This is a genomic window from Gemmatimonadaceae bacterium, from assembly GCA_036273715.1.
GTDB lineage: Bacteria > Gemmatimonadota > Gemmatimonadetes > Gemmatimonadales > Gemmatimonadaceae > JADGGM01.
Genome location: DASUHB010000067.1, coordinates 1 through 57,671, shown reverse-complemented (window position 1 = coordinate 57,671; position 57,671 = coordinate 1). Strand labels below are relative to the sequence as shown.

General features: G+C 67.0%; 47 protein-coding genes (1 of these 47 running past the window's edge). 13 read left to right on the top strand and 34 right to left on the bottom strand.

Features of this window, described 5'->3' with window-relative positions:
• The 4 genes from VFW04_15455 to VFW04_15440 all read right to left on the bottom strand — a co-directional run.
• On the bottom strand, window positions 1-241 hold the beginning of the coding sequence (locus VFW04_15455) for a phosphoadenylyl-sulfate reductase (protein HEX5180732.1). It extends 443 nt beyond the left edge of the window; 241 of the gene's 684 nt are visible here — the first part of the coding sequence; it begins with the start codon at window positions 239-241; its stop codon lies beyond the left edge, outside the window.
• Complete coding sequence (locus VFW04_15450) at window positions 238-1,941, bottom strand: NADPH-dependent assimilatory sulfite reductase hemoprotein subunit (GenBank protein ID HEX5180731.1); 1,704 nt, start codon at window positions 1,939-1,941, stop codon at window positions 238-240. The genes VFW04_15455 and VFW04_15450 overlap by 4 nt, the downstream gene beginning before the upstream one ends.
• Before the next feature lie 604 nt (window positions 1,942-2,545).
• The gene (locus tag VFW04_15445) at window positions 2,546-4,516 is read right to left on the bottom strand and encodes a BTAD domain-containing putative transcriptional regulator (protein ID HEX5180730.1); all 1,971 of its coding nucleotides are present in this window, start codon (window positions 4,514-4,516) and stop codon (window positions 2,546-2,548) included.
• Window positions 4,517-4,658: 142 nt separating this feature from the next.
• Window positions 4,659-6,911 carry a DUF5916 domain-containing protein gene (locus VFW04_15440; protein HEX5180729.1) on the bottom strand — a complete coding sequence of 751 codons (2,253 nt, stop codon included), beginning with the start codon at window positions 6,909-6,911 and terminating at the stop codon, window positions 4,659-4,661.
• A 470-nt stretch (window positions 6,912-7,381) separates the two neighbouring features.
• Between VFW04_15440 and VFW04_15435 the strand changes: the two genes are divergently transcribed.
• A complete protein-coding gene (locus VFW04_15435; GenBank protein HEX5180728.1) occupies window positions 7,382-7,840 on the top strand; it encodes a sulfocyanin-like copper-binding protein in 459 nt (152 codons plus the stop codon).
• Window positions 7,841-7,893: 53 nt separating this feature from the next.
• On the opposite strand, the gene VFW04_15430 is transcribed toward VFW04_15435, so the two are convergent.
• The 3 genes from VFW04_15430 to cwsA are packed head-to-tail and all read right to left on the bottom strand — an operon-like array spanning window position 7,894 to window position 13,972.
• On the bottom strand, window positions 7,894-9,468 hold the full coding sequence (locus tag VFW04_15430; protein HEX5180727.1) for a TolC family protein: 1,575 nt from the start codon (window positions 9,466-9,468) through the stop codon (window positions 7,894-7,896).
• The gene (locus tag VFW04_15425) at window positions 9,468-12,683 is read right to left on the bottom strand and encodes an efflux RND transporter permease subunit (protein ID HEX5180726.1); all 3,216 of its coding nucleotides are present in this window, start codon (window positions 12,681-12,683) and stop codon (window positions 9,468-9,470) included. Before VFW04_15425 ends, VFW04_15430 begins: the two co-directional genes overlap by 1 nt.
• A 44-nt stretch (window positions 12,684-12,727) precedes the next feature.
• Window positions 12,728-13,972, bottom strand: coding sequence for a cell wall synthesis protein CwsA (gene cwsA / locus VFW04_15420; protein HEX5180725.1), 1,245 nt, complete (start codon window positions 13,970-13,972; stop codon window positions 12,728-12,730).
• Between the two features lie 334 nt (window positions 13,973-14,306).
• Between cwsA and VFW04_15415 the strand changes: the two genes are divergently transcribed.
• From VFW04_15415 to VFW04_15405, 3 genes are all read left to right on the top strand, one after another.
• Window positions 14,307-16,199, top strand: coding sequence for a multicopper oxidase domain-containing protein (locus tag VFW04_15415; GenBank protein ID HEX5180724.1), 1,893 nt, complete (start codon window positions 14,307-14,309; stop codon window positions 16,197-16,199).
• A 367-nt stretch (window positions 16,200-16,566) separates the two neighbouring features.
• Window positions 16,567-17,595, top strand: a complete 1,029-nt coding sequence (locus tag VFW04_15410; GenBank protein HEX5180723.1) for a hypothetical protein — start codon at window positions 16,567-16,569, stop codon at window positions 17,593-17,595.
• 3 nt (window positions 17,596-17,598) lie between these two features.
• Complete coding sequence (locus tag VFW04_15405; GenBank protein HEX5180722.1) at window positions 17,599-19,185, top strand: MFS transporter; 1,587 nt, start codon at window positions 17,599-17,601, stop codon at window positions 19,183-19,185.
• Between the two features lie 369 nt (window positions 19,186-19,554).
• Here the strand turns inward: VFW04_15405 and VFW04_15400 are convergent, their stop codons facing one another.
• The 4 genes from VFW04_15400 to VFW04_15385 all read right to left on the bottom strand — a co-directional run bounded on the left by VFW04_15400 (window position 19,555) and on the right by VFW04_15385 (window position 22,684).
• Window positions 19,555-20,331, bottom strand: a complete 777-nt coding sequence (locus VFW04_15400) for an anti-sigma factor (GenBank protein ID HEX5180721.1) — start codon at window positions 20,329-20,331, stop codon at window positions 19,555-19,557.
• Entirely contained in the window at window positions 20,331-20,855 is a 525-nt protein-coding gene (locus VFW04_15395) for a sigma-70 family RNA polymerase sigma factor (protein HEX5180720.1), read from the bottom strand. Before VFW04_15395 ends, VFW04_15400 begins: the two co-directional genes overlap by 1 nt.
• Before the next feature lie 20 nt (window positions 20,856-20,875).
• Complete coding sequence (locus tag VFW04_15390; protein HEX5180719.1) at window positions 20,876-22,195, bottom strand: plastocyanin/azurin family copper-binding protein; 1,320 nt, start codon at window positions 22,193-22,195, stop codon at window positions 20,876-20,878.
• A gap of 174 nt (window positions 22,196-22,369) precedes the next feature.
• Window positions 22,370-22,684: a hypothetical protein gene (locus tag VFW04_15385; GenBank protein ID HEX5180718.1), complete on the bottom strand. Its 315-nt coding sequence runs from the start codon at window positions 22,682-22,684 to the stop codon at window positions 22,370-22,372.
• 354 nt (window positions 22,685-23,038) lie between these two features.
• Here VFW04_15385 and VFW04_15380 point away from each other — a divergent pair, with 354 nt between their 5' ends.
• Together VFW04_15380 and VFW04_15375 are read left to right on the top strand one after the other, a co-directional pair.
• On the top strand, window positions 23,039-23,296 hold the full coding sequence (locus VFW04_15380; protein HEX5180717.1) for a hypothetical protein: 258 nt from the start codon (window positions 23,039-23,041) through the stop codon (window positions 23,294-23,296).
• Between the two features lie 42 nt (window positions 23,297-23,338).
• Complete coding sequence (locus VFW04_15375) at window positions 23,339-23,776, top strand: type II toxin-antitoxin system VapC family toxin (GenBank protein HEX5180716.1); 438 nt, start codon at window positions 23,339-23,341, stop codon at window positions 23,774-23,776.
• On the opposite strand, the gene VFW04_15370 is transcribed toward VFW04_15375, so the two are convergent.
• Both VFW04_15370 and VFW04_15365 read right to left on the bottom strand, forming a co-directional pair.
• The gene (locus VFW04_15370) at window positions 23,757-25,031 is read right to left on the bottom strand and encodes an MFS transporter (protein HEX5180715.1); all 1,275 of its coding nucleotides are present in this window, start codon (window positions 25,029-25,031) and stop codon (window positions 23,757-23,759) included. The two genes, VFW04_15375 and VFW04_15370, sit on opposite strands and share 20 nt — an antisense overlap.
• Window positions 25,028-25,480, bottom strand: a complete 453-nt coding sequence (locus tag VFW04_15365; protein ID HEX5180714.1) for a MarR family transcriptional regulator — start codon at window positions 25,478-25,480, stop codon at window positions 25,028-25,030. The genes VFW04_15370 and VFW04_15365 overlap by 4 nt, the downstream gene beginning before the upstream one ends.
• A gap of 188 nt (window positions 25,481-25,668) precedes the next feature.
• Between VFW04_15365 and VFW04_15360 the strand changes: the two genes are divergently transcribed.
• Window positions 25,669-28,101, top strand: a complete 2,433-nt coding sequence (locus tag VFW04_15360) for an ADOP family duplicated permease (GenBank protein ID HEX5180713.1) — start codon at window positions 25,669-25,671, stop codon at window positions 28,099-28,101.
• 26 nt (window positions 28,102-28,127) lie between these two features.
• Here the strand turns inward: VFW04_15360 and VFW04_15355 are convergent, their stop codons facing one another.
• The 3 genes from VFW04_15355 to sseA all read right to left on the bottom strand — a co-directional run bounded on the left by VFW04_15355 (window position 28,128) and on the right by sseA (window position 31,431).
• Window positions 28,128-28,865, bottom strand: coding sequence for a dienelactone hydrolase family protein (locus VFW04_15355; protein HEX5180712.1), 738 nt, complete (start codon window positions 28,863-28,865; stop codon window positions 28,128-28,130).
• Window positions 28,866-28,941: 76 nt separating this feature from the next.
• Complete coding sequence (locus tag VFW04_15350; protein ID HEX5180711.1) at window positions 28,942-30,168, bottom strand: aryl-sulfate sulfotransferase; 1,227 nt, start codon at window positions 30,166-30,168, stop codon at window positions 28,942-28,944.
• A gap of 381 nt (window positions 30,169-30,549) precedes the next feature.
• Complete coding sequence (gene sseA / locus VFW04_15345) at window positions 30,550-31,431, bottom strand: 3-mercaptopyruvate sulfurtransferase (protein HEX5180710.1); 882 nt, start codon at window positions 31,429-31,431, stop codon at window positions 30,550-30,552.
• A gap of 142 nt (window positions 31,432-31,573) precedes the next feature.
• Here sseA and VFW04_15340 point away from each other — a divergent pair, with 142 nt between their 5' ends.
• The 3 genes from VFW04_15340 (at window position 31,574) to VFW04_15330 (ending at window position 34,966) form a co-directional block, all read left to right on the top strand.
• Window positions 31,574-33,331, top strand: a complete 1,758-nt coding sequence (locus tag VFW04_15340) for a hypothetical protein (GenBank protein HEX5180709.1) — start codon at window positions 31,574-31,576, stop codon at window positions 33,329-33,331.
• Window positions 33,332-33,517: 186 nt separating this feature from the next.
• On the top strand, window positions 33,518-34,153 hold the full coding sequence (locus VFW04_15335) for a cysteine hydrolase (GenBank protein ID HEX5180708.1): 636 nt from the start codon (window positions 33,518-33,520) through the stop codon (window positions 34,151-34,153).
• 189 nt (window positions 34,154-34,342) lie between these two features.
• Complete coding sequence (locus VFW04_15330; GenBank protein HEX5180707.1) at window positions 34,343-34,966, top strand: SGNH/GDSL hydrolase family protein; 624 nt, start codon at window positions 34,343-34,345, stop codon at window positions 34,964-34,966.
• Between the two features lie 25 nt (window positions 34,967-34,991).
• On the opposite strand, the gene VFW04_15325 is transcribed toward VFW04_15330, so the two are convergent.
• Together VFW04_15325 and VFW04_15320 are read right to left on the bottom strand one after the other, a co-directional pair.
• Window positions 34,992-36,386 (bottom strand): hypothetical protein, encoded by a 1,395-nt coding sequence (locus VFW04_15325; protein HEX5180706.1) that lies wholly within the window; start codon window positions 36,384-36,386, stop codon window positions 34,992-34,994.
• A gap of 71 nt (window positions 36,387-36,457) precedes the next feature.
• Complete coding sequence (locus VFW04_15320) at window positions 36,458-37,063, bottom strand: TMEM175 family protein (GenBank protein ID HEX5180705.1); 606 nt, start codon at window positions 37,061-37,063, stop codon at window positions 36,458-36,460.
• Between the two features lie 174 nt (window positions 37,064-37,237).
• On the opposite strand from VFW04_15320, the gene VFW04_15315 reads away from it, so the two are divergent.
• On the top strand, window positions 37,238-38,056 hold the full coding sequence (locus VFW04_15315; GenBank protein HEX5180704.1) for an alpha/beta hydrolase: 819 nt from the start codon (window positions 37,238-37,240) through the stop codon (window positions 38,054-38,056).
• 53 nt (window positions 38,057-38,109) lie between these two features.
• On the opposite strand, the gene VFW04_15310 is transcribed toward VFW04_15315, so the two are convergent.
• From VFW04_15310 to VFW04_15240, 15 genes are all read right to left on the bottom strand, one after another.
• Window positions 38,110-40,539 (bottom strand): ABC transporter permease, encoded by a 2,430-nt coding sequence (locus VFW04_15310; GenBank protein HEX5180703.1) that lies wholly within the window; start codon window positions 40,537-40,539, stop codon window positions 38,110-38,112.
• A 241-nt stretch (window positions 40,540-40,780) separates the two neighbouring features.
• Window positions 40,781-41,326, bottom strand: coding sequence for a DUF4142 domain-containing protein (locus VFW04_15305; protein ID HEX5180702.1), 546 nt, complete (start codon window positions 41,324-41,326; stop codon window positions 40,781-40,783).
• A 168-nt stretch (window positions 41,327-41,494) separates the two neighbouring features.
• A complete protein-coding gene (locus VFW04_15300; protein HEX5180701.1) occupies window positions 41,495-42,274 on the bottom strand; it encodes a cyclase family protein in 780 nt (259 codons plus the stop codon).
• 37 nt (window positions 42,275-42,311) lie between these two features.
• Window positions 42,312-43,649, bottom strand: a complete 1,338-nt coding sequence (locus tag VFW04_15295) for a sodium-dependent transporter (GenBank protein HEX5180700.1) — start codon at window positions 43,647-43,649, stop codon at window positions 42,312-42,314.
• Entirely contained in the window at window positions 43,646-44,806 is a 1,161-nt protein-coding gene (locus VFW04_15290) for an aminotransferase class V-fold PLP-dependent enzyme (protein ID HEX5180699.1), read from the bottom strand. Before VFW04_15290 ends, VFW04_15295 begins: the two co-directional genes overlap by 4 nt.
• Window positions 44,803-45,390 carry a thiamine pyrophosphate-dependent enzyme gene (locus tag VFW04_15285; protein ID HEX5180698.1) on the bottom strand — a complete coding sequence of 196 codons (588 nt, stop codon included), beginning with the start codon at window positions 45,388-45,390 and terminating at the stop codon, window positions 44,803-44,805. The genes VFW04_15290 and VFW04_15285 overlap by 4 nt, the downstream gene beginning before the upstream one ends.
• On the bottom strand, window positions 45,390-45,899 hold the full coding sequence (locus VFW04_15280) for a thiamine pyrophosphate-binding protein (GenBank protein HEX5180697.1): 510 nt from the start codon (window positions 45,897-45,899) through the stop codon (window positions 45,390-45,392). Before VFW04_15280 ends, VFW04_15285 begins: the two co-directional genes overlap by 1 nt.
• 324 nt (window positions 45,900-46,223) lie before the next feature.
• Complete coding sequence (locus tag VFW04_15275) at window positions 46,224-46,718, bottom strand: DUF3592 domain-containing protein (protein ID HEX5180696.1); 495 nt, start codon at window positions 46,716-46,718, stop codon at window positions 46,224-46,226.
• Between the two features lie 9 nt (window positions 46,719-46,727).
• The gene (rmuC, locus tag VFW04_15270; GenBank protein HEX5180695.1) at window positions 46,728-47,993 is read right to left on the bottom strand and encodes a DNA recombination protein RmuC; all 1,266 of its coding nucleotides are present in this window, start codon (window positions 47,991-47,993) and stop codon (window positions 46,728-46,730) included.
• A 22-nt stretch (window positions 47,994-48,015) separates the two neighbouring features.
• On the bottom strand, window positions 48,016-48,423 hold the full coding sequence (locus VFW04_15265; GenBank protein ID HEX5180694.1) for a hypothetical protein: 408 nt from the start codon (window positions 48,421-48,423) through the stop codon (window positions 48,016-48,018).
• Between the two features lie 133 nt (window positions 48,424-48,556).
• On the bottom strand, window positions 48,557-49,519 hold the full coding sequence (locus VFW04_15260) for a hypothetical protein (GenBank protein ID HEX5180693.1): 963 nt from the start codon (window positions 49,517-49,519) through the stop codon (window positions 48,557-48,559).
• A 29-nt stretch (window positions 49,520-49,548) separates the two neighbouring features.
• A complete protein-coding gene (locus VFW04_15255; protein ID HEX5180692.1) occupies window positions 49,549-50,403 on the bottom strand; it encodes a hypothetical protein in 855 nt (284 codons plus the stop codon).
• Between the two features lie 4 nt (window positions 50,404-50,407).
• Window positions 50,408-53,125, bottom strand: coding sequence for an ABC transporter permease (locus VFW04_15250; GenBank protein ID HEX5180691.1), 2,718 nt, complete (start codon window positions 53,123-53,125; stop codon window positions 50,408-50,410).
• Between the two features lie 6 nt (window positions 53,126-53,131).
• Window positions 53,132-53,461: a PadR family transcriptional regulator gene (locus VFW04_15245; GenBank protein ID HEX5180690.1), complete on the bottom strand. Its 330-nt coding sequence runs from the start codon at window positions 53,459-53,461 to the stop codon at window positions 53,132-53,134.
• Window positions 53,462-53,537: 76 nt separating this feature from the next.
• Window positions 53,538-54,239: a hypothetical protein gene (locus tag VFW04_15240; protein ID HEX5180689.1), complete on the bottom strand. Its 702-nt coding sequence runs from the start codon at window positions 54,237-54,239 to the stop codon at window positions 53,538-53,540.
• A gap of 163 nt (window positions 54,240-54,402) precedes the next feature.
• Between VFW04_15240 and VFW04_15235 the strand changes: the two genes are divergently transcribed.
• The gene (locus tag VFW04_15235; GenBank protein HEX5180688.1) at window positions 54,403-55,524 is read left to right on the top strand and encodes a hypothetical protein; all 1,122 of its coding nucleotides are present in this window, start codon (window positions 54,403-54,405) and stop codon (window positions 55,522-55,524) included.
• A 161-nt stretch (window positions 55,525-55,685) separates the two neighbouring features.
• Window positions 55,686-56,936, top strand: a complete 1,251-nt coding sequence (locus VFW04_15230; GenBank protein HEX5180687.1) for an MFS transporter — start codon at window positions 55,686-55,688, stop codon at window positions 56,934-56,936.
• A 3-nt stretch (window positions 56,937-56,939) separates the two neighbouring features.
• Here VFW04_15230 and VFW04_15225 read toward each other — a convergent pair.
• A partial coding sequence (locus tag VFW04_15225; protein HEX5180686.1) for an ADP-polyphosphate phosphotransferase occupies window positions 56,940-57,671 on the bottom strand: 732 nt, incomplete at its 5' end.

The window sequence follows — 57,671 nt, the reverse complement described above, 5'->3', positions numbered from 1 at the left end:
CGACCACCCGCAGATCATACCGTTGGGCGAAGCGCCGCTTGAACTCGAGCGTCTCGGGAAAATGGAAGCCCGTGTCGAGGAACAGCACCGGCACATCCGGGTCGATCTCGCGGAGCATGTGCGCGAGCACCACGCCGCCGCCGCCAAAGCTTGCGCTGAGCGCGACGCGTCCGCGGTACGCGCGCGCGACGAACGCAAGCAGCGCCGCGGCGTCGCCGTGGAGATGCGCCGGGCGGCTCATCGCTCCGCCCGCGCGCGCGCGCCGACCGGCTCGACGCCGACGCGATGCACGTAGTCGCCGAAGTTCTCGTTAGGCAGCCGTTCGGCGCGATAGCGCTCGAGCAGCGGCAGGAGGACGGCGACGAGGTCCGCGCGCCGCACCAGATCGGCGTACTGGACGCCGAGCCGAGTCCCGAGCATGGTGCCGCCCACGTAGACGGTGTATCGGTCTGCCGACCGGCCCACGAACGCCAGGTCGGCCGTGTACGGGCGTGCGCAACCGTTGGGGCAGCCGGTCATCCGCACGGTCAGGTGCGCGTCGGGAATGCCCAACCGTTCGAGCTCGCGCTCGAGTGACGTGAGGACGTCCGGGAGCGCGCGCTCCGATTCGGCCAGCGCGAGCCCGCACGTCGGCAGCGCCGGACACGCCATTGCCCAACGCCTAACCGGCGTCAGCCGCGCCGCCTCGGGCACGCCGTGGTCGGCGAGAATGCGTTCGACCAGCGGCCGGCGCCGCTCGTCGATCCCGGTGATGAGCACGTTCTGCTGCGGCGTCAGCCGAACGCCGACCTCCGGTCGCACGCGCGTGACGATGTCTCGCAACGCGGTCCGCCAGCGCGTCGCTTCGGTGTCCCGGATTCGGCCGTTCTCCACGTACATGCCGTAGAACCACCAGCCATCCTCCTGGCGGTGCCAGCCGAGATGATCGTGGATGTCGGTGACGTCGACGTTGCGCGGAGGCTCGAGCTCGTGACCGACTGCCTCCTCGACCCGCGCGCGGAACCACGGCAGACCGTGATCGTCGATCACGTACTTGAGCCGCGCGTGACGGCGATTCGAGCGATCGCCGTAGTCCCGGTGCACGGCGACCACGGCTTCGCTCACCCGGCAGAGCTCTTCGCGCCTAACGAACGCCAGCGGCGATGCAAGCCGCGGGTAGGTCTCGGGCTTGCCGTGCGTCGCACCGAGGCCGCCGCCCACGAGCACATCGAAACCCTCCAATGCGTTGCCGGTGCGCAGCGTCAGAAAGCCAAGGTCGTTGCTGTGCACATCGGAGCAGTTGTCGTCGGGAAAGCCGAATCCGATCTTGAACTTCCGCGGCAAGTACCGCGTGCCGTACAACGGATCGATCGGACGCTCGTCGCCGGCATCGGGGATGCGCTCGCCGTCCAGCCAGATCTCGTGATACGCCCGTGTCGACGGCAGCAGGTGTGCCGACAACCGTCCGGCAATGGCCAACACCTCCGCGCGCAGCGGATCCTCGATTGGCGCCGGGCACGCGATCACGTTGCGCACCACATCGCCGCAGGCGCCGAGGGTGGTGACTAACGCAGCGTTGATGGCGGCGATGGCCGGCTTGAGCTCGCCTTTGATGACGCCGTGCAACTGAAAGTCCTGGCGCGTCGTGATGCGCAGCGTGCCGTTGCCGTAGCGGCCGGCGAGCGCGTCGAACACCTGATACTGGCGCCCGGTCAAGACGCCGCCGGGCAGCTTCGCGCGCACCATGAACGAGTACGCGGGCTCGCCGCCCACGTCCTTGCGCGCGCGGCGCTCGTCGCGATCATCCTGCTCGTACGCGCCGTGGAATTTGAGCAGCTGCCGGCCGGTCTCGGAAAAGTGCGTGCCGCCATCCCCGAGCTCATCGCCGATCGATCCGCGCAGACCGTCGCTCGCCGCCTTGATGTCCTCGACCCCGCTCGGCTCACCATGTCGTGTCGCCACTGGCTCTCCTGGTTAGGCGCAACAAAAAAGGCCCGCTCTCCGGATACGGAGAACGGGCCCCAAAGGAAGCGTTGGTACGACTTAGATCGATGTCATCCCGTGTTCACGGGCAACGCTCCGCCATGGCGACCGCCCTCCAGGGAGCGGGCACACATGCATGCACAACAGCACATGACGAAGGCGGAGTGAATCATCGAGAAGGATGCAACGTTGAGGTGGGTGGTCGCCGACGCGAACCTTCGTATCGTAATCGGCCCCGGTCGGCAAGTCAAACGCACGCTCATGTTGGTGGTGGGTCTTGGCTGGGATGCCGTTCCCGCATGGCTTGCATCTACGCTCATGAAGACGCGGACACGACAGGACACAACGGACACGACATGAGCAACACCAAGCCTTTGATTTTTTGTCCAGTGCTTTGTCCGTTGTGTCCTGCTGTGTCCGCGTCTTCATGAGCGAAGCACTCTGCCCGGTCCGCCTGCCTCACGTGTCATCAGGAAGCCCACCACGCGCGCGCCCGAAGCGGATGCGTCACGCCACACGGGTCGCGCCCAACGAATCTCACCGCGGTACCAGACCAAACTGCACCTCTACCCTCGTATTCGTGCTACGACTGCCGCGCCGAGGGCGCGAGGGGCGGCAGCCCGCATCCGGCTGCCCACGCATGGTACCGCGGCAGCGGCCTCACGAAGTCGAAGACCGGGTCGACGCGCACTTGATGCACGTAGCTGTCGTGCCGCGCCACCATGGTGTCGAGCCACTGCATGGTCGACGCCGTGTCGCCTAACCGTGCGTAGGCGATCGCGTACAGATACGATGGTACGCGCTCTCCCGCCTGCGCCCGGCGTTCGAGGCCGGCGATCGTGCGCCGCGCGTCGGCGGTGAGCAACTGGCGCGCCTCGGCATCAGTCCCGACATCCGGCAGCGCTGCCGCGCCGGCGCTATCGCCTTCGGCCGCGCGCGTCTTCCGCAGCCACTCCACCGCGTCCCGCGGCCGGCCCATGGCAGTGTAGAGTTGCGCGAGGTCGCTGTATCCGCGGGTCCAGCTCGCGTCATCGTGCACCATCTGCATGAATGCTTGACGCGACTCCTCATAGCGTCGAGCGAAAAACAACTGCTTGGCGACCAGCCGTCCAAACAACGGGCTCAATGGATCCATCTGATGCGCGAGTCGCGCTTCGGCAATGGAGCTGTCCATCTGTCCGTAGAACCTAAACCAGACCGATCGCATGCCGGCGATGTCGGGGTCGAACGGATCGATCCGGCGTGCGCGCAGGATGCGCTCGTTCGCACGCTGGAGGTCGATGTGCCAGAACATGTCCTCCGACGCAAGCGCGAGCCACGCACTTGCCGCGGTGGTGTCGAGCGCAAGCGCCCCCCGCGCCGCGACGTCGATCTTGGGCCACGTCTCGTCCGGATCCGTGACCTCGTTGAGCGCGGTAAAGATGTACGCGTGCGCCAATCCGTACAGGCCGGGCACGTAGAGCGGTTTCCGATCCACGAGCGAGACGAACGTGTCGCGCGACTCCGCGAAGTGAAACGCGAATCGGAGCGTCAGTCCGCGCAGGTACGAGCTGTACGCTGCCGTGTCGGCACGGTAGCGCGCCGGGAGACGAAGCACGGCGCGCTCGGCCTCCGATTGGGGTGTGGACGCGTGCGCCGACTGCCGGCTCAGATACAGCGCGAGCGCCAGCACCGCCAGCACGCCGCCGCCTAACGCAGCAGCGAGGCGCCGCGGTCGGCGGCGGGGCGGCGCAATGGGCTCGGTAGTGGGGGCCGGCGCAGGAGTCGCACTCGGCGGCGCGGGCGGCGATGCAGCCGGCGCGGTCGGCGCGGCCGGCGGAACCGGAGCCGCGACGTCGCGTGCGTTCGATCGCAATTCCATCGCGAGCTGCCGCGTCTCGGCCGACGGCTCGGTGTCCAGCTCGCGCGAGAGATGCGCCGCGAGCGCGCCGTACACTTCCAGGGCGCCGGCGCGATCGCCCGACGATGCGAGCAGCCGCATCAACCGGCGCGCCCCGGGTTCGTCTCCCGAATCCAGGTGATGTGCGACCTGCATCGCCTCCAACTCTGCCGCGCCCGTTCCAGCCACGGCTGCCGCGCGCTTCCAGGCCGCCGTGCGCGCCGCACGCAGCAGGTTTTCACGCTGAGCGTCGAGCCATCGCTCGAATTCGGGCACGTCGGACACGTGGAACCCCGGCAGCAGCTCACCGGACCACAGCGCCACGGCCTCATCGAAGCGGCCCGCGGCCACGTGGGCGCGCAGCTCGAGCGCATCGCACTGCACCTGGGCGAAGTCGAGGCCGACGAACGCTTCGCCGCGCGTGACGATCGCGTCCTCGCCTAACGCTTGCCGGAGCGCGTGCAGCGCGTTGCGGAGCGAGTGCCGCGACGATCGGTCATCGGCTTCGGGCCAGAGGAGCGCCAGCAGCCGATCGCGCGCGTGCAGGCCCGTGGGCTCGGCCAGGGCGAGATAGACCAGCAGCGCCAGCCGCTTGGGCTGCGTCACGAGATGACGCGCCCCGCGCGAATGCGCCGTGCCGACTTCCAGAGCGCCGAGTACCTGCAAATGGATCATGAGGCACGCCCGGGACGCTGCGGTGACGTTTGGAGACCGCTCAAACATACGATCTCCCGCCCCGATCCGACATTCCCCCGCACCGCTGGCGGTCGTTAGCGGCCCGCCGCCGCGGCGCCTCCGGCGCGCCGGCGCGGCGCGGTCAGCCGCCTAACCTGAACACGTAGCTCAGCTTGGCGAAGAAGCCGTCGTTCAACCGGTGGATGTGGCGGAACGCAAAGGGGTCGTCCTCCGTCATGCTGCTGCCGTAGCCGAGGAAGAACACCGTGCCCGGGGTGGGCTGGTAGGCGAACAGGCCATCGATGCGCACCGCGTTAGTCACGGTCCGCGACGCCCGCGTGAACGTCCCGGTCGCGGGGTCGCGGAAGAAGATCGGATCGTTGGACCGCGAATCATCCCGCAGCGAATCGGTGGTCTGCGAGTCGTACGTGCCCACCAGGCGCACGAACACCGGCCGCGACACCTGGTATTCCACCTTGAGCCGCGGAATGCGCCGCACGTCGGCCGTGCTGCCGTCGTCCCGGCGGATGTACTGTTGGTGCGAGTACAGCGCGTTCACCCGCAGCCGGTCGTTGGGCCGCCAGTCGACGTTCGCGTTGATGAAGATGATGTCGGCCTGCGCCCACTCGAAGAAATTCTCGTCGTGACCGGTGATGGTCTGGATGCTGGCGTCGAAGTTTTTCCAGCGCGGCGTCGTGATGCCGGCCACGATGTCCAGATTCGGAATGTGCGGCGTCCCTAGAAACTTCGTCGTGTCCGCACCGCCGATGGTGGGATGCACGATGTAGTAGTTCGTGTAGATCGACGGATCGTATCCGTAGCGCTCGAGGAAGACGTTGCCCACGAGCACCCATCCGCCGCGCAGCGCCAACTGGTTGCTGATGTGCCAGCGCAAGTCATCGGGACTCTTGCCGCGCTCGAACCGCGTATAGATCCAGCTGTGGTTTGCGGTGAAATCGCCGGTCCAACTCTCGATGAGGCTGCCGCGCGCACCGTACAGCGTGATGGCCTGCTCCCCGGTCACCACCGCGACGTTGGAGCGCGACACGAATCCGCTCTGCGTGCGAAAATCCGGGTCGATGCCCGACATCGAATAGTGCAGCTGGATAGTGTGGCCCTGGCGCTCGAACGTCGCGCCCCACAGCGGTCCGCCGATCGTCCCCGAATCGCCGCGCGTGGTGCTCGCCGCGCCCTGCAGACGCACGCTGTAGATCTTGTCGAACAGAATCGTCGCGTCGAGTCCGCCGACGCGATTGTAGCGGCCGGCCTCTTCGCGGTCGGTGAGCACGGTTCCTAACGACACGTTGGGCCCGAGCCCGCGCCGCACGCGCAGGATGTTGAACACCGGGTTCACGGTGCCGGTCTCCGACGCATCCGAATTGTCGATAGCCGACAGGAAACCGATGTCCGTGCCGGATATCGTGCCCGTCAGCTTGGCCGCCGCCACCGGCTGGAGGATGCTGCGCGTGTAGATGAGCGAGCTCGGCGTGTCGAACTGCTCGAGGCCATCCAGGAAGAACGGACGCTTCTCGGGATACGACAGCGCGTTGCGCGGATCGTACGACAGCTCGGGCACGTCGCTCTCGATCTGCGAGAAGTCCGGTTTGACCGTGCCGTCCGCCGTGAGATTGTCGGTGAGGGCGTAGCGCAGATTGCCGCCCAGCTGTTGGATGGGCGAGCCGTAATGCCAGTCGGCGCCCCGCGGCGCGCCATCGACGTGCGACGTGAGCTCGGGGTTGATCTCCAGCGGATGCCCGCGCTCGATGCCCGTTAGGCCGACGAGCGAGCCCGACTGCGCGAGGAACGACGCATTCGCCTGCCGCGCCGGCGCCCACGTGCTCACGTGTCCCGAGTGCTGCACGTGGCGCAGAATGTTGAGCCCCCACCGCTGCTCGCGTCCCGACTGGATCCGGATCGCCTTGAACGGCACGCGGATCTCGACCTCGTAGCCGCCCGGCACTACGCGTCCGCGCGACTCGTACGTGTAATCGGTGCTCAGGTCCACGGTATCGCGCGTGGTGCCGGCGCTGCTGATGCCGGCGGCGTGCGACTGAATTCCTTCGCTCAGGATGCCGTCGGCCTGCACGCCCAACGGGTTGGCGCCGAAGACGTACGCTCGACGATGATCGTCGAACGTGTCGAGAAATACCTGGACATAGTCGTCGGACGAAATGTTGTCCCGGTCGGCGAGCGTCGCGTGCACGGGCCCATGGGGCTCATACGCCCGGATACCGAAGTAAATCGCGTCGGCCGAGTACCAGACGAGCACTTCAGTGGAATCCGCGGCAGGCAGACCGTCGACCGGTAGATACTCGGAAAAATCGGTGAGCCGCGCGGCCTTCGACCACACGGGCTCGCTGAGATTCCCGTCGATGGTGACGGTGTCCGCCAGCATGGGGGCACGCACCTCGACATTGCCACTGCGTCCGCTGAATACGAGCCCAGCTGAAGCCGCGGCCACTTGGAACAGCGCGATAATGGGGAGCAGGACGCGTCAGCTCGATTGCGGGAACGGAGAGAACGATGTGGGGGGTACAGCCGTCGCGCCATAGCGGCGGATCGTGCGGTTCGTCAGAGTCTGGATGCGGCCCGGCGCGTCAATTCAGATCGGCCCGCAGCGGCTCGAAGCACGGATCGTGCGTTACAACACGCCCGTCAAGCCATCAACGTGGACCGCGAAGGGAGCTCACTATGAAAATTGGAATTGCCGCCTTGATCGGAACGGCGGTCGCACTGGGTGCGTGCGGCGGGGGAAACAAAGCAAGCAACGCAGCGGACACGACCGCCGCGGCAGCACCGCCGGCCTCGGCGCCCGCCGCAGCCCCCGCTGGGTCGACCGCAGCTGCGCCTGCTCCGCAGGGACCGATGAGCATGCCAGCATGGATGAAAGTCGACAAGGCGAAGAAAACCGTGTCGCTCGACATTCACGCCGGCAAGACGCCGGACAACAACCATTGGAACTTCAATGGTTATTACAAGGGGAACGCGACGATCACCGTGCCGCAAGGCTACAAGGTGACCATCAAATTCACCAACGACGATCCGTCGTTGGCGCATAGCATCGGCGTCGACAGCGCGTACACGACGTTCCCGGCAACGTTCACGAATCCGCAGCCGATCTTTTCGGGCGCGATCAGCTCCGATCCTACGGATCCAACCAAGGCGACGCAGCCGAACAAGTCGGAGACGGTGACGTTCACGGCCGACAAGGCTGGCAGCTACACGCTGAACTGCTTCATCCCGGGCCATGCGATGTCCGGAATGTGGATCCATTTCGACGTGTCGGCCGACGGTAAGGCAGGCGTTCAGACGAGCGCGAGCTGACGCAGCGAAGGGCGGCCGGCTGAGAACGCCGGCCGCCCTGTTTCATCGCCGGGTCATCTGCCGGCGGGCCAGGCCCCGCCGACCGCTTTGTACAGCGCGACGAGCGCGGTGACGGCGGACGTGCGCCCAACGGCCAGCTCGCTCTCCGCGCTCAGCAACGTGCGTTGGGCATCGAGCACCTGCAGGAAATCCGTTTCCCCTGCTTCGTAGCGGAGCTGCGCCAGCTGGAGCGCGTGTGTGCTGGCGCGCACCGCCTCGCTCAGGCTGGACAGGCGCGCGCGCGAGCGATCGTAGCTCACGATGGCGCTTTCCGTCTCACCAATTGCGCCCAGCACCGCTGAGGTGTATAGGGCCTTGGCTTGATCGGCCTGCGCCTGGGCGATGTCGACGCGCGTTTTCACGCGGCCCATGTCGAGGAAGGGCCAGCTGAGCACGGGGCCGACGAAAAATCGCGGCGTGCCGGTGTTGCCTAACGCATTGAACGTCGGCGCCGTGTAGCCGGCGCTCGCGGCCAGCGAAATCCGCGGCAGGTAGTCGGCCTGCGCCGCGCCGATCAACATCGTCTGCGCCGCCAGCTGCCGCTCGGCGCTCCGAACATCGGGACGCCGCTTCACCAGGTCGGCCGGCGATCCCACCTTGACGACGTTAGGCAGCGAGGGCAGCGGGCCCGGGCTCAGCAGGCTGGCAGGCAGCGATTCCGGCGTCCGGCCCAACAACACCGCCAGCTGGTTGCGGCTCGCGGCGATCCGCGCCTCGATCGTCGGCGTCTGCGCCAGCGTCAGGCTCAGCTCGGCGCGGGCGCGCTCGACGTCGAACGCCGTCCCGCTCCCCGCCGACAACCGCTGTTCCGTCAATTTCATGGTACGGCGCTGATTGTCGGCATTCCGCTCCGCGACCGCGAGCTCGCTCTGCGCCCCGAGCAGCTCGAAGTACGTCCGCGCGACTTCGGCGGCCAAACTGAGTTGGGCATCGCGGACCTGCTCGTCCGCCGACTCCTCGAACGCCCGGCCCGCCCGCACGTTGTGGCTCACGCGCCCGAACACGTCCAGCTCCCAGGATGCATCCACGCCGCCATCCCACAGATCCTGCCGCGGCAGCGCGCCCACGGTGCCGGGAAACTGCGCCGCCGAGAGCTGTTGCCGGGCGACGCTCGCCGTGGCCGTGATCGTCGGCACGAGATCGAGGGACGCCATCCGCCGTTGCGATCGCGCCTCGAAGAAGCGCGACCGCGCCGCGCGCACGTCGGGACTCGCGCGCAGCGCTTCGCGCACCAATCCGGTGAGCGTGCTGTCGCCTAACCCGGACCAGAACGCGCTGTCGGGCGCCTCGCCGCTCACGCTCGTGCCCGGCGCCAGCGCCGCCACGCGCATCGTGTCGAGCGTCGAATCGACCGCGAGCGCCTCATCCGACGTTGCAGACGAGAACGAATCGGGCAGCGCCACCGGCGACGGCGCGACCGAGTCGGCCGCGCTCGCGCCGGTGGTCGTTGCCACGCGGCGCGCGCTCGTATCGGAGAGCGCCTGGAACGCCGGCGCCACCACCACCGTCGGCGGCTGATAGTTAGGCGAGCTCACGCACGCCGCGACCAGCGCCGCCAGGCCCAGCGGCATCCATGCCATGCTACGCATCAGTCGCCCCCTTCGCCGCGCGCGGCGAGCGAGCCGTGTCCAACGAGCGGCTGATATTCCGACGGGCGCGCGGCCGATGCCTGCGCGCGCTTGTGAACCAATCCACGGACGACCACATAAAACACCGGAGTCAGCAAGAGTCCGAAGAACGTGACGCCGAGCATCCCGGAGAACACGGCGACGCCCATGGCGTGACGCATCTCCGCGCCGGCGCCGAAGGCCACCACGAGCGGTACGACGCCCATGATGAACGCGAACGACGTCATGAGAATGGGCCGCAGCCGGATCCGGCACGCCTCGAGCGCCGCGTGTACCGGATCGTGGCCTTGCAGCTCGAGATCACGCGCAAATTCCACGATCAGAATCGCGTTCTTGCAGGCGAGGCCCACGAGCACCAACAGGCCGATCTGCGTGAACACGTTGTTGTCCCCGTGGCTCAGCCACACGCCCATGATGGCCGAGAAGAGGCACATCGGCACGATGAGAATGACCACGAAGGGCAGCGACCAACTCTCGTACTGCGCGGCGAGCACCAGGAACGCGAGCAGCACGCACAACGGGAACACGAGCAGCGCGGTGTTGCCGGCCAGGATCTGCTGGTACGTGAGCTCGGTCCATTCGTAGCCGATCCCGTTAGGCAGCGTCTCCTGCGCCAGCTGCTCCATCGTCGCCACGGCCTGCCCCGAGCTGACGCCGGGCGCCGGGCCGCCGTTGATGTCGGCCGACGGATACGCGTTGTAGTGCATCACCTGGTCCGGTCCGAACGACGGCTTCACGTCGATCAGTGAGCCTAACGGCACCATGTCGCCCTTGTTGTTCTTCACCTTGAGCTGCGCGATGTCCTCGGCGGTCGCGCGATACGGCGCATCGGCCTGGGCCATCACCTGGTACGTCCGGCCGAACCGGTTGAAGTCGTTGACGTACACCGAGCCCAGATAGATTTGCAACGTCTGGAACAGATCGCTCAGCTCCACGCCCTGCTGCTTCACCCGGTCGCGATCGACGTCCGCGAACAACTGCGGCACGTTGATCTGGTAACTCGTGTACACACCCGAGAACTTGCCCGTCTGGTTTGCCTTGGCCGACAACTCCTGCGCGGCTTTGTACAACGCTTCCTGCCCCAGCCCTGCGCGGTCCTCGAGCTCCAACTTGAATCCGCCCACCGAGCCCAGGCCGTTGACGGCCGGCGGCGGGAAGACCGCAATGAAGGCGTCCTGAATCGAGAAAAACTTCTGGTTGAGCGCCGCGACGATCGCCGGGCCGCTCTCGTCCTTGCTCTTGCGCTCCTCGAACGGCTTGAGGCCGATGAACACCGTGCCTGCGTTAGGCTTGTTCACGAACCCGTTGATCGAGAGGCCCGGAAAGGCCACCGTGGCATCCACGCCGGGCTGCTTCGCCGCAATGGCCGACAGCCGCTTGATCACGTCCTCGGTACGGTCCAGTGACGCCGCGTCCGGCAGCTGCGCGTACGCCACCAGGTACTGCTTGTCCTGCGTGGGGACGAAGCCCGGCGGCACCCGCTTGAACCCGATCAACGTGATCACGATGAGCCCCGCGTAGACCGCGAGCGCCACCGCGCTCTTGCCGATCAACTTGCCCACCGCGCGTCCGTACTTGTTCGACCCGCTCTTGAACGCGCGGTTGAACGGATGGAACACCCAGCCCAACAACTTCTCGAGCACGCGCGTCAGCCGGTCGGGCTCCGCGCCGTGCGGCTTGAGCAGAATCGCCGACAGGGCCGGCGACAACGTCAGCGAGTTGAACGCCGAGATGAGCGTCGAGAACGCGATGGTGAGCGCGAACTGCTTGTAGAACTGACCGGTTAGGCCGCTGATGAACGCCACCGGCACGAACACGGCGCACAGCACCAGGGCAATCGCGACGATCGGCCGGCTCACCTCGTCCATGGCCTTGTGGCTCGCTTCGCGCGGCGACAGGCCCAGCTCGATGTGCCGCTCCACGTTTTCGACGACGACGATCGCGTCGTCGACCACGATGCCGATCGCGAGGACCAGCCCGAACAGCGACAGCGTGTTGATCGAGAAGCCCGACGCGAGCATGATCGCGAACGTGCCGACGATCGAGATCGGCACCGACGCCAGCGGAATGATCGACGCGCGCCACGTCTGCAGGAACACCACGACCACGATCACGACGAGCAGCGTCGCCTCGAGCAGCGTCTTGACCACTTCGTTGATCGAGTCGTGCACGAACACCGTCGGGTCATAGACGATCGAATAGTCCACGCCCTGCGGGAAGTTGTTCTTGAGCTCCGCCATCGTCGCGCGCACGTCGTGCGACAGCGCGAGCGCATTCGAGCCCGGCTGCTGGAAGATCGCGATGGCCACCGCGTTCTTGTTGTTGAGCAGCGACTGCAAGCCGTAGTCGCCGGCCGCCAGCTGAATACGAGCGACGTCGCGCAGGCGCGTGATCTCGCCATCGGCGCCGGTCTTCACGATGATGTCGCCGAATTCTTTCTCGTTCACCAACCGGCCGCGGGCATTCACCGTCAGCTGATAGGCCACCGGCGTCGGCATCGGCGGCGCGCCAACGACGCCGGCCGCCACCTGCAGATTCTGCTCGCGGATGGCGTTCACCACGTCGCCGGCCGACAGATCGTGTGCCGCCACCTTCTGCGGGTCGAGCCACACGCGCATAGCGTAGTCGCCCGAGCCGAACACGATCACCTGGCCGGCGCCCGGAATGCGCTGCAGCTGATCCTTCACCTGGAGCGTCGCGTAATTGCGCAGATAGACCGGATCGTATCGCCCGTTAGGCGATATGAGGTGCACCACCATCGTCAGATCCGGCGACTGCTTCTGCGTCGTCACGCCCAACTGGCGGACCTCGTCCGGCAGCCGCGGCAGCGCCTGATTGACGCGGTTCTGCACCTGCACCTGCGCCATGTCGACGTTCGTCCCGATCTTGAACGTGACCGTGAGATTGAGCACGCCGTCCGCAGTGGCCTGCGACGACATGTACAGCATGTTGTCGACGCCGTTGATGCTCTCCTCGAGCGGCGTGCCGACCGTCTGCGCGAGCACGGTGGGGTTGGCCCCGGGGTACACGGCGCGCACCGCAATCGTCGGCGGCACCACCTCCGGATACTCGCTCACCGGCAGCGTGAATATCGCGATCAATCCCGCCACCAGAATGACAATCGACAACACGGCGGCGAAAATCGGGCGATCTATGAAAAAGCGCGAAAAGCGCATACTGGACTCCGTGATACTCGAACGGTTGCGAAGTTGCGGCGAGCCTAATGCGCCGATGCGACGGACGGCTGCGAGTCGGACGGCGGCGTCATGGGCACGACTGTCGGCGTGACCTTGGCGCCCGGCCGCACACGCTGCAGTCCGTTGACGACCACCCGCTCACCGGGCTTGAGACCCTGCTTCACCACACGCAGCCCATCATCCATGGGGCCGAGCGTGATGGCGCGGTAATCCACCGTGTTGTCGGGCTTGAGCACGAACACGAATTTCCGATCCTGATCCGTGCCCACCGCGTCGTCGCGGATGAGCGTCGCGTCGTAGCTCCTGCTGCCGATGAGCTTGATGCGGGCGAACAAACCCGGCGTTAGGCGGTGGTCGTGGTTGGCGAACACCGCGCGCGCGCGGATGGTGCCGGCCACCGGGTCCAGTGCGTTGTCGACGAAGTCGATGTGCCCTTCGTGCGGATACCCGGTCTCGTCGGCCAGGCCCATGTACACCACACGCTGCGTCTTCTGTTGGGCCGCGTGCGCGCCCGACGACGGCGAGAGGCCGAGGTCCTTCAGATACGTCTGCTCATCGCCGTCGAAGTAGACGTAGATCGGGTCGAGCGACACCACCGTCGTCAGCGGCGTTGCGTTAGCCGCACCCGCCTGGACCAGATTCCCCGGCGTCACCTGCGCGCGGCCGACGCGGCCGGTGATCGGCGCCCGGACCGTCGTCCACTCGAGGTTGAGCTGCGCCGTGGTCAGTGCAGCCTGCGCGGCCTGCACCGCGGCGTCGCCCTCGGCGCTCGCGCTCGTGCGCGTGTCGTAGTCCTGACGCGAGATCGCTTGCGCCGCGAGCAAGTGCTTGGCGCGCGCCACCTCCGATTGCGCGAGCGTGCGCCGCGTCTCGGCTTGCGCGAGATCCGCTTTCGCCTTTTCCACCTCGGCTTCGTAGGGCCGAGGATCGATGACGAACAGCACGTCGCCCTTGTTCACCATGGCGCCCTCCGTGAACGCGACGCGCTCGACGTACCCGGAGACGCGCGGGCGCACGTCCACCATGTCGACCGATTCGAGATGGCCTGTGAACTCATCCCAATCGGTGACCGATCGCCCAATGGCTGCGGCAACGGTGACCGGTGGCGCAGGCGGCGGTCCCTGCGGTTGAGCGTCGTGGCCGCTGATCGCACGTCCCGCGGCGAGCGTCGCGAGAATCGCGACTGCCGTACCGGCGATGATCCACGTGCGGCGCGAGCGCGGGGTCTGCGATTCGTTTGGCAATTGAGAGTCGGTTCGATTCTGCATACTCGGTAGTCCTGAAGGCGATATACGTTGATGTCCCAAACGGCGCTCAGGCTCGCGCGGTTCCATCGCCGCGAAATTTCTCGTTCGATCGATGTGGTTCTTACAAGAATCGGACGTTGCCGCAGGCGATCGGCGATCGCTTGGCGACGGACGAAGTAGTGACGCGCCGTCTGAATAGCGACGTTCGAGCGATGCCGAAATGGACATCTTGCGCGAGACGCGTTGCCCTTCGCCGAAGACCAAACGTTAGAACGATTTGACAATCGGGAACTTTCGTCTCACTATAGAGCGGCGTGCAGCACCCCTCCTTCCTCACCCCCCCGTGACATCTGCAATGCGACAGTCTGCCGGCGTGATCCTGGTCTTCCTGGGCCTGGGCGCCGCGGCCACGAAACTTTCCCGTCCCGATCCGCCGCCCATCGAATTCAACGACGGCCGGACGCCTGCCGGCAGCCTAACCGACGGCACCGAGTCCGTTTCCCTGGTCGCCGAGTCCGGCGAGTGGCGCCCGTACGGGCCAGCGGGCCGCGGCATTCAGATCCTTGCGTTCGGCGAAACCGGAAAGGCGCTCGAGGATCCGGGGCCCATGCTCCGGGTGCCGCTCGGCACGCACGTCGTGGCGCGGATCGAGAATCGCACCGGGGCCGAGCTCGTGGTGCGCGGGCTGTCCGCCCGCCGCCGGACGCCGCTCGACTCGCTGGTCATCGCGCCTAACGCAATCGGCACCGCCCGTTTCGTGGCCGACGCCCCAGGCACGTACTACTACTGGGGCGCCACCCATGGCGAGTCGTTCGGGACCCGGTGGCGGGATGATGAGCATCTCAACGGCGCATTCATCGTCGACCCGCCCGGCGCCGCTGCCGGCCGCGATCGCGTGTTCGTCATTGAGCGGGAATCGCAAACCAGCGACTCGAACCCCAGGGATGTCGATGGGATCTACACGATCAACGGCCGGCCGTGGCCGTTCACCGAACGCCTAACGTACAACATGGGCGACTCCATCCGCTGGCGCGTGATCAACGCCAGCGACGAGCCGCATCCGTTCCACTTGCACGGCTTCTTCTTTCGCATCAACGCTCACGGCGACCTCGCTCGCGACACCGTGTACTGGTCCGACCAACAACGCGAAGAGGTCACCGAAAATCTTCACGCCGGCAGGACCATGGACGTGGCGTGGCTGGCCGATCGACCGGGCGGATGGATCTTTCACTGCCACATCAATTTTCACGTCGTGGACAACCCCTCGCTGCCGCCTGCCGTGGAGCCGCCGAACCAGCGCCTGCAACACGAGTTGAACGGCTATCCGCCGGGTCGAACCGACGGCGGCTCGCGCGAAGGCATGGACATGGGCGGCCTCGTGCTCGGGATCAGGATCCGCGCGCCCGCCGGCTGGCATCCGTACCAGGGGGAGCGGCGCACGGTACGGTTGGTCGTCGAGTCCGGTGCTCCGTTAGGCGACACGACGGGCAAATTCGAGTACGTCGTCGATGCGGGTCACGGCGACATCGATTCGAGCGCGGTGCTCGGTCCTGCCATCATTCTGCGTCGCGGCGAGCCGACGCGGATCTGGATCGTCAATCACAGCGCGCAGGCGACGCAAATCCATTGGCACGGGCTGGAAGTCGAGTCCGGCGCCGATGGCGTGGTGGGCATGAGCGGCATGCCGGGGGCGATGGAGCCGCCGGTCGAGCCCGGCGATTCCTTTCCTGTGCTCGTGACGCCACGGCGCCCCGGCAGCTACATGTACCACACGCATCTCAACGCGATGTACCAGCAAATGCGTGGCTTGTATGGCCCGCTCATCGTGCTCGATTCCGGCGCAGCTTGGAATCCCGATCGCGACCGCGTGTTCATCATCGGGAATCGTCCGGACGGAACGGTCATGCTCAATGCGGGCGAGACGTCGACACCAATCCAACTGCGGGCGCATGTGGCGTACCGCTTCCGGTTGATGAACATCACGGTTGGAAATCCCCTCATACGGTACGAGCTCGTGAGAACGAGCGGACCGAGCACCGGCAGTGATCTGCAATGGATTCCGATCGCGAAGGACGCGTATCCGGTCAATGCCGCTCGTCGCGTTCGCGTGGACGCGCGACAGCCGGTGTCGATCGGCGAGACCTACGATTTTCTCGTCGCCGAGGCGGATACGGGTCGAGCGGCACTCGAGGTCCGAGCGGCGAACGGACGCCTGCTCTCGCGGCAGGACGTCGTGTTCGCTCGATGAGCCACGTCGACAGCAAGCCAGCGATCCCGGGCCGAACAACGCACTTCTAGCCCGGATAGATGGCGCGCCCAGCGTTGGGCGAAAGCGCGCGCGCCCATCCGAAGAGCTCCGGACGCGACGCAACGACCACGACGTCGCCCTCGGCACAGCGGTACAACGCGGTCCAGCGGGATGCGCGTCCCCGTCGCATCGATCGCGTCGCCTAACACGAGCACGGCGCCCGCGGTCTCGCCGCACGCGGCCTCCGCCGTGCGGATCCAGGAAGATGCGGACGTAAGCGATGGCCGGGCAGACGCCATTGCGAATGCACGGCGTCACCGAAGCCTGCCAGTCCACGAGGACTGCTTCTTGCCACGGGAGCCTGGACATGACGGGTGAGTGGATCAAGCGGCGCGGCGGGACGTCGACGGGCTTTCGGTACGAGGATGCGCAGGGACGCGTGGTCCGCGACCGCAAGCAGCTCGCGCGGATCGACGCGTTGCGGGTGCCGCCCGCCTGGCGCGACGTCCACATCGCTGCGAGTCCGCGCGCCGCGATCCAGGCGTGGGGGTTCGATGTCAAGGGACGCAAGCAATACCGGTACCACGAGCGCGCGGTCGCGAAGCGGGAGCAGCGGAAGTACCATCGGCTCCGGCGACTGGCGCACGACCTGCCGATGATCCGCGACGCGCTGTACACTCAGTTAGGCAGCGGCCGCGAGCTGACGCGCGACCGGGTGGCGGCCGGCGTCGTGCGGCTCATCAGCAAGGGATTCTTCCGGCCGGGCAACGAGCGCTACACGCGCGAGAATCATACGTTCGGCATCACGACGCTCAACAAGCGCCATGTCCAGGTCGACGGGAACGCGATCGCGTTCGCCTTCCGCGGCAAGTCCAACAAGGAGCAGCGTCGGGTGGTGGTCGATCGGGCATTAGCCGCGCTGGTGCGCGCGCTGCTCGAGACGCCGGGCACGCGTCTCTTTCGATACATCGCCGACGGCGTCTGGCACAACCTCACGCAGCGCGAAGTCAACGACTACGTGCGCCGCCTCACGCCGGCCCGGTACACAGCCAAGGACTTTCGCACCTGGGGCGGCACGCTGCGGACGGCAATGGTGCTGTCGGACCTCGGCCCGGCGGGCAGCGCGCGCGAAGCGAAGAAGAACGTCGTGCTGGCCATCCGGCTCGTGGCGGCCGAACTGGGCAACACGCCGGCCATCTGCCGCTCGAGCTACATCCACCCGATCGTCCTCGCGCGCTACATGGACCACGGCGACACGATTCTGCCCCGAGCGCGCGGCAAGACGGCGGGCGGCCATTATCCGGAAGAGCGCGCCATGCTTCGGTTTCTCGATCGGCATTTCCCGGAGCGGCGCCGGCGTCCGCGGGTCAAGGCCGCCGGCGCGGCGTCCCGTTAGGCAATGACGGCGCACGACACCGCGGCCGCGCGGCGCGCCCGCGCGGCCGGCGGACGGAGGGCGCCCGCATCCGGCGCGCACGGCGGCTGGATCGTCGCCACGACCATCCTCGGCTCCAGCATCGCGTTCATCGACACGACCGTGGTCAACGTCGCGCTCCCGGTGATGCAACGCCAGCTGCACGCGACCGGCGACGAAGCGCAGTGGATGGTCGAGTCGTTCGCGCTGGTGCTCGCGGGCTGCCTCCTCATCGGCGGTGCGTTAGGCGACAAACTCGGCCGCCGGAAAATTTATGTCGTAGGGACGGCGATCTTCGGCGCCGCGTCGCTGGCGTGTGGATTCGCCACCGGCGTCGCCTGGCTCGTCATCGCCCGCGCGATTCAAGGGGTCGGCGCGGCGCTCCTCATTCCCGGGAGCCTCGCCATCCTCGGCGCGTGCTTCGAGGGACACGCCCGCGCGCGAGCGATCGGGAACTGGTCCGCCTTCACCGCCATCGCACCCGCCGCCGGCCCCGTGTTAGGCGGCTGGCTCGTGCAGCACGTCTCGTGGCGCTGGGTGTTCTTCATCAATCCGCCGCTGGCCGTGCTCGTGATCATCCTGTCCGCCATGCACGTCCCCGAAACGCGCGACGCCTCGCGCGGCGCGCTCGACTGGCCGGGTTCCGCGACTGCCACCATCGGCCTCGCCGGCATCGTCACCGGCGCCCTCGAGATGCCGCGGCTCGGCGCGCACCACCCGCTGGTGTGGGGGTCGCTGTTAGGCGGGGCCATCGTGCTCGCCGCATTCCTGGCGATCGAATGGCGCAGCCGCGCGCCCATGGTTCCCCTCTCGCTTTTCACCGACCGCGTGTTCGCGGGAACGAATGCGCTGACGCTCCTGCTGTACGGCGCCTTGAGCGGCGCACTGTACTTCGTTCCGTTCGACCTGATTCAGGTGCAGGGCTATTCGCCGACAGCCGCCGGCGCGGCGCTGGTGCCGACGACCGTGCTGGTGTTCCTCCTGTCGCAGCAGGCCGGCGCACTCCTCGAGCGCTGCGGCGCCGCGCTGCTCCTGGGAATCGGTCCCGCCGTGGTCGCGGCCGGCTTCGCGCTGTTCGCGCGGCCATCCATCGGCGGATCCTACTGGGGCACGTTCTTTCCGGCGGCCGCCGTGTTAGGCATCGGACTCGGCCTAACTGTCGCGCCGTTGACCACGAGCGTCATGAATGCCGTACCCGCCGGGAACGTCGGCGTCGCCTCGGGCGTCAACAACGCCGTCGCACGCTCCGCCGGTGTCCTGGGACTCGCCCTCATGGCGGTGATCGCCGGCCGCGTATTCGGACCCGCCCTGGACCAGCGCGTTGCGACCCTGCACCTCCCTCCCTCCGCCGTACACGACCTCGCGCGCCAACACATCGACCTCGCCGCCGCGACGGTCCCGCACGGCCTCGATCCCCACCAATCACGACTCGTCCAACACGCCATCGGCACCTCGTTCGTCGACAGCTTCAAGATCGTCATGCTCGCCGGCGCAGCGCTCGCCCTCGCAAGCGGCATCGTCGGTTGGCTTTCTGTCTCCCACGCCAACGCAGCCCGTCGGCGCAAACGATGACTGGTGAACCGCAGCTACGCTCATGAAGAGCGGACAAAGCACGGACACGGCGGACAGAGTAACAAGAAAAAGACTTTTGTTATTGTCTTGCCGTGTCCGTTGTGTCCGCGCTTTGTCCGTGTCTCTATGAGCGTAGATGCTTCCGTTGAGCCGTCCACCGGCAACCGATTTGACCGACTGATTCAAGTGCCGTAAAGCGCGCGGTCTGCCGAGGCAAAGCGGGCATCTACGCTCATGAAGAGCGGGCAAAGCACGGACACGACGGATAGAGCACCAAGAAAAGTTTTTTGGTTCTTGTCCCGCCCTGTCCGTCTGTGGTCCGCCTTCTGTCCGCCTGTCGCTGTTCTTTCTCCGGCTCTGTCCGCCTGTTCAGCCTTCTGTCCGCCTGTACAGCGCCACGAACTTCGCCAGCTCGCCCGACTCGAGATCCGACACGACCCAGTAGTCGACGTTGTTCGACCGCCAGTGCAGCATGTGATAGCCGCGCGCACTCGCGGTCGCCTCGTCCTCGTTAGGCCCCTGCTCCGGCCACGAGTACACGTTGATCAGGTGCTGTCGCCGCCCGTACACCACCGCGGCGACGACGCGGCCATCGACGTAGTCGAGCCGGCCGCCGACTAACGGAAAGCCGGCCGAATCGAGGGTCGGCACGGCCGGCGACAGGTCGAGCCGGCCGTTGAACCACGGTTTCACATTGTGTTCGCTGGTCGATTGCACATCGGTCAGATGGCCGGGCATGAGCGACCGGATGTGGCTCGCCAGCACCTCATCGGCCACCATCTGCGCCGTGCCGCCGGCGCCGCGCAGCACCGCGTACGTTAGGCCGCTGCTCGACAGCGCGATCAGCACGCCCGCCGCCACCAGCGGCCACCAGCGGCGCGACCGGGCGGCCGGTGAGGACAGCCCCGCCGCCGGCTCGGCGCGCTCGCCGGCGATCGCGCTCGCGATGCGCGCCTTCAACACGTCGGGCGCTCGATAGTGCACCAGATGCTCCTGCGCGAGAGAGGACGCGCGCTCGAGCGCCGCAAGCTCGCGCGAGCACTCGGCGCAGCCGGCCAGGTGCTCGCGCACCGCCGCCCGCTCGCCCTCGGGCAGCGCGGCGTCCAGATACGCATCGAGGAGGGCCCGGCACTCAGCGCATTGCATCAGCTTGCCTCCTTGCCCGTCAGGCCTAACTTCTCCGCCAGCCGGCGCCGGCCGCGCGACAGCCGCGACATCACCGTCCCCGCCGGCACGCCGACGACGTCGCCGATCTCGGCGTACGACAGACCCTGCACTTCCCGCAGCACCAGCACCTCGCGAAACTCCACCGGCATCTCGGCGAGCGCCTGCGTGACTAACGCACGATCGGACTGGGCGATCGCTGCCGCGTCCGTGCGATCCGTGTCGCGCACGATCGCGAGGTGCTGTTCGCCGAACGGAACGGTGGCCCGGTCCACCGCCCGCCCCGCGCGCAGCGTGTGACAGCAGTTGCGCACGATCGACAGAAACCAGGCGCGCGCGTTGTCGCCGCGAAAGCCGGCAAAGTGCCGGAACGCTCGCAAGGCCGCATCCTGGACGGCGTCCTGCGCGTCGTGGTCGTCGCCTAACAAGTGGCGGGCGAGCGTGTACGCGTCGTCCAGATGCGGCAGGATGCGCGCTTCGAAACCGTCGGCGGTCCGTTGGGCCATTGCTCCGGTGCGACCCTCCGCTAGTGGACCACGATCGTGCCCTGCATCATGGGATGCAGCGAGCAGAAGTACTTGTAGGTGCCCGGCCGGTCGAGCGTCGCGCTGAAGCGCTGCCCCGTATCCAGCACCGGCGACTGCTTGAACCGCCGCTCGACGTTCACGATGAGATGCGGGACGTCATCGTTGTTGATCCAGGTGACCGTCGTGCCGCGCGCCACCGTGAGGATGGCCGGCGAGAACTGGAAGTTGTCGATGCCGATCTGGTCGGGCCCGAGCACGAGCGCGCGCCGCGCCGCGGGCCGCTGCGCCGCATCCTGCGCCGCCGCGTCGAACGCCGGCGGCTTCCCCGACAGCGTCGCGTCCACGATCGCTAGATGCGACCGGCCCGGAACGAACGTCACATCCGCGATGCCCAACACGCTCGTTAGGCGACCGGCGTCGACCGTCATCGGGCCGGGCGCCGGCGCGGTGCCGGGCGCCGGCTGCGGGAACGCCGTCGACATCGCCGTGTGGAACGCCATGTTGCCTTCGACCTTTTGCACGATCTGGTGAATGTGGCCGTTGAGCACCGTCACCGAGCCGAATCGCTTGACGAGCCCGAGCGCCTGCTCCGAATCGTCGGTGCCCCATCCCCACTGCGGATACACCGTCCACAACGGAATATGCGCAAACACGACGATCGGTGTGCTGCTCGACAGCCCGGACACGTCCTTCTTGAGCCACGCCAACTGCTCCGCGCCGAGCGTTCCTAAACCGCCCGCTTTGAGATTCAGGACGTTGACCAGCCCGATGAAGTGGACGCCCGTATGATCGAAGCTGTACCATCCACCGCCCTTCGTCCCCTTGCCATAGCGCGCGAGATACGACGCGCCGTTGTCGGTGGCGACATCGTGTTCGCCAGGCACGTAAAATACGCGGTCGCTTTTGAGGCCGCTCAGGACCTGGTGCGCCGTGTCGAATTCGTCGGGTTTGGCGAGTTGCGTGATGTCGCCCGTGTGCAGGACCAGCGCCGGCGTTTGCGGCAGCGCGTTGACCCGCGCGACGGCCTGCTGCAGCGTTGCCGTGACATCCTTGTTCGCTTGCTTGCTGAACCCGATGTGACTGTCGCTGATCTGCGCGAAGAAAATGCTCGCGCGCTCGGCGTCCGTTAGGAAGGGGATGCGGCTGGCGAGGAAGGACTTGGGAACGCCCCCGGCCATGGCCCAGACGGTCGCCGTGCCCGCCCAGGCCATGCAGCGCAGGAAGCCGCGTCGATCGATGCCATCGTCTGTCTCCGATGTGGTGATGTAGTTGCCGCCCGTCAGGCGATCCTGCACGTCGCGATCGTGTTCATGACTCATCGGCCCGTCTCCGGTAGAAAGCATGGAGGTCGTTGTCCTCCATCCAGACCGGAGCACTGAGCCGTTTATTCCCGACTTGCCGAGCTCGGTTATACGACAAGAAGTCAGGGGAACGTCTGTTCCTACTATAGTATTACGGCGATGATGGCCCGCGCCACCGCCCAATGCGATCGCCTAACCCGCCTTACCGTTGTCGGCGCCGATGTCCATGAAGGCCACCTCGCCCGTGCCGATGAGACGCGACGGTGCGCTCATGATCGGCTCGATGAGTTGCTCGACCACGGGTCCGATCGCCTCTCGGGCCGCATGCATGTCTTCCGCCTTCTCCCACAACGTCACCGTGACGTAGCGACCGTTGCCGATGTGGGTGACGACGGTGCCGCGATAGCCGGGCTGCGCACTGTGTGCGTCCTGGAACGCCTTGAACTCCGGCCGATCGCCGAGCGCCGTGTGTGAAGGATAGGTCGTTTCGCGAACGACAGCGTACATGCAACGCCTCCTAACGCATCGCGCCCACCGCGGTCCATCCACGGCGGGCCGGGTGACATCGGCGAGCAATACGCATGCCTCACGTCTCACGATCGGCACGCGACTGGTCAAGGTGGGCTCGGCCATAGACGAATGGCGCCTCAACGCCCCGAAGGCGTGCCGGGTCGCGGTCCCTCCCTCTTCCTACGATACGCATCGTGTATATATTCTCTACACATCCTATGTATCAATCCTGAGGTATCCATGGCCGCTCGCAAGAAGCGTGGAACGACACCGGGAGCTGGACGCGCTCGCACGAAGCGATACCCCGCCACGCCCGCGGCCGAAACGGCACGCGTCCCGGAGACCGCAGTCATGGTGCGCCGTAAGAATTTCGACCTCGATCAGCACCGTCTCGATCAGTTGCGCATCGCGCTCGGCGCGAAAACCGAACGCGACGCAATCGCAAGTGCGATGGACATCGCCTTGGACGTGTTGGCCCTCGAGCGCGAGGTGCGAGCCGGCGCTGACGCAATGTTCGGCCGCGGCGGCTTTCAGTACGTGTTCGACGAGCCCAACGCGCTCGACTTCTCCGGCTTCCATATCGGCCGCGAGCGCGCCCGGCGACGCTGAGCATCGGGGCTCCATTCCGCTGACCAAGCCTACGCGCCACAGGTGTACCTTCTCGACACCAACCTGTACATCCGGGCGTTGAACGAGCCCGCGTTCGGACTGGCGCTCGCTGACTTTCAGCAGCGACAACTCAAGTCGCTGTGGCTGAGCGCCATCGTCGTGTACGAGGTGACAGTCGGTGCACGCGGCGCCGAGCACGCCGCTGCCTGGGAACGTTGGCTCGTGCGACCGTTTCGAACGCGAGAACGCGTGCTCGTGCCCGGCGAGTCGACGTGGCGCATCACCGCGGACGCGCGCCGGCGATTGCGGAGCGGAAAGCGATACGAGGCGAGCCTCGCCACCGCCTCGTTTCAGAACGATCTTTTGATCGCGGCAACCTGTCGCGAACGTGGCGCGACGCTCATCACGGCAAATGCGCGCGACTTCGAGATCATCAGGCGCGTCATGCCATTGCGCTTCGTCACCGCGCTTCCCGCGTAAGGCGAGCCCGGCGAGGGCTCGCGGCATAGCCGATGCCCGCCGCGATGATCGCCGCGATACCGCCGAGGATGAGCGGCGCGCGTCCGCCTAACAGGTCGGCCAACCACCCGAGCAGCGGACCGCCCACGGCCGTCGGCCCGATGATCAGCACGGCCTGCAACGCCAACACCCGTCCGTGCATGTCCTGGCGCGATTCGACCTGTACGATGGTCGTCGTCGCCGTCATGTAGGCGATGCTCGCCATGCCTACGGCGAAGATCAACACCAACGCCAGCGCGACGGACGACGTCGCCGCCAACGCCAGGATCGTCACGCCTAACGCAGCGGCGCCCACCACGAGGTCCCTCAGGCGTACGAATCCGCGATGCGCGATGAACAGCGAGCAGACCACGGCACCGACGCTGAACACCGAGTAGAGTAGCGTGTAGGTCTCATCCGACCCGTGCAGCACGCGCGTCACGAAGATCGGCAGCGTGACGCTGAAGTTGTACGAGAGCGTGCCGATCACGGCGAGCATCGCGAAGCTGATCCACAAAATCGGCGTGTCGAACACGTAGCGCAGACCCTCGCGGACGGCGCCCTTCCCGACCCGCCCGCGCGGCGTGCGGTACAACTCGTCTTCTCGCATCTTCACTAGACACACGAGCACCGCAATGTACGACGCCGCATCCACGGTGAAGCACCAGCCGTAGCCCATCGTCACGATCAGCAGGCCGGCCAGCGCCGGCCCGAAGATCCGCGACCCGTTGACGACGGTGCTGTAGAGCACGACCGCGTTAGGCAGGTCCTCCGGCCGGACCATCTCGCTCACGAACGACCGGCGCAGCGGATTGTCGAGCGAGAGAAACGTGCCGCCCGCCAGCGCCAACGCATACAGGCCGAGCACCGGCGGATGCGGCATGAATGCCAGGATCGCGAGGCTCGTCGATTGCGCCATCTCGAGGCTCTGCGTCACCAATAGCATTCGCCGCTTGTCCACGCGATCGGCAATCGCGCCGCCCCACGCCGAGAGGAACAGCATCGGCCCGTACTGGCAGGCGGCGAGCAACCCGACGTCGAGTCCGCTGCGCGTGAGGTGCAGGATGAGCAGCGTGAGGGCGATGTTGGTCAGCCAGTTCCCCGTGTTGGAGATCATCTGGCCGATGAAGTACAGGCGGAAGTTCCGATTGCGCAGCGAGAGGAAGGTCGTGCGCGCCAGCTCGCCGGCGCGCCCAACGATGGTCGGCGTTTCGAGATCCGGGATCGGGTCGCTCATCCGCGGCGCGCGCCTCGCGCGGCGATCGTCGAATCGTCAGCCGCCGCGAGTCGCTCCAGCAGCGTGATCGCCCGTTCGAGCGCCGGCCGGTGCGAGGCGCCGAGCTCGGCGTCGATGATCTCGGTGAGCCATGCATGCCGGGAGTCGGCGGCCGACGCGAACAGGCGATGCCCGGCGCGCGTGACAGAAATGACGCGCTTGCGCGCATCGGAAGGATCCTCTCGCGTTTGCACGAGCCCGGCGCGCACGAGCGCCGCGACGTGTTGGGCAATGGCTTGCTGGCTCACGTGCTCGGCAGTCGCGAGCGCGGAGGCGGTGGCGGGGCCGCCATCACGCAGCCGCTTGAGGATGGCGAGATGGGAGATCGGCAGCTGCTTGGCGCGGTCCGGACGGGTCTCGCGGAGACGGTCCCGCAGGCGCTTGATGACGACGGCGAGGCGAACGGCCATCGGATCGGAAGGGCGGGACGCCGGCATGCCGCAATATATCTGACTGCACAAGTCTCTTGTACAAGTTCCTTGTCTATTTGGCGCGCGCGGCGCAGCCTCCGCCGCGCTGCACACCGCCCCTCTTGCCGCGCTGCGCGGGCCGCGACAGCTTGCAACGACGCCGTTCCGATCCCTCGCCGCGAGTGACCATGGGACTCTTCGACCGACTGCGCCGCGACGCCCGCTTTGCCCTGCGAGGGTTCCACCGCACGCCGGGGTTCTTCGCCACCACCGTCGCAATCCTCGGACTCGGCATCGGCATGTCCGTCGCCATGTTCACGGTGTTCCGGACGGTGCTCATTCAGCGCCTGCCGGTGGAGCGACAGGACCGCGCGGTGGTCTTGTGGACGTACGGCAGCGACCCCAACACCGATCTGACGACGGGCACCAAGGACCTGTCCGTGGTCCGCGCCGGCTCGCGCACCATGCGCGACATCGCGGGCGTCGCCCACTGGCCGGCGTCGCCGACGCCGCTCCGCGACGGCGGCACGCTGATCGACCTCAATCGCGGCATGGTCACCGGCAACTTCTTTGCCGTGTTAGGCGTTAGGCCGGCGCTCGGCCGCCTGCTCGATATGGGTGATGACGAGCCGCCCGCCGGGCCGGATTCGACGCGCACGGAGCCGCTCGTGTTGAGCTGGCGCGCGTGGCACCAGGCGTTCGGCGGCGACGCGGCAGTGTTAGGCAAGCGGCTCGTCGACCCGTATGCCAACATCACCTACCGCATCATCGGCATCGCGCCGGCCGGCTTCGACTACCCGGCGAACGTCGACTACTGGATACCGATGTGGAGCGGCTGGCAATCCACCGTCTCCGCGTTCGCCGTCGGCCGCCTGCGACCCGGCGCATCCGTCGCCGACGCGGCCACCGAATATCTGGGCATCGAGCGGCGCCTCGAGCCGCAGCTCGCGTTCGCCGGCGCGCACGCCGCCACCTTCGCCGATACCGTGTTGGGCGACGTCAGGCCGGCGCTGCTGCTCCTCACCAGCGGCGTCGCGCTGCTGCTCGTCATCGCCTGCCTCAACGTCGGCAATCTCATGCTGCTCCGGGCATCGTCGCGCAGCCACGAGCTCGACGTCCGCCGCGCGCTCGGCGCCGCCCCGGCCGACGTCATTCGCCAACTGGTGGTCGAGGCCGTGCTCATCGCCGCTGCCGGCGGCGCGGCCGGGCTTGCCGTGGCGGCGTTTCTGCTCGCAGCGTTAGGACGGTTCGCCCCGCCCGACTTGCCCCGCCTCGATGAGATCCAGCTCGCGCCCACACCGATCCTCGTCGCCGCCATCGTGTCTGCGCTGGCGGTGCTGCTGTTCGGCGTCGCGCCCGCGCTCCTGGCGGCGCGCGGCACCGCGGCGTCCCTGCGCGCCGATGCGCGCTCCGGCCGCGAAACGCGCCGCCGCCGCGTGGCCCGCCAGACGCTGGTCGCATTCCAGCTCGCGCTCGCCACGGTCATGTTAGGCGGCGCCGCATTGCTCGCGCGCAGTCTCGAGCGGCTCGAGCGCCAGGACACCGGCTTCGTGAGCGCGCACCTGTCGATACTGGACTACGCCTTCAACGCCGCCAGGTTCGGCGACATGACGCAGTTCACGGCCGAGGGCGACGCCGTCGTGCGCCGGATTCGCGAGATTCCGGGTGTCACTGCCGCGACACCGATCATCGCGCCGCCGATGCTCGGCAACGGCATCTGGCAAGTCCGGTTTCAGACCGACGATCCGTCGATGACCGACACCGCGCGGTTCCCCGCCGTTCCGACCGAAATGGGCGGCGCCGAATTCTTCAAGACGTTCGGGGTGCACATCGACCATGGCCGCGCATTCACGGAGGATGATCGCGCCACGTCGGCGCTCGTCGCCATCGTCAACGAGTCCGCCGCCCGCAAGTTGTGGCCCGGGCAGAATCCGATCGGCAGACGCCTCCGCGTTCCCGGCAAGGGCGGCATCGTCGGCGAAGACGGGTGGCGCACGGTAGTGGGCGTGGCGCGCGATACGCATCTGCGTACGCTGCGCGAGGCGTCGCCGATGGTATACCTGCCGTCGTTGCAATCGTACTGGCAAGGCTACGTCGCGATCCGCAGCAGCGTTCCGTTAGGCTCGCTGCTCCCGGCGCTGCGCAGCACCGTACGCGACGTGGATCCTTCGCTCGCGCTCAATGCCCCGCGCACGATGGATGAGATTCTCGACCGGCCGCTCGCCCAGCCGCGCGTCGACACGCTCCTCATGTCCGGCTTCAGCCTGGTCGCCCTGCTGCTGGCGGCCATCGGCCTCTTCGGCGTGATGACCTCGATGGTCCGCGACCAGACACGCGAGTTGGGCATCCGCATCGCGCTCGGCGCCACGCCGGAACGCGTGCGACGCGACGTGATCACCCGTGCGTCGATCATTGCCGCGCTCGGCCTCGGCGCGGGCCTAACGGTAACGCTCCTCAGCGCCAAGCTCATCACCGCGCTGCTCTTCCAGATCTCGGCGAGCGACCCGCTGTCGTTAGGCGCCGCCTGCGCGGTCCTGTGCATCGTGGCCATGGCCGCGGCGTATCTGCCGGCGCACCGCGCCACATCGATCGACCCGGCGCAGGCGCTTCGCTCGGACTGACCGCTCGCCGGCCCGCCGGTGTCGTGTCAGAAGAGGGTGCGCGCAAAGAGATCCAGCAGCGTGCGCCAGTGGTGTTCCGTCTCCACCGGATCGTGCACCGGGGTGTCGGACGGCACCCAACCGTGGCGCGCGTTGTACGTCTCGACGGTGTGCCGGACGCCGGCCCGAGTGAGCGCGTCATCGAGCCGCTGCTTCTGCGCATCATCGAAGTTCCGATCCTCGATCGCGCCGGCCACGTAGATCCACGCCCGCATTCGCGGCGCGAGCAGATGCGGACTGTCGGGCGCATCCGTCGCCAGGCTCGAGCCGTGATACGACGCGGCAGCGGCGAATCGCTCCGGATACGTACCGGCCGCCGACAACGCCAGCCGCCCACCCATGCAGTAGCCCGTGACCCCGAACGCCGAGCCGCGCACATGCGGCTCGCCCTCCAGGTGCGTCAGGAATGCGTTCGTGTCGCGCATCACGTTCGCGATGCTCGCCGATGGCAGTGCGCGAGTCATCAGATCGTTGCGTTGGGCCGGGTCGGTGAACGCTTTCTTCGCATCGTAACTGGTCGGGCCGATGCGGTAGAAGAGGTCCGGCATCGCGACGTAGTAGCCGGCGGACGCAAGACGCTCCGCCATCTCGAAGAGCGCAGGCCGGATCCCGATGCCATCCATGAACAGGATTGCGCCCGGCCACGGGCCGTCGCCGGCGGGCGTGAACACGTGCGTTGGGCAGGAGCCGTCCTGCGTGATGATCTGTACGGTCGAGTGCGGCATGGTCCCCGGAGTCGTGACGGTGCCACCGTCGCGCGCGGCGGCGACGGAGTGTGCCGGAGATGATACGCCCGTGGCGTCAGGGCTGTCGATAGTGGTACAGCGACCCGATCGGAACCGCGCGATAGAACTGCTGGGATTGACCGTCTAACTTGAGCACGCCCTCCCAGACCAGTGTGCTGTTCTTGTCGATCTCCGTAATCGTCGCCGCCGTGCTCCACCCGATGAGCACGCCGCCGTTCTTCAACGGGCTCACCGAACCCATGAAGGTCGTGTAGAGGCCCCCGTCGGGGTGCAGGTACTGCCGCGTGAGGCGGGCAAGGCCGTGCGCCGTGTCGATGGCGTATTCCACCATGCGACTCTGCGGCGGCGAATGGCTGGTCCCGTTGTCGTAGACCAGCACGGTGCCGGGAGACGAGACGCGCACCGAGTGCTGGCCGCCGGTGCCGCCCAACGCGTCGCCGGAGAGCGCGAGCGTCGACTGGGCGCCGCCCAACTGCCAGAGCACGTGCCCCGTCGTTGCGTCGATCGCCGTGAGCGCGCCGAAATTGCGCCAGCTCACGATCATGGTGTTGTCCCCGTCGAAGTCGAAGGCATTGGGATGGTCGAAGTCGCCCAACCCGCATAACGGCGGCGAGATCCAGTCGGCGATCGTGAAACGGCTGGTCGCGTCGAAGATCGTGCGGACGCCGCCGGCACCGGCCCGCACGATCCGGTGCACCGCCGTCGGTTGGGCGGACGTTCCGCAATGCGCGGTCATGTCCATCGGGACGATGTCGTACACGGAGAAGTACGCGACCGTATCGCCGCCCTCCACGCGCAAGCGGAATTCATGTTGATCGGTATAGGAACTGGCCGGCGCCGCCCAGGTGTGTTGGGCGACGCCGTCGAGGCCGAATGAGACCCAGGCGCCCGGAACGGGCTGCCATCCGAACGTCGTGCCCTGGAAGGCCGTGAATACGCCGGTGGACTGCATCTCGAAATCGCCGTCGCTCGACGGCCGAGCCATCACGCGATACCACACCAGCGTGCCCGTGCTGTCGAAAATCACTTCGTACTTCGTGCTGTCGACGGCGAGCTCCGTGGCGATGTACGGCACAGTCGGCGCCTTACCGGCGGTCGTCACGATCTGCGCGCTGCGGATCGTTGCCGGCAGCGAGTCGGCCACGAGCGTTAGGCTCTGCCCGGAGCGCGCTCCGCCCGCGCCCACCGCCTGCACGTGCCACTTGTACGAAACGCCAGGGTGAAGTCCACCGAGCACCAGGTGCGCGGTGTCATTCACCACGCGAACGTAGTCCGTTGTCACGCGCAAACCGCCGGACGCACTCGCTGCCACGACGCGCGCGGAATCGGCGCCCTGCGTGCCGACGGCGATGATAATCGCAGGGCCCGCACTATCGGGCTCACTGACAGCGGGAGTTCCGATCTCGGGCGCCACACCGGCGCCAGTCGGCGAATTATTGTCTGAGCATCCCGCTGCGAACGCCGCTATCACGGCAAGAACAAGGATGCTGTTGGCACGGATGGGCGTTGCCATACGCCGCATCCGGCACGACACGCTTGATGACACAGTGCACCATCGCGACTGGAGAAGCCGCGGCACGCGTATGCAAGATGTGCGGCACAAGCGCGCTGAACCGTCGGGGATTTTTGCGGCGCCCGTGGAAACGGCGAAAGGTGTGTGGCGTCAGCTCGACTGTGTGCGTGCTGGACCCGTCTCGATGGGCGTGTCCGCGCGGCCGCCCCACTCGCTCCAACTTCCATCGTACACCGATACATTTGATGCGCCGAGCAGGTCGAGGGCGAGCACGAGACAGCAGGCGGTGACGCCGGATCCGCAGCTGGCGACGATCGGGCGCTCGAGGTCCACGCCGGCGGCGTCGAACATCGCCCGCAACTCGTCGCGCGGCCGTACCGTTCCGTTAGGCATCACGAGATGGGTGTACGGCAGGCTGCGGCTTCCCGGAATGTGTCCGCCGCGCAACCCCGGCCGCGGCTCCTGCTGCTCGGCGGCAAAGCGGCCGCTCGATCTGGCGTCGATCATCTGCTCGCGCCGCGTGTCAACGTTGGCGAGCATGGCCGAGAGATCGCGCACGCGCGATGCATCGAGATGCGCCGTGAACGTACCGGGCGCCGGCGTGACCACGCCCGACTCCACCGGAAGTCCGGCGGCACGCCATGCGCCGAACCCGCCGTCGAGCACCGCGGTTGCACGGTGGCCGAACGCGCGAAACATCCACCACACCCGCGGCGCGCTCAGATTCACACCCGATCCATCGTACACCACGATTTCGTCGCTGTCCGATACGCCGAGGGCGCTCATGCGCGCCGCAAACTCGTCGGATGTCGGCAGCATGTGCGGGAGCGATGTCGACTGGTCGCTCGAGGCGTCGAGGTCGAAGAACACCGCGCCGGGGATGTGCGCGGTTTCATATTCTGTTCGAGCATCGCGCTCCGCGCTCGGCAAATACCACGACGCATCCACGACGCGCACCCCCGGCCTCGCAATGCGCTGCGCGAGCCACGCGACGGTGACGAGCGACGGAAACCTGTGTAGTTCGCTGGGCATGCCGTATTGTATCGTCTGCGACGCGCCTGCGACATTGCGCCTGCGGGTCGGGAGTCCTACTGTTTGCGAAGGGTCCGGGCGCATCGGCCTCGACGTGACCGTCAGCGGCCTCGATGTTCGCCTCACCTCCGCACGTTAGGCAATGTCTCGCGCGTTCGGCATCGATGTCCTGCACATGTTGGAAGAGATGTGCAACTCCGGGATGACCGTTTCCCGCCGCCGTCGCGGCGCGAGGCAGCGCGGCGTGCGAGTGATCGGCGGAGCAGCCGCTGCACTGCTCTCGTGTTCCGTAGTCGCCGCGCAAGGCGGCGCGCACCGCCGCGCACATCCACTCGGTTCCGTCGACTTCCCGATCAGCTGCTCGACACCTGCCCAACGGGAGTTCAACATCGCCGTTGCACTGCTGCACAACATGACGTATGTGGAGGCCCGGCAGGCCTTTCGTCGCGTGGCCCTGATCGACAACCGTTGCGCCATGGCGCATTGGGGAATCGCGATGACGCTGTTCCAACCGCTCTGGCCAACGCGTCCGCAAGCGGCCGAGCTGCAGCGAGGCTGGGACGAAGTCCAGCGGGCCGACTCGCTCCAGCCCGCCACGGAGCGCGAGCGCTCGTTCGTCCGATCGGCGGCCGCGTTTTTCGCCGACCCGTCATCGCCTAACTACTGGGATCGGATCGCGCACTGGGAAGCCGCGGCGCACGAGACGTTCGTCGCGTATCCGGAAGACCCGGACGCAGCAGCGTTCTATGCACTGGCGCTGCTGGCAGCTGCGCCGGCGAATCCATCGTCGCGCACGAACGCCGACAGCGCCGCTGCCATTCTCCTGCGCGTGTACGCCCGCAATCCCGATCATCCTGGCGCGATGCACTACCTGATTCATGCTAACGACACGCCGGGCCGGGAACACGAGTCGCTCGACATCACCGCGAAATACGCCGCGATCGCTCCCGACAATGCCCATGCACTTCATATGCCGACGCACATCTATACGCGACTCGGCGATTGGGACCGTGTCATTGCGGGAAACCTGCGCGCCAAAGCGGCTGCGCGGCGACAGTCCGCCGGTGAGCACGGCGAGTTCATCTCGGACGAGTATCCGCACGCCGTCGAATATCTCGTCTATGCCTATCTGCAAGAGGGCGCCGACGAGTCGGCCGCGCGCGAGGTTCGACACCTTCGTGCGACTGTGCACACGGAGCCGACATTCAAGACGGCGTTTCACCTCGCATCGACACAAGCTCGCTATGCGCTCGAGCGGCGCGATTGGCAGGCCGCCGCGTCCATTGCTCCCAGGCACCCGGCGATTGTGGCGTGGGATCGCTTCGCCTGGCCGGAGGCCGTCTCGCGCTTCGCACGCGGGTTAGGCGAAGCGCACATCGGCCGGCTCGACTCGGCGCGCGCCGCCGTCGCACGGCTCGCGCAGCTCGAGGACGCGACGTCCCGCAGCGGCGAGGATTTGTTCGCCCGAAATATCCGGCTCCTGCGCCTGGAGTTGAGCGCTTGGATTTCGCACGCCGAGGGACAGGAAGACAGCAGCGTGACCTTGATGCAAGCAGCGGCAGCGCTCGAGGCGTCGACTCCGAAGCACGCCGTGACGCCGGGCCCGACACTGCCCGCGTCCGAATTGCTCGGAGATCTGTTCATGGAGGAGCAGCGGCCGGCAGACGCCCTTGGAGCGTATCGCCTGTCGCTCGAGTCGTACCCACGGCGATTCAACAGCCTGTTAGGCGAAGCGCGGGCAGCGCGGGCCGGTGGCGACGGCGCAGCCGCGGCCGCCGCGTATCGCACGCTCCTGGAGGTTGCGCGTCGAGGAACCCGCCGCGATGCGCTTCGTGAGGCCACCCAATTCTTGACCACACGATCGAGCCGCTCCTCCCATCCCCGGGCTCGCGCTCGTTAGTGCCCGGTGGTACACTGCGCTGCAGTGGTCGTATGGTACTGCGCGCGAGGTGCGCGGGCGACATTGCGCCGGCGTATCGGGCGCTCTAGTCTTGGCGAAGCATGGTCGCCGCCTCGAGCGGCGTGGCCGATTCGAACGCGCAGGTCGCCCGAACGACCGTCCGGACTCACCCCAACACGTTAGGCGATGAAGCGCGCATTCGGCATCGATATTCCTCAAACGCTGGAAGAGTTGTCCAGCGCCCAGCGCATGGCGCTGTTGATCTACGACATGCAGGTCGGCATCACGCGCCAGGTGCAGGACGCCGACGTGATCGTCGGGAAGGTGCGGCAGGTGCTCGACGCGGCGCGTGCGGCATCGATCCGCACGTTCTTCACGAGGCACATGTCGCTGCCCAAGGCGCTCATGGGGGCGTTCCAATATCGCATGGCGATGGCATGGCAACGCGTCGATGATCCCGACAGAGTGACGCCATGGTTTCTACGCGGCGCGTCCGGTTTCGGCATCGTGCCGGAACTCGAGCCGACGGCCGATGAGGCGATCTTCGACAAGATCACCATGTCGGCGTTCGAGGGCACGCCGCTCACGATCGCGCTGCGCGATTGCGGGAGCACCGCGCTTGCGATCGCGGGCATCGCCATGGAGGTCGGTATCGAACCCACGGCGCGTCACGCCGCCGATCTCGGCTTCGTGCCCGTGATCATCACCGACGCCTGCGGCGCCGGAAACAAGGCGGCAGCGCAGCGTTCACTGGACAGCCTGACCTTCGCCGGAGACGCAATCATGACGACCACGGCAGAGTTCTGCCGGGTCCTCGGCTGACCATTTGGTCTCACGCGTGGCGGCCCTTGCAAGAGGAGCCACAACACCATCCTCGAAACTCTTCACGGTTCTTCGCCGGTGCGCTCACCGTTAGTCCTCGTCGCGATGTTGCTCTCGAGCTCTGTCGCTGCGCAATCCTCCCCGCACATGCCGGCTGAGGAGGAGCGCCTGCGTACGGACTGGGCCGACATGCAGCGATACCGAGACGACGACGCTCGGCTCGGCCCTCCGGCGCCTGGCGAGCAGCGCATCGTCTTCATGGGCAACTCGATCACCGAACAGTGGGACGTGCTGGACAGCGCGTTCTTCGCCGGGCGGCAATACATCAATCGCGGCATCAGCGGGCAAACGACGCCGCAGATGCTCGTGCGATTTCGGCAGGACGTGATCGACCTGCGCCCTGCGGTCGTCGTCATCCTCGGCGGCGTCAACGACATCGCCGAAAACACCGGGCCGGCGACGTTAGGCGCGATCTTCGGGAACATCGTATCGATGGCCGAGCTGGCGAGGGCGAACGGCATCACGGTCGTATTGAGCTCCGTGCTGCCGGCATCGTCGTTTCGCTGGCGGCCCGCCCTCGAGCCCGCGCCGAAGATCGTCGCGCTCAACAGGATGATCCGGCAGTACGCCGTCGATCACCACATCGTGTTCGTCGACTACTATACCGCGATGGTGGACGGGCATGGCGGCCTGCAGCCCGAGCTCACGAAGGATGGCGTCCATCCGACGCTGGCCGGTTATCGGGTGATGGAGCCGCTCGTGCAGAGCGCGATCGAGCAGGCGCTTGCGTCGCCGACGCATGTCGGCCGGTAACGCCGGCGTGCGCGCCTAACGCACCTCAGCGGCCGAACACCGCCAGCGCGGCTTGCATGCGCGCGAACCGTTTCGCGTCCGAGGGGACGCGCCGCGAACCGCTTGGCCACGCGTTGTCGGCGAAAAGGCAGTCGCCGTCGGTCGTGAAGACGAGGGTCTCCTGGCTGTCGCTATCCGACAAGTCGAGCGCGACGTCCACGAATCCGCCGCGTGCCCGCGCTGCAGCGGAGCCGGTGTCCCAGCGAGCGAGGTACGGCCGGAAGATCGCGATCGGATGCGGCTTGCCGTCGCGTGGCAGCGCGAGGAGGACCGGCGCCAGGAGCTCATCCATGGCATAGTCGGCCACGGCCCATGCCGTGTCGGCCGGGATCGCCACGGACGTATCGCGCTGGCCCTGCCTAACGAGCAGCAGCGAGTCGCGGCGCACGTTGACGGCTTGCCGCGCCAGGCCATTCCTGTCCGACCAGGTTGCGCCATAGCCGGTGACGCGCGAGGTGTCCAGGTCCACGGATGCAATGCCGACCATCCCATCGTTGCGCGTCAACGATGCCGTAATCTCGTTTCGATGGCGCGCCGTGGTATGGAGCAGGATGATCGTCTTGTTCTGCATGGCAAAGGTGATCGACGTGTCGGTGCCGGGCAGCGGGTCGAGGAGGAAGCGTGTGAGCGCCGAGTTGGACACCGAGGACACTTCACTGGATTCGAGTCCCGCGGGCACCGTGTCGGCCGCATCCGGCGCAACACCGTGGCCTGTGAGGTGCATGTCCCATCGCCGCGCGAGCAAGCGGCCGGATTGCGCGTCGAACAGGTATCGCTCGCTGTCGGGGCCGGTGAGATCCACCCAGGCCACCTTACCCGTCGCGGTGTTCGCAACGAAGCCGTAGCGATACCGAATGGTGCCGTGCGCCTCGACATCGGCGACGTCGTGACTGCCTAACGTGTCGAGCATGCGCCGCACCCGGTAGCGTCGCACCGCCTCGTACAGGTCGGGCCCCGCCACATCGCGTCCGCTGGCGCGCACGGTATCGCTCCACGATGCGCCGGCGCGAAGCGCGGTCGGCGGCAGCTGTAACAGGAAATCGACCGCCTGTGACGCGCCGGGGGGCTGGCGATCGATCATGCGCACGTCTCCGTTAGGCGCGACGATGAACGTGTGGCGCTGCAGGCGCCGGCTGACATCGAGCAGCTGGTTGCGGACGGTCACCTCGGGCTGCGCCGCGGTGCCGCCCCAGACTTGCGATTCGACGCTCTCCTCGTGGCGCCCGGGCCCCACCGTATCGGAGCCGTGCAGCCAGTACATGCGATACGGATTGTCGATGTCGTAGCGGAGCGTGTCTGGACGGGGCGAGTATGCAGCAGCCTGCGTGCACGCGCGCGCAGGGCCGGCGAGGAGCATGGCGATCAGGCCAGGGATGAGCATCCAGCCGACTCGAGGTGCGTACGCGCGAACGGGCGTTCGGCAGATCGTCAGCAGCATTGTTATCGAACGCCTCAGGAGCGGAGCATGGCACTCTGGATGTTGCCCGGTAAGGCATAGTACACCGCGAGCAGCCCGATCACCACCAGCCCCGCGATCGGCGACACCAAGCCGACGACCGTCGCCAACGGATAGAGCGTTAGACCGACGAGGTTCCAGGCCGACAGCCGCCGGCGCGTCGACGGATGCGCCGTCATCGCAGCGCGCTGCAACAGCAAATAGGCGACGGCGATGGCCGAGAGCGTCGCGCCGTAGTACACGATGGTCGGCCGTGTCACGCCCAACTGTGCGAACACATACGTCGGAAAGGACAGGAAGCAGATGAGTGCAAGCAGCAACAGGTTCGCGATCAGCACTCCATGCGTCACCCGGTCGGCATAGTGCAGCAGCGCTCCGTGGTTCACCCACATGACGCCAACCGTCGCGAACGTCGCGGCATACACGAGGTATTGCGGCCAGATCTCGAGCAGCGCGCGTGCCTGCTCGCCCGCTGTCGACTGTGCGGACACTCGTGCGGGCAAATGCAGTTGGAGCACGAGCAGCGTGATGGCGATCGCGAATACACCGTCGCTGAACGACTCGAACCGTGCCTTACCGATCGTCGAAGAGGGATCGTTCATGACATGTCCTTGGGTCGGAGTTCTGCACGCGACGGCTGCGAACAATCACGTCGGCGACTTCGTGTGTTTCCGGCGACGGCCACCGAAATTTGACGACGCCCCCCGTTGCATTCATAGTGGTGAGAGAGCGCACTGAGCAGCGACGGCCCGCCACGCGATCCAGAGGAGGTTCGCATGAAGACGCATCGCATCACCGGCGGCGGGGGTGTGGAACTGCAGGTCCTGGAGACGGGCAATCCGAAAGGCCGCCCCATCGTATTTCTGCACGGCGCCTCGCAGTCGCTGCTCCAGTGGAACCGCCAGTTGGACTCGAGCCTAACGGAGCATCACCGGTTGGTCGCCATCGACCTGCGCGGTCACGGCCTGTCCGGCAAACCGCGCGACGGCTACGGCGACGCCAGCCTGTGGGCCGACGACGTCGCCGCCGTGATTCGCACACTGGCGCTCGACCATCCGGTGCTCTCGGGCTGGTCGTACGGGCCCCTCGTGTGCCTCGACTACGTCCGGCACTACGGCGAAGAGGGGATCGGCGGATTGCATTTCGTCGGCGCGCTGACCGAGTTAGGCACGGAGGCAGCCATGGCTCTCTTGACGCCCGGCTTTCTCGCCATTTTCCCGCAGCTGCTCGCCACGGACACGGAGGCAAGCATCGACGGACTTCGCGGGCTGCTCCAACTCTGCTTCGTCGAGCCGCCCACCGACGCGGAGCTCTTTCTCATGCTCGGGTACAACTTGAGCGTGCCGCCATACGTCAGACGCGGATTGTTCTCTCGCTCATTCAGCAACGGCGACGTGCTGGCCAAGCTCCGCAAGCCGGTCCTGATCACGCACGGCGGGAAGGATGCAATCGTGAAACCGGTCGCCGCGGAGCGCCACAAGCATGCGATCCCTCATGCGGAGGTGCAGCTCGTGCCCAACGCGGGCCACGCCGTCTTCTGGGACGACGCGCCGGCATTCAACGAGCGGCTGCACGCGTTCTGCGAGTCCACGTAAGGCGGGCACCAGCGGGCCAGACGGACACGACCCGACGGATCGACCCGCGGGCGTCACTCCACGCGCATTGCCGCCGTCGGATCCGCGCGCGACGCGCGAAGCGCGGGCACGACGGTCGCGAGCACCGTCGGGATCACGAGGCAGGTACCGGCGAGCAGCCACGCGGACGTGTCCACTGGGCTCACGCCGTAGAGAATGGACACCATGACGCGCGTGAGCGCGAGGCTCGCGCCGACGCCGATGACGACGCCGGCCGCGACGAGCACCATGCCCTCGCGCGTCACCAACCTCACCAACCCCCCCGGCGAGCTGCCGAGCGCAACGCGGATGCCTAACTCTCTGGTGCGTTGGGCGACGGCGTAGCTCAGCACGCCGTACAACCCGGCGATGGTCAGCGCGAGCGCGATCGCCGCGAACGCGCCGAGCATCAGCATGAAGAATCGTGGACCGCCGAGACTTTTCTCGATGACTTGCGGCATGGTCTCGATGTTCGAAACCGCGGCACCGGCATCCACGCCGCGAATCGCCCGCTCCACCGCCGACTCGACGTCAGTCGGATTGCCGCGGGTCCGGATCATCAGCGGAAACCGCGAGTCTCCGTTGCCGCCCTGCAAGTACGTCCAGTACATCTCCGGCGCCGCAGGGGCGAACGGGCCCACATTGCGGATGTCGCTCACCACGCCGACGATCGTCGCCAGACCGCTGTCGCTGTAGTAGAACCGGCGGCCCACCGGATCCTGACCGTGGAAGTCGCGCTTGGCCAGCGCTTCGTTGACGACCACCACCAGCGGCGTCGTCTTGCCGTCGTCATCGTTAGGCAACAGCAGCCGGCCGCTGCGCAGGCGCTGCTTCGTCACCGCGAAGAAGCCCGGCGTCACCGTGCGCTGCTCGACGAGCGGCCACCGGGTCTGGTCGTCGGCCGACATGCCCTCGTAACGGATGTTGCCGTTCCAGCCCCAGTTCACGTATGGGACCAGATTGATCGCTCCTACGGACTGCACGCCGGGTACCTGGCGCACGGCGTCGAGCACCGGATCGAGGAATCGCCGCGTGGCCGTTCCGTTAGGATAGCGGGCGCCCGCCACCGTCGCCGTGAGCGTGAGGACGTGGGACGTCTCGAACCCGGGGTCCTCGTCGAGCAGCCCGGCGAACGAGCTCAGCATGAGACCGGCGCCAATGAGCAGGACGAGCGAGAGGGCGATCTCGAAGACCGCGAGCACGCGCAGGGCGCGATGTTGTTCGCGGCCCTTCCCTGCTCCCCGGCCGCCGCGCAGCGCCTCCTGTGGGTCGACCGTCGTGTTGCGCCACGCCGGCGCCGCGCCGCAGCCGAGGCTCACGACGAGCGCCATCGCGATCCCGAAGCCGATCACGCGCCAATCGACGCCGAGCCCCGCGAGCTGCGGCATCTGTTGGGCGGCCAGCGCGCCGATGGTCCGGACGCCGATCGCCGCCAGCCCAAAGCCGACCACCGCGCCTAACGCTCCGATGATCAGGCTCTCCAGGATCACAGGCCGCATGACGTGCCAGCGCGCGGCTCCGAGCGCCGTACGGACGGCCATCTCGCGCCGGCGATGCACGCCGCGCGCCAGCAGCAGCGCGGCCACGTTCGTCGCCGCGATGAGCAGCACCATGCACACCGCGCCGAACAGCAGCAGCAACGGCGTTCGCACCGTGCCGGCGCTCTCCGCCACCAGCGGCGCCACGCGCACGTTCTCGTCCTTGAGCTGCGGATACTGCGCCACCAACCGCGCGAACAGCGAGCGCAGCTCCGTCTGCGCCGACGCGGGCGTCGCGCCGTCCGTTAGGCGGCCCACCATCAGGAGGAAGTTGTTGCCGCGGTTGGCGAGCTGCGGCGGCGTGAGGCGGATCGGCATCCACACGTCCGCCTCCAGCATGTTGCCGCCCTGCGGGATGCGGAAACGCGGCGGCATCACGCCGATGATCGTCGTCGGCGTCCCGTCGATGTCCACCGTGCGCCCAACGACAGACGGCTGCGCGTGGAATTTCTGTCGCCAGAATTCGTTGGAAAGCACCGCCACCAGCGGCGCGCTCAGTTGGTCATCCGCGGGACCGATCAACCGGCCGAGCTCGGCTCGGGCGCCGAGCATCGGGAAGAGCCCGCCCGTGACGAAGTGCTCGGACGCTTCGACCGTTTCGGTGCCGAGGCCGACGAGCGCCGACCCCGAGCTGATAGCCGACAGTGCCTGGATGCTGCGGGACTCGCGCGCCAGATCTTCATAGTTGGCCGGCGACTCCGGCCAGGTGCCCATGGGTCCGGTCTGCGGCGTGATGCGGTGCACGGCGACGAGCCGGCCGGGGTCGCGCATCGGCAGCGGCTCGAGCAGCGCTCGGCTGACCGCGCTGGCGACGGCCGTCGTCCCGCCAATCCCCAGGCCGAGGCACAGGAGCGCGGAAATGGTCATCACCGGGCTGCGGGCAAGACTGCGCCCGGCCGCGCGGAGCTCGACTCCCAACGACACCATGGTTCCTTCCGGCAAGGACTGAGGCTTGGACAACCGCATTGCGCGGAACGTTGCCCGCCCTACCGGACGCGGCCGAGGTCGGCAAGTTGGCCGGTGTGATGATCATAGGCACCAGGCGTCGGCACCGGGCGTCGCGGGAACGACCGACCGGGCGGCGCCGGCGTCGATCGCTCTGGCGCGTGCGGGATCGATCGACGCGGCCCGTCTACCGCCTATGGCATGACGCGTCTCCCCCGGAACGTCAGGACGACGTGCCTAACCGACGCTGGATCGCTCGCGCATCGGCGAGGTGCTGGCGCACCACCGGCAGCGTGCGCTCGACGAGCTGCTTCGTCGGGCCGGTCGCGTCGCCGCGCACAGCATCGAGGCTGTGCAGGAGCTGCGTGTGAAAATCGACCTCGGACGACATCAGCAGTCGGTCGCGCGGCGCACCGGGTTTCGTGGCGTCCAACCGGTCGATCATCCGCCTGGCCATGTCCGCGGTTGCCGTATCGTGCGGCGCCAGTTCCGGCGTCACTTTCGCCTGAGACGCCGTGGACTTCACTTCGTCCATGTGCTTCGTGTGCGCCGTCACCATTCGTTCGGCGAAATGCTTCACCTGCATATTCTTCGCGCTGTCGGCGCCTGTTTTGGACATCGCGACCTCGAGCGAATCGCCCTGCATGATCGCGGCGAGGATGTTTGCGTTAGACATTGCCGGCGCGGGCGCACGCGCGGCGCCCAGCATGGCCGCGGCACCGGCGGCGACACTCGCCACGGCCAGATATTTCGCAATGCGAAGCTGCATAACCCACCTCTCCCCTGCGCGGGGTGCTCTGCGTGATTCGAACGACCTTCGACAGAGCGACGCGGGCAATATGCGGACCCTGGATGGCCGCGCATGCGAGCACTCGAACACAAAAAAACCAGACTCGGCACGGGCCGGCGCGCATCCAGGCCGGCGATGCTGTGGCCGCTACGCCGCCGGTGCGATCGCGAGCACCCGGAGCGGACTCCCGCTGCCATTGACGAGCTTGAGCGGCGCGGCGATCACCACGGCGCCCGTCGCCGGCAGCTGGTCGAGATTGCAGAGACTCGCCAAGCCGAACTTGCCGTTGCCGTGCATCGTCGAATGGTTCGGGAACGGCGGCTGGAAGGTGCCCGCCTGCCCGGCGTCGGTGCCGACGGTCTCGACGCCCACGCCTAACACATCGCGGTCCGTGGCCAGGAGCTCGGATGTGCTCTGGTGAAAGCCCGGGCTGTGCGGGCCGTCCGATTTCACGTTGAGGAATTTTTCCGATTCCGTGCGCGTGCTCCAGCCGGTGCGCAGCAGCACCCATGCGCCGCGCGGAATGCGGCCGTGCTCCTTCTCCCAGGCCACGACCTGGTCCGGCATGAGGAGGAAGTCCTCGTTCCGCTCCACCTCGGCGGTCACATCGATCACGCACGCCGGGCCGATGAATCGGCGCGCGGGAATGGTGTCACAGCGGTTGTCGGGCAGGTCCTTGCCCGTGACCCAGTGCACCGGCGCATCGAAGTGCGTGCCCGTGTGCTCGCCTAACCGAATGGCGTTCCAGTACCACGCCGGCCCGCGGTCGTCGTAGCGCGAGATCACTTCCATCGCCACGCCGGGCGACGACGCGAAGATCGGCGGCAGCCCGATCACCGGTGTCTCGGGACCGAGCGGCTGCGTGAGATCCACCACCTTGAGTTGGCCCGCGTCCAGCGCGGCGACGAGATCGGTGAGCACGGACATCGATCGATACCGGTAAGGCGTTGAAGTCTGCGGCGCGTCACACGCCGGCGAAGATGCGGAACACTTCCGTCAAGAGCCAATAGATGCCGACACCCAAAATGATCACGGGAATCCCGTAACGAATCCAGTAGAAGGCCCACATCGGCACCGGCCGCTCGCCCGCGCCGAACAGCTCCGCGAGGGCGGCGCTCCGCGTCATGCACCACGCCACAGTCACCACGGCAAGCAGCGAGCCCAGCGTCTGCATGCCCGACCCGAACGTGAGGTCCCAGGGGACGAAGATCGCGTTGTTGACCATGGGCGGAACGGCCAGCACCAGACACGCGAGCGACATGACCCACACGGCGCGCGCGCGCGTGAGGCGCGTGTTGTCCGTTAGGCCCGCGACCAGCACTTCCACCGCGCCGATGTCGGACAGATAGCCGGCGCCGAAAAGACTGATGAAGAAGAGGCAGCCGAACAGCCAGCCCGCGGGCATCGCGCCGAAGACCCTCGGCAGCGTCGTGAAGATGAGGCCAGGGCCGGACGCCGGCTCGAGATGAAACGCGAACACGGCCGGGATCACGGCGAGCCCGGCGATGAGCGACGAGCCCGTGTCGCCGAGCACGGTCCACCACGCCGGACTCGCCAGGTGCTGGTCGGCGTGGAGGTACGAGCCGTACACCACCATGAACGTCCCGCCCAACGACAGCGCGAAGATCGCATGGCCGATGGCGGCCGCCATCACGTTGGCGGTGAGATCGGAAAACCGGAACTCCAGCAGGTACCACCGGACACCTTCCATCGCGCCGGGCAGCGTGAGCGCGCGGACCATGACGACGATCGTCACGATCGTCATCGCGGGCAGCACGATGATGCTCACGAGCTCGATGCCTCGCCTCACGCCCCGGATCAGCACGACCGCGCACGCGAGGAGCACGACGGCCGTACAGATGAGCTGCAGCACGAACGATCGCAGCACGAATCCGTGCTGCGGCGGCAGGATTGCCGCGGCGTCGAACGGGAGGTGCGCCGCGACCGCCACCTGGCCGATGGCATAGTAGAGCACCCAACCGATGACGGCCGAGTAGTAGCCGGTGGCGGCAGTGACGACGAAGAAGAGAAACCAGCCGACGTACTTGCCTAACGGCAGGCCGCCGCGCTCGAAGGCGCCCACCGGTCCGCGCCGGGTGCGGCGGCCGAGCGCGAATTCCGTCATCAGGGCCGGCACGCCGATGATGATCGAGACGAGCGTGTAGAAGAGCACGAACGCGGCGCCGCCGAACTTCCCCACCATGTACGGAAACCGCCAGACGTGTCCGAGGCCGATGGACACGCCGACGATCGTCATGAGTCCGCCTAACCGTGAGGCGAAGGTCTCGCGGGCGTCGGTCACCGGCCCGGCGCGAGCTCGGCGAGGAGGTCGAGGGCGCGGTCCACGTCCTCGATCGTGGTGAAGAAGTGCGGCGCCAGACGCAGGACCTCGCCGCGCGCGGTCGGCAGCACGCCCCGCGCGCGCATCGCACTTTCGACGGCGCCGGGATCCGGCACGAGGAAGGCCGTCGTCGCCGTCTTGCGCGTCATGTCATCGGCGCCGTACAACCTCAGTCCGCGCGACCGGCCGCCCTCGATCAGGCGCTGGCCGAGCACCTCGTGCCACGCGCGGATGTTCGCCGGCCCGATCGTGTTGATCATCTCCATCCCCGCGCGCGCGACGTATGCGCTCATCACCGGCGGCGTGCCGGTGTCGAACCGGCTGGCCGTGGGCGACCAGTCGAGCGCGCGCGCCGTCGACGCGAACGGATCGGCGCGCCCGAACCAGCCGGTGACGGTCGGATGCAGCGACCCGACCACCTCGGGCCGCACATACAGAAAGGCGATGCCGGGCATGCCCATGAGAAACTTGAGATTGCCCGATGTCAGGAAGTCGACGCCTAACGCGCGCACATCCACCGGCACGACGCCGAGCGTCTGGTACGCATCCACGAACGAGAGGGCGCCTGCATGGCGCGCCTGCGCGGCGATGCGACGCACGTCCTGGATGAACCCGTTGGCGTAATATCCGTGGCAGGCCGAGACGAGCGCGGTCTGATCGTCGATGAGCGTGTCGTATGCCGTCGGGTCGATGGTTCCGTCGCACACCCGGGCGAACGAGACGCGTGCGCCGCGCGGCGCCTGCGCGAGCCACACGTGCGCCACCGTCGGAAATTCGGCGTCGCTGACGGCGATGCCGTGGCGGCGGCCCGAGAGATCGAGCGCACTTGCGACGGCGCTCGCCGCCTCCGAAACGGAGCTGAACACCGCGATGTCCGTCGGCGCCGCCCCGATGAGCGTGCTGAACTCCGCTTTCGCGAGCGCGACTTCGGCGAGCCAGGTGTCCCAGTCCATTCCCCGCTCGTTCCACGAGTCGAGGTAGCGCTCGGCCGCCGCGCGGGTCGCGACGGTCTGCGGCGCCTGAGAGCAATTGTTCATCGGGATGCACGACGCGAGCAGCGGAATGCGCGCCCGCCAGGCGTCGAGGTCGTACGCAGGACCTTCTCCCGCGGCGCTCACGCGGAGCCGCCGGAGCGCGCGCGCGATTGAATCCAGCGGCGGAAACGGAACGCGTTTTCGCCTAACTGCAGATCCATGCCGTAGTGGTCGGGTCCGACCGCCGCGACCTTGGCGACGATGACGCTTAGCTCGTGCCCCTCGATCGCCGTCAGAAACGCCTCGCCGAATTCCAGCGTCGTCACGGTCTGCGCGACGTGCGTGATCCCCGCGCCGCGCGCGATCGCGTCGAGGTCGGTGACGCCCGAGGATGTCTGGGATTCGAAGCCGCCCGTCGACAGCAGACTGCCGTTGTCGAAAATCACGTGGATCAGATTTCTGGGCCGATATCTCGCCAGCGTGGCGAGGGTGCCGAGGTTCATGAGCACCGAACCATCGCCATCGAGCACGACGACGCGCTCGTTAGGCAGACTCATCGCCAGGCCCAACCCGATCGACGATGCCAGCCCCATCGCGTGCTGCAGATAGAAAAAGTTCTCGCGGTGGCCGAGGTTGTAGAGCTCCTGCGCGCACGCGCCCATGATCGTCACCACGAGCTTGTCCTCGAGCTCGGGATAGATCATCTGCAGACACTCCGCGCGCTCCATCAGTCCTCCATCAGGTCGCGCGTCAGCAGGAGCGCCACCGGCGACAGGGAGCTCTGCGAGAAGGTCCACGCCTCGCGAATCTGTTTGGCCACCCTCTGCGGATCGCGCGCGAATTCAAATGGAATCTCGAGTGCGCGCAATACCGCCTCGGTGACGATCCCTCCCCGCGTGTGCCACGGATACGGCTCGCCCCAATGGCCGCGCATCGCGATGAGCATGCACAGCGGAATGCGATACAACTGGGCGAGCGACACGATGCCGTTGATGGCGGCGAGAAAGCCGTGGTTCTGCATGAGCAGAATGTGCGGGGTCCCGGCGAAGTAGGCGCCGGCGGCGATGCCAATCGCCTCTTCCTCCTTGGCCACCTGCAGCAGCTGGACGTCGGGGTCATCCTCGGCCCGCTGGAGGAGCGGCCCGAGCCAGGTTTCCGGCAGGGCGGAGATGGACGTGATCCCGGCGGCCTTGATGCCGTCGAAGATGACCTTGCTGTTGTCGTAGGAGACGGTCATCGCGCGAGCGCTTCCTGGAGACCGGGAAGTATCGCGCGGGGGACACATCGTGTCGAGGCGGCCGGCCCGCCGCCGCAGACCTCTGTCCGAGCAGCATCGGAGAGTTTTTGCCTACTTTGTAGGCAAAAACTCCATGATGATGCCGTAGGGGGTCCCGGGCGGCGCCGCCGTGGGCGCCGTCACGCCAAAACCGGAGGCCGGCCGCCTACCGCCGCTACTGCCTAACGTCTGCCGGCGTACAGCCGAAGCGTCACGCCGTGCTGGCTCGCGCTGGCGCGGGTTGGCGTAATGATCAAGCGTTCACCCCGCGCCGATCGACCCTCGTCACAGGGCGCGAACGAGTGCGATTAGCCCGGCGACCAAAATGGCGATCCCGGCGCCTAGGATGAGGTAGGCAAATGGCGACGCGCCCGGATACAGGACCGAGATCGAGTGTTCGCGCGGATCGTACGAGACCGGGATCGTCTGACCCGGCCGCAGCTCGTCCTCGTGAATCAGGCGAAGCAGCGACGCCGGGCCAGGCTCGTACAGCGTGCAGCCGCGGAAGGTCTTTCCGTTTACCATGTAGTCGTAGTCGACTACAGGCATTTGCTCTTCTTCGACCATCGCGCCAGGTACCGCCGGAATGAGCTCGCCGACCGTCGCGAGCTCATCCTGGTTGGAGCGAACGCGTCCAATCGTGCGCGGCCAACGGAGACTGGCATGCGCGCGCATGGTACTTGGCAGAAAACCAATCAGCGCGACGATCCCGACACCGACCAGGTAGAGCGGGAAGGCAAAGTTGGACGGATGGATGTCGACGGGAAGGGAGTGTGGCATACGTCGACGTCAGTCCGCCGCCAGTTCCGGCGCCGAGGGACGCCGCGGCAACACGTCGACCTGTTCCAGCGGTTCGATGTCCGGTTGCCCGTCCGCTGCGCCTAACCCGTGCATCCGGCGCGCCGAGCTCAGCACCCGCGACTCGAGTGAGCCGACGGCGTCGTTGTACGCCTCCACCGCGCCCGTGAGCCCGCGCTGGAGGCGCGCGAAATGCTCGGCCAGCGTCGCGATGCGGCGATACAGTTCGCTCCCCACGTCGCGAATCGCCGCCGCGTTCCGTGCGATGCGCTCCTGCTGCCACCCGTACTGCGCCGACTTGAGCAGCATGACGAGCGTAGTCGGCGTGGCAGGCACCACGCCGCGGGCAACGGCGAACTCGAGCAACCCTGGATCGCGCTGGCACGCCTCGCTCAAGATCGACTCGCCGGGCAGGAACATCACCACGAAAGGCAGAGCGTCGGTCATCCGCTCCCCGTACTTTTTCTGGGAAAGGATCTCGACCTGCGCGCGCAGCTGCCTCGCGTGCTTGTCCAGGAGCGCCGAGCGACGGTCGTCATCCGTTGCTTCCGCGGCGCCGACGAACGCATCGAGCGGCGTCTTCGCGTCGACGACCACCCTCTTGTCGCCCGGCAGCCTCACGACGAGGTCCGGCCGGACCGTGCCGTCGTCGTCGCGAATCGTCTGCTGCAGGTCGAAATCGCAGTGCTCGAGCATGCCTGCCAGCTCGACCACCCGCCGGAGCTGCAGCTCGCCCCACTGTCCGCGCACATGCGGGGTGCGGAGCGCGTGCACGAGCCGCTGCGTTTCTTCGGTGAGCTGCAGCTGGCCCTCCACCATCGCCCGCAACCGCTCCTGCAGTTCCGCGTTCCCGGCCGCCCGGTCTCTGCCTAACGACTGAAGCTGTTCGTCCACGCGCGACAAGCCGTCCTGCAGCGGCTCGAGCAGCGCACGGCTGTTCGCCACCAGCGCGTCGGCCGAGAGGGCGGCGAAGGCGTCGCGCGCGCGCGCATCCGTCTGCGCCGTGTGCTCTCCGAGCGCTCTCGTCAGCCGGCGCTCCGCGTCCCGCTCGGCCAGATACGTCGATGCCGCCTGCTGCGCGTGCGCGAGCTCGTTCCGCACGCGCTCGGCTTCCGTTAGGAGCGCGCTGCGTTCGCGCTCGCGCTCACCGAGCAGCGCACGCGCTTCGGCCGACCGCGACCGCGCCGCCATCCACGCGATCACGCCGCCGACGACCGCACCGGCGAGACCCGCCCACAACAGCGACCATTCGCTCACGACGCTGCTCCTGGAGACCGGGCTACGGGCCCGAACGCGCGAAGCGATACGTCTGCGGCGCCGGGTTCCAGCGTGATGTCGTGAGAGTCAGCGTGTCGCGATGCACCGACATGGGTTCGGTGATGTCATTCAAGTTCACCCATTCGAGTTCCGTTCCGTTGTCGAGCACCGTGACCGTATCCACGTTTGGAAGTTCCGTCGTATCAACCGATATCCGGAAATCCGTCGTGAACGTTCCGGTCGTACCGTTCTCCGGTATGAACAATGTGGCGTGGTCAATGAGGAACACCGCGTCGATACCGGCAATTGGGCCAAAGGTGTCGGGCAACGCCGCTCCGTTCACCGACACGAGCGACCAGGTGCCATCGAACGACGGCGTCTGCGGGCCGGTTGAGCTCGAACAGGCGACTGCCGTCGCGGCCAGGGCCAACACGATCAATTTCACGTTCCCTCCACGCCGGGGGCCAGTATGGTGCCGCCTAACAAACTATAACGACCCGGCTCGAGCTGCCAGATGCAGGGCTGTTCCATGAATGATCGGGCGTTCAGCCGGGCCAAACGCGTCACGGTTTCAACCAGCTGTCCAACGATACCTGCCAGATGTTCGCCAGCCCGTTGTTCCACGCATCCATCATCGCGAGCCCCTTCTCCGGTGTAATCCCGCTCTGCGCTCCGGTCGGCACCTCGCGCCGCGACGAAAAGTAGAGCGTCCGGTGATCCGGGCCTAACCGCGACTCGATGTCGTTCGACTGCGGCGGGCTGATTGCCGCACCCATGAACTCCGGCCGTCCCCACGCCGTGCCCTGCTTCTTCGCAATGAACAGCGACGTGCCGTTCGCTTTCATTCGTCCCGACGAGAACACGAGGAACGACTCGTCCGGCGCCACGGCGGGATCGTAGTCACCGACGCTGTCGCCGGCGTCGATGGGCACGGCCACCGGCGTCTCGTACGCACCATTCGAGAACTGGGCGCGAAAGATGTGAAACCTCGCTTGGGCACCCACCGGCTTCATGAAGTACAGGCTCCCATCCGCCGCAACACTCGGCGAGAAGATGGACCCGTTGCTGTTGATGACGTCGGGGAGGCGATGCGGCGCGCCCCATCCGTTAGGCGTGCGGTCCACCCGCCACAGGTTCCCGCCGACGCCCGGCTGGGCCGCGCCATTATAATACGCGTCGATCGCCGTGCCGTCCGGCGTCGCAGGGCGATTCGATGCAAAAATCAGGTACGACCCGTCCGGCGCCATCGTTGCTTCGAGATCGCGCCACGTGCCCGAAAAGGGAGCGATCGACGGGTCCGTCCACGCACCCCGCGACCAGTGCGACACGAGAATCACCGATTGCGACGAATTCGCGCGCGTAAAGACCACGGTCTTGCCGTCGGGTGTGAACGCCGGAGAGAGATCGTTCGCCGGCCCCGAGATCACGCCGGGCGCGAACACCGTCGGTTGGGCATCCTGGCTCGGCCCCGGCGCCGCCCAGAGCGCGAGCGCCGCCATCGCGGCGCACACAGGTGCGACAGACATCGACCTCACGTTAGGCGTCTCCCTCGTCATCAACCGGCGTCGACCGTCGCTCGCCGGCCGATATCCGATGCCGGCACGCCCGGCGCCGCGATCTTTTTCGCCGGGATACCCTCGGCAACCACCAGACAGGCGGCGGCCAACGCCACGGTGAACAAGAATTCCCCCCAGTTCGACGGCAGCCTTGGTTTCGTGATCACCGCGGGCACCCAGACCAGCAGCGCGAACACGCTGAGCATCGCGCCCTCGGCTGCCGCCGACAGACGCGGATAGATCGAGAACAGCACGCCCAACCCGGCGAGGAATTGCGCGGCGCCCATCGCGTCCGCCCAGAACTTCGGGTACGGCAGCCAGGACGGCACCAGCGTCACGGTGCGCGCAGCAAACTCGAAGAAATGCGAGAGCCCAAACGTCGGCACGGAGAGGCCGATGAGAATTCGGGCGCACGGAATCGCGTATTGACGAGTGAGCGCGTCCAGGGTCGAGCCCGGCCTCAAATCCGCATACCACGCAAACAGCACCAGCGCGCCGGCCGCCGGCACCGCAATCTCGCCGACGAGAAACCAGGCAATTTCCCGCCCCGGCTCCATGATCGGAACCGGCACCCGCGTCAGCGTCCACAGCAGCATGAACGGCAGGAGAATGCGAATCGAAACGCGCGACGAGCGCTCGAACAGAAGACCCGCGCCGGTGGCCAGCATGAGCACGCCCGCGGCGTACGCGATGCCGTTGGGCGACGGCACCCACGCCGGCGGCTTGTCGGCGACGAGCACCCCGAAGCCATAGACGAGCGCCAGGACGCCCACGCTCATCATGCCGATCGCGTAATAGACGCGGACCAGCTGCCGGGTTCGGCTGCCTGTGTGCGACACGTCTGCGTTGGTCATGTGGTCAACCGGCGTCGAGCGCCGCGCGAGGGTCCACTCCGGATGCACGCACCGCCGGCAGCACGCAGGCCAGCGCGGTCGTGCCTACCAATAGCAGCACCACGGCGACCAGCGTCAGGGGGTCGGCAACGCTCACCTGGTAAAGCATCGATCGCAGCAGCCGCCCCGCGATCAGCGCCAGCACGACGCCCGCCACCATCCCGACGCACGCAAGCATGAACCCGTCGACGAGCACCATCCGGACGAGCTGTTCGCGCGTGGCGCCGAGCGCGGTGCGCAGACCGAATTCCTGGCGGCGTTGGTGCACCATGAATGCGATCACACCATACAGGCCGATCATGGCCAGCGCGAGGGCCATCACGCCAAACGAGCTCATGACCAACGTCGCGAACCGCGCATTCGCACTGGCGTCGCTCACCAGTTCGTCGATGGTGCGGATGCGCGCGAGCGGAATGTCGGGATCGACCGACGCCACCGCCCGGCGGATCGCCGCCACCAGCCGCGTCGGGTCACCCGAGCTCCGCACGACGAACTGCATCGTCGAGAACGTCGGATACGGGTCCTGCGTGTAGGGCACGAACATCTCGGGCCTCGGGCCTTCCGTTAGCGAGTACCGCTTCATGTCCGCCGCGACGCCGACCACCGTTATCCACGTCACCATTTTCTGCGTGCCCAGATGGATCCGTTTGCCGATTGGATCCTTGCCGGGCCAGAGCCATTGCGCCATGGATCGATTCACGACCATGACGGGCTGGGACTGCTCCTGATCCGCCGCCGTGAAATCGCGCCCCTCGATGAGCGGTGTGCCGAGCGCGGCGAAGAGGCCGGGACTGGCCACGGTGTACTCGACGATCGGCTTCGCGTTGTTCGCCGTTAGTCGCGGGTCGGCGTCGGCGTCCGGCGTGAAGACCGTCGATTCCTGCGCGCCGCTCATGGGCAGCGGCTTGCCGATCGCCACCGCCTTGACCCCGGGGATGGCGCTGATGCGGGCGAGCGCATCGCCAATGAAGGCGACCGATTTCGGGTGCAGCATGCTCGTCGGCAGTTGCTTCTCGGGATAGTGCAGTGGCGGCAGCGTCACCTCGAACGTCAATCCATGCGGCGCCGAAAAGCCGAGGTCGCCGCCTAACTCGTGCGTCAGGCTGCGGACGAGCAGACCCGAGCCGATGGCCAGCATCACCGACAACGCCACCTCGGCGGCCACCAGCGCGCGGCGCAGCTTCACCGAGAGCGCGTCGCCGCCGGTTTTCCTGCCGCCCTGTCGCAGCGCGTCGGCGAGATGGATGCGGCTCGCCCGCATCGCCGGCGCGAGACCGAACAGCACGCCCGCGATGAGGGTGACGACGATGGCGACAATCGTGACGCGCCAATCGAATGTGATGTCGGCCAGCCGCGGCAGGCGCGACGGGCCTAACGTGCGCAACAGCGAGATCCCGAACACGCCGGCCGCGGTGCCGAGCACGCCGGCGATGCCGGTGATGAGCATCGCCTCGAGCAGCAGCACGCGCGCGATGCGCGACGTCGACGCCCCGAGCGCGGCGCGGATGGCCAGCTCGTGCCGGCGCGACTGCAGGCGCGCGAGCAGCAGCTGCGCCGCGTTGACGCACGCAATCATCAGGAGCACCGCAGCCGCGCCGAAGAGGCTGAAGAGCATCGGTTTCACGTCGCCGACGACCTGCGTCCGCAGCGGAATCGCCCGCGTGTTCCACCATCCCCTGCCCTGCGGAACCAGGTCGTCCTGGATGCGCGAGATGTGGTCGAGATCCGCTTGCGCCTGTGCTAACGTAACGCCGGGCCGCACGCGACCGATGCCCGCGAGCTCGGATGGCCCGCTCACCGGCGGTTTCATCGGAATCCAGAGTTGCGTGGCCTCGGGCATCTGGAAATCGCCGGGCATTTCAGCTCCGCGGGGAAACGCGAATCCCTCCGGCCCAACGCCGATGATCGTATACGGCTCGGCGTTCAGCGTGATGGTCGTGCCGATCACGTGCGGGTCGCCGCCGAATCGCTGCTTCCATAATGCCCAACTCACGACCACGACGTGATCTCTGCCCGGCGTTTCCTCGGCGGCCACGAACGCGCGCCCGAGCGCCGGCCTCACGCCAATGGTACTGAAGAATTCCGACGTCACCTTGACGCCGTTGAGCCGCTCCGGCGAGGTCGTGTTGCCGAGGTTGTACAGGCGCGGCTCGAAGGCCGAGATGCTCGAGAAGACGCGCCGTCGTTCGCGAAGCGTGTTCACCAGCAGCCCGTCGATCGGCTGCTCGGAGAAGCCGAGACTGAGCTGGGGATAGCTACCCCAGATGAGCACGACCTGCTCCGGGTGCGCGAACGGCAGCGGCCGCAACAGAATACCGGACACGACGCTGAACATGAGCGTCGTCGCCGCAATGCCTAACGTGAGTACCAGGATCGTGACGGCGCTGAACGCCCGGTGGCGCGCGAGCGATCGGAGCGCGAAGTGCAGGTCGCCGCCGAGCGAGTCGCGGATCGGTGCGGAGGGAATGCTGTGCACGTTGTGGAGCGCCTCCTTCACCGAGGCAATCGGCCCGAAGTCGCGTTCCGCCTTGGCGCGGGCGTCGGCCGCAGTCATGCCGCGCGCGACGTTCAGCTCCGTTTGCATCTCGATGTGTGCGCGCAGCTCGTCGTTCAGGTCCTCGTCCACGGCCCGCGGTGCGAGCAGCAGGCGAACGTTACGAAGCACTTCGCGGATGGTCGGCATGGATCCTCACCTGATCTGCAGGATGAGGTCGACGGCGCGCGAGTAGCTGCGCCAGACCTGCGTCTCTTTCGTTAGGCACTGGCGGCCACGGGCGGTGATCTTGTACAGGCGCACGCGCCGCGCCGTGGACGACCTGGTCCACTCCGCGTCCACCAAACCGCGGCCCTCCAGCCGGTGGAGCGCCGGATAGAGCGAGCCCTGATTGACCGTCAGCAGCTGCTCGGAGATCTCGTTGATGCGCTGCGAGATATCCCAGCCGTGGCGCGGGCCCAGGGACAGGATCTTGAGGATGAGCAGGTCGAGGGTGCCTTGCAGGAGCTCGGTCGGCGATTCCATGCGTGTCCTCCGGGTGTGCAGGACACGATGCATGCCGTCTTGTAGAATGTCAACAACGGGGCCGGCGCTGGCGGGCTCAGCCTCGCGCGGGCGCCGGCCGGTCCGGCATGAAGGCGCCCACGGCCGCCAGCCAGGCGAACCCGCCGACGCGAGTGATCGGAACCGCGGCCGTCAACGGAATGACGAGCAGTCCTAACGCAGACAGCGCGCCGGTTGCCGCGAGCAGGAATCCCAGCCGGATGACCCAGGTCGGCAAGACACGGGCGCGCCGAATCGAGACCGACACGCCGCCCGCCATGAGTCCCATGCCGACCGCGAAGGCCGGTCCGCCCGAGAGAAAGACGAGGAAGTGCAGCGTGTGCGCGACCGGCAGTGATGCCGCAGCGTCGGGGACCGAGAGCATCCAGAGGAAGAGGGCGGCAGCGGCGAGACCGCCGGAGGCCGCGAGGCCGCCGGCGAACGCGGCGTGCACGCCCGGGTCGCGGAGGCCGAGCGATCGGAGCCGCGACACGACGACGGCCGTGTAAATGACTAACGGCAAGGACGACACGAAGCAGAAGAGCGCGCTCACGCGCACCGCATCCGGATTCGCGGCGAAGAAGCCGCGCGAAATTTCGGCCGGCCCGAACGGATTGAGCACACCCATGCCGTTCACCGGCAGCTCGTGCGGCAGCACCGTGATCGCGCCCACGCCGATGATGACCAGCAGCATGTAGCTGACGGCTAACGCGATCAAGGGCGTCGCCTGTTCGCGGCGAAGGTCAGAGGTCGGTCGCACAGTGAGGAATCGGAAAGAGGAGTCGGCAGGCTACCGGATCGACCTTGACAATCGGGCCCCGATGCCGAATGTCAACGGTCGAGCGGACGCGGCCTTGCGGCCGCGTCCCGTTCGGCGCATCTCCCGACCGCAGAGCCGTCGAAAAATCCACGTGAGGATTCCCATGCGCATCCATCCGGTGGTCATCGCTCTCGGCGTCCTTGCACTCGCCGCCGCGTGCGGAAAGCACAAGGCCAAGGACGACACCAACGCGCAGATCGCGGAGCTGTCGAAGAAGTTAGGCTTACCGATCGACACGTCGGGCGCTCCGCAGAACACGGAAGGCGATCCGTGCTCGCTCCTCGACCCGGCCCAGGTGGCCGCGGCGATCGGTCCGCTCGCCGCGCCGCCCTACCGCGGCAGCTATAAGCCCGAGCGTGGCTCCGATTCGTGCCGGTACGACACCAGAAATCACCGGCGCCTGCTGGTGAGCGTGGATTGGAACGGCGGCAAGATCGCGATGAAGATGGTCGGCATGGGGCGGAGCCTAACGGACCCGCTGGCCAAGCATGGCGAGGAGACGATCGGGCAAACCGTGCTGTCCACGGGCGACACGATCGCCGGCCCCTGGGACGCCGTCGCCGAAGGCCCGATGCAGTGCTGCGATCTGCACGCGCTCAAAGGGGATCAACACGTGGAGATCGACTGGACGGGCACGCGTCTCTCGATGACGGGCGCGGCCAAGCTGCTTGATTCGGCCGTGGCGCACCTGGCAAAACCGCTGGCGATCAACGGCAGCGCGCCGGCCGCGATGGCATCAGGCGATTCGCTGTACGCCGCCGACGCGAAAGACAGCACGGTCAACATATGCCAGCTCCTGCCACAGCCAGTCGTCGAGGCGATCATCGGCCGGAAGCTCTCGGCGCCGCCCGAGCCCGGCCAAGCCGGCGGCGCAAGCGGCGGACGCTTGTGCACGTACACGACGACCATGATCGGGAGCACGAATTTGCGCCAGCGGTTCGAGCTGGAACTCAGGGACTTTCACGATGGCGCGGCGGACTTCGCCACGGATCAGCACACCATCGGTATCGCGGGTCGGGCCATGCGCCGGCAGATCACCGGCGACACGATCATGCCGCCCACGGACACCTCGGAATATCCCCTCGGGCCCTGGGACGAAGCGGGGCCGAGCACGTCGATGGGCTACGAGGCGGTGAAAGGGCCGAACCTGATCAGGGTCGGGGCGTTAGGCGAGAGGAAGACGGCGCTGGCGTTGCTGGCCAAGGCCGTGACCTCGATGCCCTGAACCGAGCGGCCGGCCGCCACCCGTCGAACCAAGGGGATGACCGCGGCATCATGGAGTTTTTGCCTACAAAGTAGGCAAAAACTCCATGATGCCCGGCGGAGGCACCCCTCCCCGGCACCAGCGCTATCATTCACGATCCTCTTCGTGAATGGACCAGCGGCATGGCCGAACCAACGGCATTGGGAGGGCATGACGAGGCCGGCCACACGGCGTTCGCCGTGCTGTGCGCCATCAGCTTTTGTCATCTGTTGAACGACATGATGCAATCGCTGCTGCCGGCGATTTATCCCATGCTCAAGACCTCGTTTGCGCTCGACTTCGTGCAGGTGGGGCTCGTCTCGTTCACCTACCAGGTGACGGCGTCCCTGCTCCAGCCGCTCGTCGGCTCGTACACCGACCGCAAACCCAAGCCCTACTCGCTCGCCGTCGGCATGACCTTCACGCTGCTCGGCCTGCTGCTCCTGTCCGGCGTCAACCGCTTCGGATTGCTGCTCGCCGCGGCGGCGACGGTCGGCATCGGCTCGTCGGTGTTTCACCCCGAGTCGTCGCGGGTTGCGCGGATGGCGTCCGGGGGCCGCCTCGGGTTCGCCCAGGCGTTCTTCCAAGTGGGCGGCAATGCGGGCTCGGCGTTAGGCCCGCTGCTCGCCGCGTTCATCGTGCTGCCGTTCGGCCGGCATAGCGTCGCCTGGTTCTCCATCGCCGCGCTCATCGGCATTTTCGTGCTGTATCAGGTCGGCACCTGGTACAAGCACCACGGCACGCGCAAATCCGCCGGGCGAGCGGTCGCGATGGAAGGGCCGCCCGTCTCCAAGCGGATCATCAGACGGTCGCTCGCCGTGCTCATGGCGCTCGTGTTCTCCAAGTACTTCTACCTGGCCAGCCTCACGACCTACTACGAGTTCTTCCTCATCTCGAAGTTCCACGTGTCCGTGCGCTCGGCGCAGATCTATCTGTTCTTGTTCCTCGGCGCGGTAGCCGCCGGTACGATCATCGGCGGCCCGGTGGGCGACCGGTTAGGCCGCAAGGTCGTGATCTGGTGCTCGATTCTCGGCGTCCTGCCGTTCACGCTCGCGCTGCCCTACGCCAACCTCCTCTGGACGGCGATCCTGAGCGTGGTCATCGGCGTGATCCTCGCGTCGGCGTTCTCCGCAATTTTGGTGTACGCGCAGGAACTGGTGCCGGGAAAGGTCGGCATGATTTCGGGACTCTTCTTCGGCCTCGCATTCGGCATGGGCGGCATCGGCGCGGCCGTGCTGGGCTGGATGGCGGACCACACCGGCATCGACTTCGTCTACAAAGTCTGCTCGTTCCTGCCGGCGATGGGACTGCTCACCGCGCTCCTGCCTAACTTGAAGACCGCGGCGCAACGGGAGCGGCGCGAGAGCCTGGCCGCCGCGTCGCAGCGCGCGTGAGCGTCATCTGTCCAGCCTCTTGCGAATGGACCGCAGCTCGCGGCGCCGCGCAGCGCCCACCTTCGGATACGACATCTTGAGATCGTCGAGCGTGTCGACGACGATCTGCGAAACGATCAACCTCGCGTTCTCCTTGTCGTCCGCGGGAACGACATACCACGGCGCCTCCTTGGTGCTCGTCGCGCCCAGACAGTCGCCGTACGCATCCATGTAACGCTTCCAGAACTTCCGCTCGTTCAGGTCCGCAACGCTGAACTTCCAGTTCTTGGTCGGGTCGTCGATCCGCGCCAGGAAGCGCTTCCGCTGCTCGTCTTTGGACAGATGGAGATAGAACTTGATGATCCGCGTCCCATTCCGGTGCAGGTGCTGCTCGAGGTGCACGATCGACTTGTAGCGCTCGTGCCAGACCCCCTTTGTGCCGCGTGCCTCGTTAGGCAGACCTTCGCCGCGCAGCAGCTCGGGATGGACCCGGACCACCAGGACTTCCTCGTAGTACGATCGATTGAAGATCCCGATGCGCCCGCGCGCCGGCAGGTCCCGCGTCGTCCGCCACAGGAAATCGTGCTGCAGCTCGTCACTGCTCGGATGCTTGAAGCTGAAGACCTGGCAGCCCTGCGGGTTGACGCCCGACATCACGTGCTCGATCACACCATCCTTGCCCGCCGCGTCCATCGCCTGAAAGATCAGCAGGACGGCAAAGCGGTCGGTTGCGTAGAGCAGCTCCTGCAGCGCGCT

Excerpts from the sequence above, each read along its gene's own strand:
- VFW04_15440 (HEX5180729.1), bottom strand. The coding sequence starts at position 6,911 with ATGCTGGCGGACACCGTCACCATCGACGGGAATCTCAGCGAGCCCGTG.
- VFW04_15355 (HEX5180712.1), bottom strand. The coding sequence starts at position 28,865 with ATGCCGCACTCGACCGTACAGATCATCACGCAGGACGGCTCCTGCCCA.
- VFW04_15335 (HEX5180708.1), top strand. The coding sequence starts at position 33,518 with ATGAAGCGCGCATTCGGCATCGATATTCCTCAAACGCTGGAAGAGTTG.
- VFW04_15325 (HEX5180706.1), bottom strand. The coding sequence starts at position 36,386 with ATGCTCATCCCTGGCCTGATCGCCATGCTCCTCGCCGGCCCTGCGCGC.
- VFW04_15415 (HEX5180724.1), top strand. The coding sequence starts at position 14,307 with ATGCGACAGTCTGCCGGCGTGATCCTGGTCTTCCTGGGCCTGGGCGCC.
- VFW04_15260 (HEX5180693.1), bottom strand. The coding sequence starts at position 49,519 with ATGTCTGTCGCACCTGTGTGCGCCGCGATGGCGGCGCTCGCGCTCTGG.
- VFW04_15400 (HEX5180721.1), bottom strand. The coding sequence starts at position 20,331 with ATGCAATGCGCTGAGTGCCGGGCCCTCCTCGATGCGTATCTGGACGCC.
- VFW04_15235 (HEX5180688.1), top strand. The coding sequence starts at position 54,403 with ATGCGCATCCATCCGGTGGTCATCGCTCTCGGCGTCCTTGCACTCGCC.
- VFW04_15360 (HEX5180713.1), top strand. The coding sequence starts at position 25,669 with ATGGGACTCTTCGACCGACTGCGCCGCGACGCCCGCTTTGCCCTGCGA.
- VFW04_15230 (HEX5180687.1), top strand. The coding sequence starts at position 55,686 with ATGGCCGAACCAACGGCATTGGGAGGGCATGACGAGGCCGGCCACACG.
- VFW04_15445 (HEX5180730.1), bottom strand. The coding sequence starts at position 4,516 with ATGATCCATTTGCAGGTACTCGGCGCTCTGGAAGTCGGCACGGCGCAT.
- VFW04_15315 (HEX5180704.1), top strand. The coding sequence starts at position 37,238 with ATGAAGACGCATCGCATCACCGGCGGCGGGGGTGTGGAACTGCAGGTC.
- VFW04_15410 (HEX5180723.1), top strand. The coding sequence starts at position 16,567 with ATGACGGGTGAGTGGATCAAGCGGCGCGGCGGGACGTCGACGGGCTTT.
- sseA (HEX5180710.1), bottom strand. The coding sequence starts at position 31,431 with ATGCCCAGCGAACTACACAGGTTTCCGTCGCTCGTCACCGTCGCGTGG.
- VFW04_15370 (HEX5180715.1), bottom strand. The coding sequence starts at position 25,031 with ATGAGCGACCCGATCCCGGATCTCGAAACGCCGACCATCGTTGGGCGC.
- VFW04_15340 (HEX5180709.1), top strand. The coding sequence starts at position 31,574 with ATGTCTCGCGCGTTCGGCATCGATGTCCTGCACATGTTGGAAGAGATG.
- VFW04_15255 (HEX5180692.1), bottom strand. The coding sequence starts at position 50,403 with ATGACCAACGCAGACGTGTCGCACACAGGCAGCCGAACCCGGCAGCTG.
- VFW04_15300 (HEX5180701.1), bottom strand. The coding sequence starts at position 42,274 with ATGTCCGTGCTCACCGATCTCGTCGCCGCGCTGGACGCGGGCCAACTC.
- VFW04_15285 (HEX5180698.1), bottom strand. The coding sequence starts at position 45,390 with ATGGAGCGCGCGGAGTGTCTGCAGATGATCTATCCCGAGCTCGAGGAC.
- VFW04_15330 (HEX5180707.1), top strand. The coding sequence starts at position 34,343 with ATGCAGCGATACCGAGACGACGACGCTCGGCTCGGCCCTCCGGCGCCT.
- VFW04_15365 (HEX5180714.1), bottom strand. The coding sequence starts at position 25,480 with ATGGCCGTTCGCCTCGCCGTCGTCATCAAGCGCCTGCGGGACCGTCTC.
- VFW04_15385 (HEX5180718.1), bottom strand. The coding sequence starts at position 22,684 with ATGTACGCTGTCGTTCGCGAAACGACCTATCCTTCACACACGGCGCTC.
- VFW04_15395 (HEX5180720.1), bottom strand. The coding sequence starts at position 20,855 with ATGGCCCAACGGACCGCCGACGGTTTCGAAGCGCGCATCCTGCCGCAT.
- VFW04_15380 (HEX5180717.1), top strand. The coding sequence starts at position 23,039 with ATGGTGCGCCGTAAGAATTTCGACCTCGATCAGCACCGTCTCGATCAG.
- VFW04_15275 (HEX5180696.1), bottom strand. The coding sequence starts at position 46,718 with ATGCCACACTCCCTTCCCGTCGACATCCATCCGTCCAACTTTGCCTTC.
- VFW04_15305 (HEX5180702.1), bottom strand. The coding sequence starts at position 41,326 with ATGCAGCTTCGCATTGCGAAATATCTGGCCGTGGCGAGTGTCGCCGCC.
- VFW04_15405 (HEX5180722.1), top strand. The coding sequence starts at position 17,599 with ATGACGGCGCACGACACCGCGGCCGCGCGGCGCGCCCGCGCGGCCGGC.
- VFW04_15250 (HEX5180691.1), bottom strand. The coding sequence starts at position 53,125 with ATGCCGACCATCCGCGAAGTGCTTCGTAACGTTCGCCTGCTGCTCGCA.
- VFW04_15245 (HEX5180690.1), bottom strand. The coding sequence starts at position 53,461 with ATGGAATCGCCGACCGAGCTCCTGCAAGGCACCCTCGACCTGCTCATC.
- VFW04_15390 (HEX5180719.1), bottom strand. The coding sequence starts at position 22,195 with ATGAGTCATGAACACGATCGCGACGTGCAGGATCGCCTGACGGGCGGC.
- VFW04_15310 (HEX5180703.1), bottom strand. The coding sequence starts at position 40,539 with ATGGTGTCGTTGGGAGTCGAGCTCCGCGCGGCCGGGCGCAGTCTTGCC.
- VFW04_15425 (HEX5180726.1), bottom strand. The coding sequence starts at position 12,683 with ATGCGCTTTTCGCGCTTTTTCATAGATCGCCCGATTTTCGCCGCCGTG.
- VFW04_15280 (HEX5180697.1), bottom strand. The coding sequence starts at position 45,899 with ATGACCGTCTCCTACGACAACAGCAAGGTCATCTTCGACGGCATCAAG.
- VFW04_15435 (HEX5180728.1), top strand. The coding sequence starts at position 7,382 with ATGAGCATGCCAGCATGGATGAAAGTCGACAAGGCGAAGAAAACCGTG.
- VFW04_15430 (HEX5180727.1), bottom strand. The coding sequence starts at position 9,468 with ATGCGTAGCATGGCATGGATGCCGCTGGGCCTGGCGGCGCTGGTCGCG.
- VFW04_15320 (HEX5180705.1), bottom strand. The coding sequence starts at position 37,063 with ATGAACGATCCCTCTTCGACGATCGGTAAGGCACGGTTCGAGTCGTTC.
- cwsA (HEX5180725.1), bottom strand. The coding sequence starts at position 13,972 with ATGCAGAATCGAACCGACTCTCAATTGCCAAACGAATCGCAGACCCCG.